Origin of the sequence: Bacillus infantis (assembly GCF_050107595.1) — a bacterium.
GTDB lineage: Bacteria > Bacillota > Bacilli > Bacillales > Cytobacillaceae > Bacillus_AB > Bacillus_AB infantis_C.
Genome location: NZ_JBNILH010000010.1, coordinates 1 through 57,671 on the forward strand (window position 1 = coordinate 1; position 57,671 = coordinate 57,671).

At 39.5% G+C, this 57,671-nt stretch carries 57 protein-coding genes, 1 pseudogene, 1 riboswitch and 1 other annotated feature; of the genes and pseudogenes, 10 read left to right on the top strand and 48 right to left on the bottom strand.

All coding sequences use genetic code 11. The features are described from left to right. Positions 1-453: 453 nt before the first annotated feature. From ACQCVH_RS19135 to ACQCVH_RS19150, 4 genes are all read right to left on the bottom strand, one after another. Positions 454-780: a hypothetical protein gene (locus ACQCVH_RS19135; protein ID WP_426837200.1), complete on the bottom strand. Its 327-nt coding sequence runs from the start codon at positions 778-780 to the stop codon at positions 454-456. Positions 781-869: 89 nt separating this feature from the next. Continuing rightward, a complete protein-coding gene (locus ACQCVH_RS19140) occupies positions 870-1,307 on the bottom strand; it encodes a VOC family protein (RefSeq protein ID WP_426837201.1) in 438 nt (145 codons plus the stop codon). Positions 1,308-2,032: 725 nt separating this feature from the next. After that, positions 2,033-2,536, bottom strand: a complete 504-nt coding sequence (locus ACQCVH_RS19145; RefSeq protein ID WP_426837202.1) for a hypothetical protein — start codon at positions 2,534-2,536, stop codon at positions 2,033-2,035. A 931-nt stretch (positions 2,537-3,467) separates the two neighbouring features. After that, positions 3,468-4,379, bottom strand: coding sequence for an AraC family transcriptional regulator (locus tag ACQCVH_RS19150; protein ID WP_426837203.1), 912 nt, complete (start codon positions 4,377-4,379; stop codon positions 3,468-3,470). Positions 4,380-4,498: 119 nt separating this feature from the next. Between ACQCVH_RS19150 and ACQCVH_RS19155 the strand changes: the two genes are divergently transcribed. Continuing rightward, complete coding sequence (locus tag ACQCVH_RS19155) at positions 4,499-5,443, top strand: DMT family transporter (protein WP_426837204.1); 945 nt, start codon at positions 4,499-4,501, stop codon at positions 5,441-5,443. A 130-nt stretch (positions 5,444-5,573) separates the two neighbouring features. Here the strand turns inward: ACQCVH_RS19155 and ACQCVH_RS19160 are convergent, their stop codons facing one another. The 3 genes from ACQCVH_RS19160 to ACQCVH_RS19170 all read right to left on the bottom strand — a co-directional run bounded on the left by ACQCVH_RS19160 (position 5,574) and on the right by ACQCVH_RS19170 (position 8,631). Beyond that, on the bottom strand, positions 5,574-6,557 hold the full coding sequence (locus tag ACQCVH_RS19160) for a ketoacyl-ACP synthase III (RefSeq protein WP_426837205.1): 984 nt from the start codon (positions 6,555-6,557) through the stop codon (positions 5,574-5,576). Positions 6,558-6,967: 410 nt separating this feature from the next. Then, the gene (locus ACQCVH_RS19165) at positions 6,968-7,303 is read right to left on the bottom strand and encodes a YunG family protein (protein WP_426837206.1); all 336 of its coding nucleotides are present in this window, start codon (positions 7,301-7,303) and stop codon (positions 6,968-6,970) included. Positions 7,304-7,797: 494 nt separating this feature from the next. Next, entirely contained in the window at positions 7,798-8,631 is an 834-nt protein-coding gene (locus ACQCVH_RS19170; RefSeq protein WP_426837207.1) for an HAD-IIB family hydrolase, read from the bottom strand. A gap of 84 nt (positions 8,632-8,715) precedes the next feature. Between ACQCVH_RS19170 and ACQCVH_RS19175 the strand changes: the two genes are divergently transcribed. Both ACQCVH_RS19175 and ACQCVH_RS19180 read left to right on the top strand, forming a co-directional pair. Then, positions 8,716-9,699, top strand: a complete 984-nt coding sequence (locus ACQCVH_RS19175; protein ID WP_426837208.1) for a LacI family DNA-binding transcriptional regulator — start codon at positions 8,716-8,718, stop codon at positions 9,697-9,699. A 124-nt stretch (positions 9,700-9,823) separates the two neighbouring features. Next, entirely contained in the window at positions 9,824-10,354 is a 531-nt protein-coding gene (locus ACQCVH_RS19180; RefSeq protein ID WP_426837209.1) for a GNAT family N-acetyltransferase, read from the top strand. A gap of 100 nt (positions 10,355-10,454) precedes the next feature. Here the strand turns inward: ACQCVH_RS19180 and ACQCVH_RS19185 are convergent, their stop codons facing one another. The 3 genes from ACQCVH_RS19185 to ACQCVH_RS19195 form a co-directional block, all read right to left on the bottom strand. After that, a complete protein-coding gene (locus ACQCVH_RS19185) occupies positions 10,455-10,937 on the bottom strand; it encodes an NUDIX hydrolase (protein WP_426837210.1) in 483 nt (160 codons plus the stop codon). A 103-nt stretch (positions 10,938-11,040) separates the two neighbouring features. Then, positions 11,041-11,682: an HAD family hydrolase gene (locus tag ACQCVH_RS19190; protein ID WP_426837371.1), complete on the bottom strand. Its 642-nt coding sequence runs from the start codon at positions 11,680-11,682 to the stop codon at positions 11,041-11,043. A gap of 650 nt (positions 11,683-12,332) precedes the next feature. After that, positions 12,333-12,674 carry a winged helix-turn-helix transcriptional regulator gene (locus tag ACQCVH_RS19195; protein WP_426837372.1) on the bottom strand — a complete coding sequence of 114 codons (342 nt, stop codon included), beginning with the start codon at positions 12,672-12,674 and terminating at the stop codon, positions 12,333-12,335. Positions 12,675-12,779: 105 nt separating this feature from the next. Here ACQCVH_RS19195 and ACQCVH_RS19200 point away from each other — a divergent pair, with 105 nt between their 5' ends. Then, complete coding sequence (locus ACQCVH_RS19200; protein WP_426837211.1) at positions 12,780-13,172, top strand: RidA family protein; 393 nt, start codon at positions 12,780-12,782, stop codon at positions 13,170-13,172. Positions 13,173-13,248: 76 nt separating this feature from the next. On the opposite strand, the gene ACQCVH_RS19205 is transcribed toward ACQCVH_RS19200, so the two are convergent. From ACQCVH_RS19205 to ACQCVH_RS19220, 4 genes are all read right to left on the bottom strand, one after another. Next, positions 13,249-13,647: a GyrI-like domain-containing protein gene (locus ACQCVH_RS19205; RefSeq protein ID WP_426837212.1), complete on the bottom strand. Its 399-nt coding sequence runs from the start codon at positions 13,645-13,647 to the stop codon at positions 13,249-13,251. Positions 13,648-13,959: 312 nt separating this feature from the next. Then, the gene (locus tag ACQCVH_RS19210) at positions 13,960-14,406 is read right to left on the bottom strand and encodes a GreA/GreB family elongation factor (protein ID WP_426837213.1); all 447 of its coding nucleotides are present in this window, start codon (positions 14,404-14,406) and stop codon (positions 13,960-13,962) included. Between the two features lie 433 nt (positions 14,407-14,839). Beyond that, positions 14,840-14,995 carry a hypothetical protein gene (locus ACQCVH_RS19215; RefSeq protein ID WP_426837214.1) on the bottom strand — a complete coding sequence of 52 codons (156 nt, stop codon included), beginning with the start codon at positions 14,993-14,995 and terminating at the stop codon, positions 14,840-14,842. A 120-nt stretch (positions 14,996-15,115) separates the two neighbouring features. Beyond that, positions 15,116-15,859, bottom strand: a complete 744-nt coding sequence (locus ACQCVH_RS19220) for an SDR family NAD(P)-dependent oxidoreductase (protein WP_426837215.1) — start codon at positions 15,857-15,859, stop codon at positions 15,116-15,118. 116 nt (positions 15,860-15,975) lie between these two features. On the opposite strand from ACQCVH_RS19220, the gene ACQCVH_RS19225 reads away from it, so the two are divergent. Then, positions 15,976-16,614: a TetR/AcrR family transcriptional regulator gene (locus ACQCVH_RS19225; protein ID WP_426837216.1), complete on the top strand. Its 639-nt coding sequence runs from the start codon at positions 15,976-15,978 to the stop codon at positions 16,612-16,614. Between the two features lie 61 nt (positions 16,615-16,675). Here ACQCVH_RS19225 and ACQCVH_RS19230 read toward each other — a convergent pair whose 3' ends face one another. The 7 genes from ACQCVH_RS19230 to ACQCVH_RS19260 all read right to left on the bottom strand — a co-directional run bounded on the left by ACQCVH_RS19230 (position 16,676) and on the right by ACQCVH_RS19260 (position 21,580). Beyond that, positions 16,676-17,569 carry a sensor histidine kinase gene (locus ACQCVH_RS19230; protein ID WP_426837217.1) on the bottom strand — a complete coding sequence of 298 codons (894 nt, stop codon included), beginning with the start codon at positions 17,567-17,569 and terminating at the stop codon, positions 16,676-16,678. A 21-nt stretch (positions 17,570-17,590) separates the two neighbouring features. Beyond that, positions 17,591-18,340: an ABC transporter permease gene (locus ACQCVH_RS19235; protein ID WP_426837218.1), complete on the bottom strand. Its 750-nt coding sequence runs from the start codon at positions 18,338-18,340 to the stop codon at positions 17,591-17,593. Continuing rightward, a complete protein-coding gene (locus ACQCVH_RS19240) occupies positions 18,333-19,256 on the bottom strand; it encodes an ABC transporter ATP-binding protein (protein ID WP_426837219.1) in 924 nt (307 codons plus the stop codon). Before ACQCVH_RS19240 ends, ACQCVH_RS19235 begins: the two co-directional genes overlap by 8 nt. A gap of 97 nt (positions 19,257-19,353) precedes the next feature. After that, entirely contained in the window at positions 19,354-20,046 is a 693-nt protein-coding gene (locus ACQCVH_RS19245) for a response regulator transcription factor (protein ID WP_426837221.1), read from the bottom strand. 230 nt (positions 20,047-20,276) lie between these two features. After that, entirely contained in the window at positions 20,277-20,549 is a 273-nt protein-coding gene (locus ACQCVH_RS19250; protein WP_426837222.1) for a hypothetical protein, read from the bottom strand. 191 nt (positions 20,550-20,740) lie between these two features. Continuing rightward, positions 20,741-21,127 (bottom strand): VOC family protein, encoded by a 387-nt coding sequence (locus ACQCVH_RS19255; RefSeq protein WP_426837223.1) that lies wholly within the window; start codon positions 21,125-21,127, stop codon positions 20,741-20,743. 174 nt (positions 21,128-21,301) lie between these two features. Continuing rightward, positions 21,302-21,580, bottom strand: coding sequence for an ArsR/SmtB family transcription factor (locus ACQCVH_RS19260; RefSeq protein ID WP_101551725.1), 279 nt, complete (start codon positions 21,578-21,580; stop codon positions 21,302-21,304). 508 nt (positions 21,581-22,088) lie between these two features. Here ACQCVH_RS19260 and ACQCVH_RS19265 point away from each other — a divergent pair. Then, positions 22,089-22,817, top strand: coding sequence for a phosphatase PAP2 family protein (locus ACQCVH_RS19265; RefSeq protein ID WP_426837224.1), 729 nt, complete (start codon positions 22,089-22,091; stop codon positions 22,815-22,817). A 57-nt stretch (positions 22,818-22,874) separates the two neighbouring features. Continuing rightward, positions 22,875-23,789 carry a metallophosphoesterase gene (locus tag ACQCVH_RS19270; RefSeq protein ID WP_426837225.1) on the top strand — a complete coding sequence of 305 codons (915 nt, stop codon included), beginning with the start codon at positions 22,875-22,877 and terminating at the stop codon, positions 23,787-23,789. A gap of 200 nt (positions 23,790-23,989) precedes the next feature. On the opposite strand, the gene ACQCVH_RS19275 is transcribed toward ACQCVH_RS19270, so the two are convergent. The 3 genes from ACQCVH_RS19275 to ACQCVH_RS19285 all read right to left on the bottom strand — a co-directional run bounded on the left by ACQCVH_RS19275 (position 23,990) and on the right by ACQCVH_RS19285 (position 26,095). Further along, positions 23,990-24,340, bottom strand: coding sequence for a hypothetical protein (locus ACQCVH_RS19275; RefSeq protein WP_426837226.1), 351 nt, complete (start codon positions 24,338-24,340; stop codon positions 23,990-23,992). A 376-nt stretch (positions 24,341-24,716) separates the two neighbouring features. Continuing rightward, entirely contained in the window at positions 24,717-25,703 is a 987-nt protein-coding gene (locus ACQCVH_RS19280) for a VOC family protein (protein WP_426837227.1), read from the bottom strand. After that, positions 25,703-26,095 carry a DoxX family protein gene (locus ACQCVH_RS19285; protein ID WP_426837228.1) on the bottom strand — a complete coding sequence of 131 codons (393 nt, stop codon included), beginning with the start codon at positions 26,093-26,095 and terminating at the stop codon, positions 25,703-25,705. The genes ACQCVH_RS19280 and ACQCVH_RS19285 overlap by 1 nt, the downstream gene beginning before the upstream one ends. Before the next feature lie 285 nt (positions 26,096-26,380). On the opposite strand from ACQCVH_RS19285, the gene ACQCVH_RS19290 reads away from it, so the two are divergent. Beyond that, positions 26,381-26,926 carry a helix-turn-helix domain-containing protein gene (locus tag ACQCVH_RS19290; protein WP_426837229.1) on the top strand — a complete coding sequence of 182 codons (546 nt, stop codon included), beginning with the start codon at positions 26,381-26,383 and terminating at the stop codon, positions 26,924-26,926. A 98-nt stretch (positions 26,927-27,024) separates the two neighbouring features. Here ACQCVH_RS19290 and ACQCVH_RS19295 read toward each other — a convergent pair whose 3' ends face one another. The 10 genes and pseudogenes from ACQCVH_RS19295 to ACQCVH_RS19340 all read right to left on the bottom strand — a co-directional run bounded on the left by ACQCVH_RS19295 (position 27,025) and on the right by ACQCVH_RS19340 (position 39,139). Continuing rightward, complete coding sequence (locus ACQCVH_RS19295; protein WP_426837230.1) at positions 27,025-28,248, bottom strand: MFS transporter; 1,224 nt, start codon at positions 28,246-28,248, stop codon at positions 27,025-27,027. Between the two features lie 79 nt (positions 28,249-28,327). Further along, positions 28,328-29,188 carry a MerR family transcriptional regulator gene (locus ACQCVH_RS19300; protein WP_426837231.1) on the bottom strand — a complete coding sequence of 287 codons (861 nt, stop codon included), beginning with the start codon at positions 29,186-29,188 and terminating at the stop codon, positions 28,328-28,330. 439 nt (positions 29,189-29,627) lie between these two features. Beyond that, a pseudogene (locus ACQCVH_RS19305) lies at positions 29,628-30,227 on the bottom strand (magnesium transporter); the annotation flags it as partial. Between the two features lie 366 nt (positions 30,228-30,593). Next, a riboswitch (M-box (ykoK) riboswitch) is annotated at positions 30,594-30,758 on the bottom strand. A gap of 60 nt (positions 30,759-30,818) precedes the next feature. Then, entirely contained in the window at positions 30,819-31,979 is a 1,161-nt protein-coding gene (locus ACQCVH_RS19310; protein WP_426837232.1) for an FtsW/RodA/SpoVE family cell cycle protein, read from the bottom strand. Between the two features lie 37 nt (positions 31,980-32,016). Beyond that, positions 32,017-32,982, bottom strand: coding sequence for an LCP family protein (locus tag ACQCVH_RS19315; protein ID WP_426837233.1), 966 nt, complete (start codon positions 32,980-32,982; stop codon positions 32,017-32,019). 22 nt (positions 32,983-33,004) lie between these two features. After that, positions 33,005-33,631, bottom strand: coding sequence for a DUF1232 domain-containing protein (locus ACQCVH_RS19320; protein WP_426837234.1), 627 nt, complete (start codon positions 33,629-33,631; stop codon positions 33,005-33,007). A gap of 590 nt (positions 33,632-34,221) precedes the next feature. Next, entirely contained in the window at positions 34,222-35,466 is a 1,245-nt protein-coding gene (gene tyrS / locus ACQCVH_RS19325) for a tyrosine--tRNA ligase (RefSeq protein ID WP_426837235.1), read from the bottom strand. Between the two features lie 45 nt (positions 35,467-35,511). Continuing rightward, positions 35,512-35,720: a binding site (T-box leader), on the bottom strand. A 10-nt stretch (positions 35,721-35,730) separates the two neighbouring features. Next, positions 35,731-36,243, bottom strand: a complete 513-nt coding sequence (locus ACQCVH_RS19330) for a MarR family winged helix-turn-helix transcriptional regulator (RefSeq protein ID WP_426837373.1) — start codon at positions 36,241-36,243, stop codon at positions 35,731-35,733. Positions 36,244-36,502: 259 nt separating this feature from the next. Next, the gene (locus ACQCVH_RS19335; RefSeq protein ID WP_426837236.1) at positions 36,503-37,861 is read right to left on the bottom strand and encodes an MATE family efflux transporter; all 1,359 of its coding nucleotides are present in this window, start codon (positions 37,859-37,861) and stop codon (positions 36,503-36,505) included. Between the two features lie 132 nt (positions 37,862-37,993). After that, positions 37,994-39,139: an FAD-dependent oxidoreductase gene (locus ACQCVH_RS19340; RefSeq protein WP_426837237.1), complete on the bottom strand. Its 1,146-nt coding sequence runs from the start codon at positions 39,137-39,139 to the stop codon at positions 37,994-37,996. Positions 39,140-39,362: 223 nt separating this feature from the next. Between ACQCVH_RS19340 and ACQCVH_RS19345 the strand changes: the two genes are divergently transcribed. Then, positions 39,363-39,956, top strand: coding sequence for a TetR/AcrR family transcriptional regulator (locus ACQCVH_RS19345; RefSeq protein ID WP_426837238.1), 594 nt, complete (start codon positions 39,363-39,365; stop codon positions 39,954-39,956). A 299-nt stretch (positions 39,957-40,255) separates the two neighbouring features. On the opposite strand, the gene ACQCVH_RS19350 is transcribed toward ACQCVH_RS19345, so the two are convergent. From ACQCVH_RS19350 to ACQCVH_RS19365, 4 genes are all read right to left on the bottom strand, one after another. Then, positions 40,256-41,362, bottom strand: coding sequence for a flavin monoamine oxidase family protein (locus ACQCVH_RS19350; RefSeq protein ID WP_426837239.1), 1,107 nt, complete (start codon positions 41,360-41,362; stop codon positions 40,256-40,258). Positions 41,363-41,619: 257 nt separating this feature from the next. Beyond that, positions 41,620-42,699 carry an AI-2E family transporter gene (locus ACQCVH_RS19355; RefSeq protein WP_426837240.1) on the bottom strand — a complete coding sequence of 360 codons (1,080 nt, stop codon included), beginning with the start codon at positions 42,697-42,699 and terminating at the stop codon, positions 41,620-41,622. A 2-nt stretch (positions 42,700-42,701) separates the two neighbouring features. Beyond that, entirely contained in the window at positions 42,702-43,208 is a 507-nt protein-coding gene (locus ACQCVH_RS19360) for a DedA family protein (RefSeq protein ID WP_426837241.1), read from the bottom strand. Between the two features lie 225 nt (positions 43,209-43,433). Next, positions 43,434-44,708 carry a methyl-accepting chemotaxis protein gene (locus tag ACQCVH_RS19365; RefSeq protein ID WP_426837242.1) on the bottom strand — a complete coding sequence of 425 codons (1,275 nt, stop codon included), beginning with the start codon at positions 44,706-44,708 and terminating at the stop codon, positions 43,434-43,436. A 963-nt stretch (positions 44,709-45,671) separates the two neighbouring features. Here ACQCVH_RS19365 and ACQCVH_RS19370 point away from each other — a divergent pair. Further along, on the top strand, positions 45,672-46,793 hold the full coding sequence (locus tag ACQCVH_RS19370; protein WP_426837243.1) for a hypothetical protein: 1,122 nt from the start codon (positions 45,672-45,674) through the stop codon (positions 46,791-46,793). Positions 46,794-46,875: 82 nt separating this feature from the next. On the opposite strand, the gene ACQCVH_RS19375 is transcribed toward ACQCVH_RS19370, so the two are convergent. The 10 genes from ACQCVH_RS19375 to ACQCVH_RS19420 form a co-directional block, all read right to left on the bottom strand. Beyond that, positions 46,876-47,973 (bottom strand): ABC transporter permease, encoded by a 1,098-nt coding sequence (locus ACQCVH_RS19375; RefSeq protein WP_426837244.1) that lies wholly within the window; start codon positions 47,971-47,973, stop codon positions 46,876-46,878. A gap of 1 nt (position 47,974) precedes the next feature. Then, on the bottom strand, positions 47,975-48,841 hold the full coding sequence (locus ACQCVH_RS19380) for an ABC transporter ATP-binding protein (protein ID WP_426837245.1): 867 nt from the start codon (positions 48,839-48,841) through the stop codon (positions 47,975-47,977). After that, positions 48,816-49,601, bottom strand: a complete 786-nt coding sequence (locus ACQCVH_RS19385; RefSeq protein ID WP_426837246.1) for a hypothetical protein — start codon at positions 49,599-49,601, stop codon at positions 48,816-48,818. Before ACQCVH_RS19385 ends, ACQCVH_RS19380 begins: the two co-directional genes overlap by 26 nt. Next, on the bottom strand, positions 49,576-50,142 hold the full coding sequence (locus ACQCVH_RS19390; RefSeq protein WP_426837247.1) for an RNA polymerase sigma factor: 567 nt from the start codon (positions 50,140-50,142) through the stop codon (positions 49,576-49,578). The genes ACQCVH_RS19385 and ACQCVH_RS19390 overlap by 26 nt, the downstream gene beginning before the upstream one ends. 154 nt (positions 50,143-50,296) lie before the next feature. Next, positions 50,297-51,613 carry a replicative DNA helicase gene (locus tag ACQCVH_RS19395; RefSeq protein WP_426837248.1) on the bottom strand — a complete coding sequence of 439 codons (1,317 nt, stop codon included), beginning with the start codon at positions 51,611-51,613 and terminating at the stop codon, positions 50,297-50,299. Continuing rightward, positions 51,564-51,848 carry a hypothetical protein gene (locus ACQCVH_RS19400; protein ID WP_426837249.1) on the bottom strand — a complete coding sequence of 95 codons (285 nt, stop codon included), beginning with the start codon at positions 51,846-51,848 and terminating at the stop codon, positions 51,564-51,566. Before ACQCVH_RS19400 ends, ACQCVH_RS19395 begins: the two co-directional genes overlap by 50 nt. Before the next feature lie 20 nt (positions 51,849-51,868). Beyond that, positions 51,869-52,762, bottom strand: coding sequence for a hypothetical protein (locus tag ACQCVH_RS19405; protein WP_426837250.1), 894 nt, complete (start codon positions 52,760-52,762; stop codon positions 51,869-51,871). Between the two features lie 652 nt (positions 52,763-53,414). Beyond that, complete coding sequence (locus ACQCVH_RS19410; RefSeq protein ID WP_426837251.1) at positions 53,415-54,548, bottom strand: DNA-processing protein DprA; 1,134 nt, start codon at positions 54,546-54,548, stop codon at positions 53,415-53,417. A 14-nt stretch (positions 54,549-54,562) separates the two neighbouring features. Next, entirely contained in the window at positions 54,563-56,617 is a 2,055-nt protein-coding gene (locus ACQCVH_RS19415) for a RecQ family ATP-dependent DNA helicase (RefSeq protein ID WP_426837252.1), read from the bottom strand. 161 nt (positions 56,618-56,778) lie between these two features. Beyond that, entirely contained in the window at positions 56,779-57,627 is an 849-nt protein-coding gene (locus ACQCVH_RS19420; RefSeq protein ID WP_426837253.1) for an EcsC family protein, read from the bottom strand. Between the last annotated feature and the right edge of the window lie 44 nt (positions 57,628-57,671).

Here is a 57,671-nt window from a genome sequence, read left to right on the forward strand (position 1 = left end):
ATTTTAGTGCCTCCTGGTATTTGAGTTATAGTCCTTTTTGCTTGCCGGCTACAGGACTCTCTCATTCTACCAAGAGGTTATTTTTTTGTTCAAACCCCATTTTCCTTCATTACAGGAATGCTGCCCCGTTAGCCATATAAGGAAAGCTGCTTGGTTTGGCTGTTGCCCCGGAACATAAGCACCCTTTCTTTAAGAAGGTACTAAACCGAATAATCCCCGGATAGAATACAACGTAAATCCGACTCCGAAGAAGATAATGATAAACCTTATCTTCCAAGGTAATTTAGGAGGAGGGAAAAATGCTATAATACCAACTGCTAAGAATAACATCCCTATAATAAAATGATTAAGAATTCCAATATATTCACTCCACTACACAATATTATATCTATACAAGGTTACCACTCCAAAACGTATCGTTATTAAAATAAGAGGAAAAAAAATCACCAAATTTTATCGACTTTTTCTACTTCCTCCAGTATTATTTGATTTTGCACCTGGCCTCACTCCCCATCGATCATCTTCTGGTTCGATACAAGTCTTTAAATAGGGCTCGTCGCTTACAGTCCAAACGACACCTGCTCTTGAACCATTCGGAGCATGAACAAAACCATCGCCAAAGGTACATCCTTCTTCCTCATCAAAATCAAAGTGATCAGTTATTTCACCATAGATAAACCCATCGGTTTCTGTCTCCAAAATAAGGGGAAGCTGACCCTGCCCCTTTTCTATCATAAACAGGGATTCACTCTTTACAAGAATGCTGCGCCGTTTGGGCATTAAAAAAGCATCCCTTGTTGAGGAATGCGCCTAGTAGTTGAACAGGATGATTTATACATAACATAAAAGTATCGTATGCCCCTTTAATGCTAAACTTCTCGCATTGCACCTAAGACAAGATTATATCCATCGGGGTCTGTAATACAGGCATTTTTAAATTGCCACTTTCCGTGTGTCCCTGTAAACGGCTCGACTCTAATATTTCCACCCTTTCCTCGAATTTCTTCAACTAGAGCATCAAGGTCATCCCAACTAACGTGGATAAAAGTATCCCATCCGAATTCAGGACCTTCCCAATCAGTTGGATAATCTGAACGCTTCCTTGATGCTGCGTTTGGCTGCACATCCTCCAGAGAGTCCGACTGTTGGAGAATAATGGTCATTCCATCTCTTTCTGCGTGTCCCCAATCATCAATTTTACACCCAAGAACATCCCGGTAGTATTCCTGGGATTTTTTTAAGTCGGAGACTAAACGTACTTGAATAGTTTTCACTATTTTCGCCTTCTTTTGTTGAATGACTTCCATTACTTTTCCTCCTTTTAATTGGTTATATCAGCTAGATGGACCATATTATAAATTCCATAAAATCCAGCAACTTCCTTCAGCCAATTTGAATATCCGTTCGAAAAAATGTCTTTCCCCCACTATTTCTTCAGTTGGGTTAATTAAAAGGTTTTTCAGATATATCTTTTGGTGATTACCACTTAAAAAGCCTTTATGATTATAACCTTTCGCCATTATTCCTTCTATGTGAGTACATTTCTTTAACCAGTTCCATTTTAATCCCCCCCCAATTCCAGTGTCTTCTTTAACATCAGGAGCATTCTTAGCACTCGACTGTTTGCCAAAATAAGACTCTGCTGCAATCTTGTCATTGTGAATAATAAATAGAGCGGCACCTGTGGGAATCTAACCTTTCAGCACTTCTTTTTACATGGGTGTGCACATCTTTAAACAAATTTGTGCAATTATATTTTAGCTGCAGTTTTTTCACTCTCCTTTAAAAATAAAAAAATGCCCCCAATATATTTGGAGGCACTGTGCAACATGACTGTTTTTAACCATTAAGGACACCAACACAAGTTCTCACTTATGTCACCTGCCAGTTAAACTTTTTTTAAAACGGGAGGACTTTTTTATTTAATGCATGCATTTAGTGCCTCTCCGGGAATACCCAATCCTTAATACCCTCCTTATCAAACACTTTTTTTCATTAACACTCCAGTAGTCATCAAATAAGTTATCTATATTCACCTGCCTTTAAGCAGAACTCTTTCTTTTCCCCTCAAGATTTCATAATAGACCCCCGATATGGTTTGGGTAATTAAAAATACAACAAAGGAATAGGGAAGTTTATAGCCATTTTGAAGAGTGATGATATCTAATTTCATAAAGACAAATTGGAAAGCAACTCCAGTTATAGCCCATGCTAAAGTATAAAAAATAAACGTTTTTTTATTGATATTTAATTTCTCATAAAAATAAAAAAATATATATCCGAAGGCTCCATAAAGAAAACAGTAAACAACATCAAATATCTCATATTGATTGGAATCATTTGATTTATAATAATCCAGCAAGCCGCCCCCTATGGTGAAATCATATAACATTCCAATCGTGACTCCCCAAAAGAAAAATAATAAACCAGCTGTTCGGGTGAATTTTTTAGGCATCAGCAGGACAATCATGTAAGCAATCACATTGAATATGAGCAAGAAGATTTCATTTTTATCAAAGCTATTCCATAAGATCATTGATTCCTACCTCTTTATGCCCAAGTATGTAAAATAATTTAAATAATATATATCCAACAATATTTAACAGAAGAAAATAAAAGACGTCATATACAAAATGCCAATGAACATATTCCGTTACCTTAAAATAAATACCTCCCAAAGCCGATAATGATAAAAAAATGGTAGATGCTAACGTAAATAGTAAAGATTGAACTAAAGACTTTGATAAATGAATCAAATTTACTGTAATCGCTATGATACAGGGTACTGCTATACTTCGATTAATTAAAAATGAGGTAAAGTTGATGGCGTCAGATGAAAGCCTGATGAATGTTAGTTCCTGGTAAATAATCCATGACCAGTTCATGCTAATGATCAAAATCACAAGAAACACAAAAGAATTTTGCATGAACGAAAGGCTTTTAGGCATTTTCAAAAAAATAATGGACACGACCCAACTCACAAAAAAATATAAGGCAAGGACCATTCATTTCCACCCTTTATGTTTTTTGTTTATTATGGCAGTTGCTTTTTTAACCTATTCATTAATTGGTTTCCTCACGGTGGATGAAAATTAGATCTTACGGTTCAATTTGGTCTGTTTGGATAATATAAGAATTGAAAAGACACTGGAGGAAATACATCTGTCCCAAGCATCATCTTTATACGAGAAGATAGGGGAGAAGAGGCTGCTGTTAAAGTAGTGGATTATTTTTACGAGGAATTGTTCCTCAAATTATTTCCTCCATGTATAGATAGACATTCCCTACAACTTTAGCTGTAGAAATAGGGAAACTTATAATCTCTTTACAATAAACCTGCCCCTTTTGTTATATAAGAAAAACCGCCTGAATCGGCAGCTGTTCTGGAACATATGCACCCGCTAGTTTAGTTACATTCCTTCATAAACTTGGTTTTTGTTATTTTTATTATTGCAGGAATGCCGCCTCTAGTTTAAGTGTACTCCTTTACAAGGTGAATCAGCTATTTTATATTTTTTGAATGCTAATGGTGTCATGTTCATCGACTTTTTGAATTTATCAATGAAATAGCTTGTGCTGTTAAATCCTACTTGATAGGCAACATCTGTGACATTGGATTCTGGTTGTTGTAGTAAAATTAAACTTTTTTGAATTCGATAATCGGATACATAATTCAAAGGTGTTTTCTTTAAAACCCGTTTGAAATATCGACAGCATTCGGAACGGCTTAATTGACCAGCTCGTGCAATATCATCTAGAAGGATTTTCTCAGCATAATGCAGATGGATCCAATTTAACATTTGCTTCATTCGATGACTCTTTAACATTTCCGTTTGTTCGTACTCTAATTGAATCCCATTTATTATAAGGTTCTTCCAAATTAGCGTTAGATGTACACTAATGTCGATTTCATAATATGGTGGATTTTGTTTTATCAACTGATGGATATTCATAATAGAGCCCAAAATATTATTCGCCCAAAGCTCCTTTGGTACCAAGAGTAAATAAGGTATATTAGTAGCCTGAATATAAGGGTTTACAAAGGTTGCATAAAGTTCTTGTGATAAAACGAAACTCGGAGAAACATTTAGACAAATATAGGTACAGCCCGAATTATTATTATCTTTTGCCATGTGCAGGCAGCTACTATTTATAAATAGCCCCTCGCCTTCTTGAACAGCAATATTTTCTTCATTAACCTGAAAAATTGCTTCGCCTTTTATAACGTGAACAAACTGAAGTTCATCATGCCAATGAAGTGGTATATACCCATTTATATTTTTATTAATGGTGGTTTCGTAACAGGCAATCGGTAATGTAACTGTACGATGTTCTGTTATTTCTTTTAAGCTTTGATCAACTATAAAATTAATTTGCAAATGACCACCTCAATATACTTATATTTTTTCATTCGATTCAGGTATTATTTCAAAGATTTTCCACTTACCATTAGAAATACTATAACACTATTTTTATATTTAAAGGTGGGAAATCAATCTTGGATAGAAGAAAGGGAATATTTCTTGTTATTACGGGAGCAGTATGTTGGGGGATTGGTGGCACAGTTGCAAAAAAGCTTTTTCAACAGTATCAAATCGATGTAGATTGGCTGGTATCGACCCGTTTGCTCATAGCTGGTTTTTTACTCTTAACAGTCCAGTTTTTCGGAAAAGACCGGTCCCAGATACTTGGTGTCTGGAAAACTGGAAGGACAGGTATTCAATTGATTATCTTCGGGTTATTCGGCATGCTTGCGGTTCAATACACATATATGGCTTCCATTAAACACGGTAATGCTGCTGTTGCAACGCTATTACAATACTTAGCACCTGTCATGATTATCATTTACTTAATTTTCCGCAGACAGACAGTCCTAACACGAAGAGATTTGTTGACTGTTTCGCTGGCTTTAGTTGGGTGCTTTTTTTTATTAACAAACGGCTCAATAGCTCAATTATCTGTGCCAAAACCAGCAATCGTTTGGGGTGTTTTATCCGGAATAGCTTTAGCATTTTATACTTTATATGCCATTCCATTACTGAAACAATACGATTCCCTTGTCATAGTTGGATGGGCTATGATTATCGGTGGTTTTGCATTAAGTATGATCCATCCACCTTGGCAAATGGACTTTAAAAGCTTACCACTAGAAGGTTATTTATATTTAGTCTTCGTTATCATATTTGGTACTATGATCGCTTTTTGGTTTTATATAAAAAGTTTACAAAGCCTGCCGCCTAAAGAATCAAGCCTTCTAGGAAGCATAGAGCCACTCGCTGCTGTTTTAACAACGGTCTTTTGGTTAAAGGAACCCTTTGGTTTTTACCAATGGACTGGTACAGCTTGTATCATTGGAATGATATTATTGTTGGCTTTGAAAAAAGATTCTTCTTCAGGATCTAGCCAACCTCCTAAGAATGAAGAGCCCCTCAGAGTTAGTTGATTAGAGGGGCTTTCTTAAACTGATCTGCTCCGTTATTCGTATAAGAAAAGCTGCCTGGTTGCCGCTGAGCTTGAATGGAAGCACCCGAGAGCTTAAAAAATTCGTTCTCCAGTAAGCAGCTCCTTGAGGTTTAAACACTCCAATCTATTAGCAATCCTGCATGTGCCAAACCGCCACCAAAGCCGTATAATAATATCTTATTTCCTTTGCTTATACTACCTTCTCTTACCGCCATATCTAAAGATAAAGGAATGGAAGCTGAGGATGTATTACCGTAATTGACTAAGCTATATAGAGTTCGCTCTATTGGAAAACCGCTTTTTTCGCATATCGACTCAATCATCCTTAAATTTGCACTATGAGGAACAAACCAATCGACATCCTTCAAGTCCATCGAGGCGTTCTTCATAACCGACTGAATTCCTGTTGGCACAGTTGTAACAGCCCACTTGTAAACCTCCCGCCCGTTTTGAACAATACAGCCGTTTCCGGCCAAATCTTCTCCATTCATGGCTTTAGATAAATTAGTGCTATATAAACTATTTCCTTTTTCTCCTTCTGATCCAAGGTGTGATGAGATAAAACTCGGCTGTTGTTCATCGTATTCCACAAGAACTGCCCCCCCGCCATCCCCAAAAAGGATGCAGGTTGTTCTATCTGTATAGTCGGTTACTTTAGATAGCGTTTCAGCTCCCACAACCAAAACCTTTTTGTTTAAACCCGAAGTAATTAAACCGTTAGCCACATATAATCCATAAGTAAATCCGGCACAAGCAACGTTTAGATCCATAGCTCCAGTATTCTTAATGCCTAATCTTGCTTGAATATGCGAAGCAGCACTTGGAGTCTTGAAATCAGGGGTTAATGTGCAAACAATAATCATATCAACATCCTCAACTGATTTGTTATAGCGTTCTATCAGGTTCACTACGGCTTTATAGCTTATATCACTTGTAAACTCATTAATACCGGCAATTCTCCGTTCTTTAATACCTGTTCGCTGAGTAATCCATTCATCATTCGTTTCGACCATTTTTTCTAAATCTTCATTTGTAAATTTTCCTTCAGGAACATAAGAACCTATCGCAGTAATACGCGCTTTGGATTTAATCATAACGTTTACCTCATTTCTCTGGTTTATTGTTATTTTAACACCAACTACTATCACCTGGTACTAATTTGAAGTAAATATATTCCCTTTGTTAACACCCTCAGCTTAATAAGGTTTACTCAAAATGCTCAATTATTTCGCAGGATTTCATCCTCTCTTCGTAACGAATTCCCTTCGATGTCTCATCATAAGAAAAGCTGCCTGGTTTGGCAGCTGATTTGAAACTTAAGGACCCACAATAATTCATAATTTCGGCAATACTCTAGCACTATCTTCTAATCGGAAAATGCAGCAAAAAACAGCTGTCTTTGCTGGGAATATATCTGCAGTTATCGGCAATGCTCCATAAGTAACTATCCATTTATACCGACTTTTCTACACCAGTAATATTTTTTCTTATGGCACTATTGCTCTTATAAATGTACCTTTACACTTTGCTTTAGAAAATCATATTGTCTCTGATTTGTATCCTGGAATGCCTCTTCTCTATTTGACGGAATGTCCATATAAACGATGTCTTCCTTGAACTGTGAAACAGTAAAGTCATAACGGGCACCACTGATCTCGTTGTAAAAATGCCATCCTTCTTTTAAAGGGGTTTTTCGTATAAGTCCGCCCAGCAAATCATTTACTACTAATGCCGTTACACCACATTGGCCTTTAGCCGGGTTATCTGTAGTCCATTTGGAACTTGAATGGACTGACCAGGATTTTAATAATGCTTCTTGAACCTTCATGGATTCCTTCATCTATAAAGCCCCCTTTTATAGTTTCTTGATAAATAATCAATTCAGCAATTTGGATCAAAATTATATAAAAAGTGCTCTTTCGGCAATTATCCATCCTTGTTTCGATAAGATGAAATAAATATAGCGCCTATAGGAATGTTCTTTTGAAACGTATTTTTGATAAACTGCAGCAGATCGGTGATCATCATTACTCCATGAATTTCCTCCAGCCACCACCAGTAAGTTAAAATCTTTGATTCAGCCCCTGCGACATAATCTACAGAAGTTTTAAAACCACCTATTGAACATACAGTACCGCCTAAATGGGATTGTTTTAACAGACCAATCCGCGCTTTTTAACACCGATAATAAAATGTCCTTCCCAATCGATAAATACCGCCTGATGCTGTAATCTATGTTTGTACTGAAAAGCTTGATGTATGCAGTAACCCCTGTGCTTTATTGAACTCAAGGCCAATTTATATTCTGATAAATACTGAAGAAATTTGAGTGAGTTATGATTGAAAATAATTCCTGCAAACATGCTGGATCCCTTTGGCATAAGGATCTGCCGTCATCATGTCATGCAGCTGTTTCGCTTCTTCTGTAGCATTTTTCAATAAATACCCATGCTTTACCGCTTTCAGCATCTCTATATCATTCCCGCTATCTCCAAACGCAAATGTATGATCAATAGAGATTCTATGCTGTTTCATGACGAAATGAACTACTGCCCGCTTACCTGTATTTTGCGGAATGAAATCCACGTCAAATGCATTTGCGGGGTCTCCAGCTAGAGGGTTGCAGCGGTTTATATTGAAGCTTATCCCTCTATTTCGTGCTAATTGTTTTATGATATTTAAGTCATACCTAACCCTCGCACTATCTTCTATAAAATAATAATAGTTCATTTTAAAGGATTTTTGGCCAAATTGGGTTTGTTTTCGCAGCTGTATCCCATATATCGATCTTAAATCATGAATGAGTTCTTCAACAACTCTATGGCTGAATCCAGATTTTTTAATTCTTTTTTCCCACTCTTGATTTTGATGGCAATTTCCGTTTGAATCGATCTCCCATAATTCCGTTCCTAGATTGGAGGCAATAAAATGTGGAAGGAAGTTAATCCGGGCCGCTCTCATTTTCTTATGGATATCATCCATACTGCTGCCTGTTACCCAGCCAATTTTGATATTTTTCTTATGAAGAAGCCTTTCAAGATACTGTTCAAGGTCATATAAGTCTTTTAACTGCCAATCTTTTAGCTCATGCGGAAAATAAGTCTCATCAAAATCAAATACCATTAAGTAGTCAGGATTTCCGCTGGAATGGTACACTTTTAATGTCACGTTTCATACCTCCCTGTTCTATGCTGCTTATAGGGTATATGCAGGGAACGTTCCCAGGTCAATATTTTTTTAGGGGTAAATTAAATGACTACCATTATAGATATAGCTCGGCTAAGCGGCGTTTCTAAGTCCACGGTATCTCGTGTCCTCAATAACCATCCTCATGTTTCAGAAGACAGCCGAACAAGAGTGATGAAAGCAATAGAAGAATTGTCTTTTGTCCGAAACGCACGGGGCGTCCACCTCAGAACACAGTCAACAAAAACGATTGGTGTGACGATTCCGGTCCTGGATCATCCCTATTTCAGCCCGCTTGTTGGCATGATTGCAGCGAGATGCAGAGAAATCGGATATAAGATAGTGATTTTCCAGACGTTTTATTCTATGGATGAAGAATATGAGATTTATGAGAAGTTAGCTGAAAATGAGATGGATGCCGTGATCATCACCCATACTTTATTAGGTGTGAAGGAGATCGAACAGAAGGTCAGAGATAAGATCGCACTTATTTGCAATGAACCCCTTCAATCAAGACATTTAGACGTCTTTTCACTCGATGAAAGGGATGCGGTTTATTCGGCTGCGCATTACCTGCTAAAGGAAGGACGCAGTCAACTATTATTTTGTGCAGATGAAGAAAGCACTCCCCTTCAGCAAAAAAGATGGGAGGGTTTTAAACAAGCTCACCTGGACTTAAATAAAGTATGTACGGACCGGCAAAAGATAAGCGGGTACTCAACAATTGAAGAAGGTATACTGCTGGGCAATGAAATTTTTTCAAGTCATTGCCGCTATGATGGAGTTCTTGCAGGCAGTGACTTTTTAGCAGCAGGCTTACTATCCTCCGCTAAAAACCATGGTGTTTCTGTCCCAAAGGATTTTTCAATTATTGGTTTTGACAACCATCCAATTTGCCTGACAACTTCCCCTGAGCTTTCCAGTATTCAAAATCAGACTGATAGGATGGTCAGCGATTTGATTACCTGTTTACAGGGCAGACTTGGGGGCAAAGAGCTTCCTGCTGTCAGAAAAATGTATAAAGGGGATCTCGTGATCAGGAAAACTTAATATGGAAAATTTCTCTATCTGGCAAAAAGCTTGTATAATATGATTATCATTGTATGAAAGGACTGAACTATGCCCAGATATCAATATCCTAACCCCGCATAAGACTATAATGGAGGTGAAAATATTGATTAAAGACCTTAGCACAAAAAGATTACTATTAAGAAAAATGCAAGCATCAGACTCAGAGCGATTGTTCCAAATCTGGTCCAATCCAGAGGTCACTAGATTTATGAATATTGATAGGCTCACTGATAAAAATCAGGCCGAAGAAATGATTTTATTATTAGACAAACTATCAAAAGAAAACACTGCACACCGCTACTCAATAATTGAGTTAGAATCTAATGATATTATTGGATCCTGCGGTTTTAACATCTTAGACTTTGAAAATGCAAAAACTGAGATTGGCTACGAAATAAGCAAAGATCATTGGGGCAAGGGATATGCTCCTGAAGCTATTAATGGTTTAATACAATTTGCCTTTAACGATTTAAAACTTAATCGAATCGAAGCAAAAGTAGAACCTGAGAACGCCAACTCAATGAAGGTCCTGAAAAAGTTAAATTTCCACTTTGAAGGAACAATGAGAAAAGCGGAAAAATCCAAAGGACGTTTTGTTGATCTCAACCTATTTTCTCTGCTGGCAGCAGATTAAATGGTCTGCCTATACTTGTAAAAGTATAGGCTTTTTATATTTATTTTTTGATGGAGCTATCAGCTGAATTATTTTTTAGTTTGCAGAAGCATCTGCCTCCTTACTTTATTTCTAAATATTCTTTGATTAACTCTATTTGTCCCTTAGGCATGCCTTCCGGAAGACGATTCGAAGGGTAGAAACCAAAATCTGAAATTTCAGGGCTTTTTTCAAAGCTGCCATCTATAAAAGATCCTTCACAATAAATGTCTATCCGGTGCGGTTTAGGTACATGCTGCACTTTTCTGACCTTCTGTACCTGTACCACAAATCCTGTCTCTTCTTTAACTTCACGTTCTAACCCTTTTAATGGGTCCTCGTATCTAATCCAGCCGCTGGGTATACCCCAAGGCTCTGACCGGTATGTATGCTTTAATAATAAAATTTCATCTTTTTCATTTGTTATTAATCCCAATACAGCTACTAAAAAGCGATCATTAGTAAGCCACATAATTTTGGATCTAATATATTTTGGGATGGGCAATACTTTCCACAAATATACGGCTAACTTATTAGGAATCAGTTTTTCTATTTTAGAACTCATTTTTTCTCCTATTCAATTAGATTAATTAAACGATAAAAGAGATTACACTGCAGCGTTTGTACCATAATAAATCTGCCTTGATTGGCAGCTTTTTCCCTTTCAATCATAAGCTGGAGAGGAATCGCAAGAAATCCTTAACACTGCTGTATATTTTATCTGGTTGATTTTTAAATTCAGCTGTCTGGATATTCGGCAGCCAGTGTACTCCTATTGTAAGTAAGTTTGCTTCTTTACCCGCAATAATATCTGCTTCACTATCTCCAAGAAAAACAGCTTCCTTATGTGAAACGTTTAGCTTTTCTAATGCTTTATATATTCCCTCCGGGTCAGGCTTTGGCAGCTCTACATCATCCCCAGTAATGATTACATCAAAAAAGGTTTTTAATCCAAGGCAATCCAGAGAGATATCGAGACTTCTCCTTGCTTTACCAGTGACTATTCCAAGCTTATACCCGTTTGTTTTTAAATGCTCGAGCAGAATTTTGATTTCCTCATTATGCTGCACAATGTTACTATGCTGATCCTTGTATATCTCATAATACAATTCAATGGCTTCCTCATACTTATTATTCTTGAGATTTTTACGTATAATTCCAGTTTCAGAGGGCCCGAACATGGCTATAATCTCTTCTGTTGTTACCTCGCGATTATCAATTTTTTTAAAAACACCTTCAAATGCTAAAAAACACACTGGCAGTGTATCGGCAAGTGTTCCATCAAAATCAAAAATTACTGCTTCTATAATAATCACATCCTATTATTTCTACTAATACATTACCTCTTCTACACCTAGTAAGACTTTTCCTTCTTCAAGAAACAGCCCTGTTAGTCATAAAAAAGTGCCGTGGATTTAGCAGCTGACCTGTTATCTGATTTAAAACATAAATAACCCTAATATGCATACAAACGCAATAACAGAGCCCGAAACAAAATTCATTTTTAACTTTAATTCCAAGCGCTAATTTCCATTAGCAGATTTGTTAATGTATTTCTTTACTGATAGTCCTATAACCCAACTCAACGAAATCATTAAAAATATGGTTAGGATCAATTGAATACTTGGAAATGATGGGTTCATTACTGAATATATTAAAGACTGTAATGAAAACCACCCCAGTAAAACAAGACCTAATGTGTATAATATAATGATGGAATATTTAATCTCCATTAGATGCCTCCTGCTATTTTAAGCATAGGATTTACCAAATCTCTATTATTAGAATTATCGAGTTCTTTACCCATATAGGCACTTGTTTTCGCGTGTCACAATTCGATCGTACAAGCCATACAAGTTTTTTTCTTATTACACAAACTGCTCCTTTTATGGAAGAAAAAAGCCGCATGGTTTGGCACCTGTTCTGGCACATAGACCCCGATAGCTAAATTTAGCCTATTTCACAAACCTGTGCGGTTTTTTTCTCCCCATTCACATAACTGTTCTAAAACTGGTAATAGAGTTTCTGCCTTTTGTGTGAGGCTGTACTCCACCTTGGGTGGAATTTGCGGATATTCTTTCCGTCGAACGATTCCGTCTGCTTCCAACTCTTTAAGTTGAGAACTTAATGTTTTAAAGGTAATAGCCCCTATTCTTCTCTTCATGTCATTAAAGCGAACAGGCTGATTTTCTGCTAACAGGTAAATGATAAGCATTTTCCATTTACCGCCAATTACTGACAGCGTATAGCCAAAAGGTGTCTCTTGGATATTACCCTTTTCCTTATAGTCATTCATACTCATATGAGCACTATCCTTTCTGGTAGTAGCTATTAAAAAAGTGCGTACTGTTTTTTTCTCAGTATTCATTATATTCTTACCTTACTTAAGAATAAAGGAGAGAAAATAATGAGTCATTTTAAGACTTACCATCACAATCTGTGGGATCACGGCATTACCCAAGGGTATAACGCCAACGGTACGATTTACGTTTCAGGTCAATTTTCACACAATAAAGATGGCATGTTCGTTGGCAAAGACGATATTGAAACCCAAACCCGGCAAACGCTTGAAAACCTTAATCGTGTTCTAGAGGAGTTAGGAGCCACAAAGTCCAACCTGGCTTATGTGGAAATATATCTGACAAATCCGAAGGAACATTCTGAGTCAGTCATCGGCTTATTCAAGGAATACCTTGAACAACATCGGCCGGCGGGCAGCCTCATCGGCGTAACTTATCTGGCGTTCCCAGAGCAGCTGATTGAAATCTCTGCCATCGCACATACTGAAAAAATAAGTTAGGAAGAACCATGGGGACAGACCCCTTGGCCCAATTTCAACAAGAGCCAGGGGACCTGACCCCCTGGCTCTTTTTAAACTATTTAACAGCGATATGAATTTCAATCTGTCCATTAGGGTTATATTTTTCAAAGTCGAACGAATAAGCTCTTTTCAAATCTCCTTTCTCTTCACGGTCCCATATCTCCCTCCAAGCGTTAAGTATCCCAAGCTCGTCTAATGTATCCACTTCAAAAATCTCATATTTTGTTGTGTTTGGGATCTTAACCGTCGAATCATTATTACCACTTTCTATGGCAACGCTTAAGGTGTAATCGCCTTTATAATCACTCTCGTAATCATAGTACAATCCATATTTAACCTCATCCTGGTTACCTAAAATACCTGATGCCTCTTTCCACATTTCTGAAATCTTTTGCATAATAGCCTCATCTTTAAAATTATTGGTTCTGACACTCTTAAAGATTGTTAGGTTCATTACATAACCCCCACTCGTTTATTTACTTACTTCTACAAAAATACATTTTTTACCTTCTTAATAAGCAATCCTGACCTGTTACTTTAAGTCATTCCATCACAAAGTTGGGTAAATAAAAGGAGCCAGGGGGTCTGTCCCCTTGGCTTATTTCCATTAAAAGCCGCGGGGACAGACCCCTTGGCCCAATTTTAAAAAGACCCCCTGGCTCCTTCTTTTTGTTTGGCACAGCTTCCCCTCACTGAGGCTATAGATAAACAGGAACAGGACCCTATTCCAGCCTCAAAAAAGACCCATGGGACCTGTCCCCTTGGCTTATACCTTTACGGAAGGGGCAGCAAAGGTTATGTCTTTTATGATAACCGGGAGTTCACCGGTTGGGATTTTTAACATAACCTTATCACCCCTGTTTTTTAATAATAGCTGCCTTCCTACCGGTGATAAAAAGGATATGCAGCCTGCGTCTGGATCGGTCTGACCTGGAAAACAGATGAGAAACTCCTCAGTATCGTCTTCGTCTTCATAGGCTACAGTGACCCTGGTTCCGATATACACTTTCGGCAAGGATGGGATGATCGTATTTTTCCGATTGCTTTGTATTAGATCCTCCACTTCCATCACATATAAATGGAAGAAATTTTTTAAGCGCTCATATACAGGGGTGGATGAGACATAAAGGCTGGTTAGCTCCTGAATGTTCTCATCAATATAGACCAGCTGCTCTATGAAGCTTTCTTTGCTGCATAGCCCGTTATGGTTCATAATAGATAACCCCCAAACTTGGATTCTGCCTCTTGCATGTCTTCATTAATCTGTTCATGATTGAACGCCTCCTATATATAAAAATAAAACCCCGTCAAGAATGCAGGTTCCACCTTTCGTTCGGCTTCTACTGCAATCCTGCAGCCAAATAAAGAGGACGGGCCTCTTTATGAGCATAAGGGTCTCAAAACCAATATTACCATATTTATACATACAAACCCAGGTCTAATTCCTACATTACAGCGTCTGCCAAGCCCAAATTTCCTGCTAACCAAAAAAGCCTGTTTTGAAAAGAAAGCTTCAAAACAGGCAGGTCCTTAACCAATTATATAATGTTTACATATGGGGATGATCCAGCATGATCTGCAATAAAAGGCTCTGAAGGTTTACAGACATAATGAACCGTCCCTCTATTCTATATTCTAGCCAGCCCTTATAAGGATCCGCCCGCTTCCCCATTATTGATAATGGCTTGGTCAATCCTTTCCTTTGGGACTTCGATTACCTCATTAACCTCATCGACCATGAGACCAATACTTATATCGTCCAGCGACAATAAGATTCGGTTCGCTTTCTGCCTGAAACTCACCCAGGTTCATCCGCCTCCTTAGCTGCAGAAAAACCAATTCCCCAAGCCCTTCCTGTCACCAATGCTGTTTTCCCTGTACACGAGCCGAGCCATTACAGCCCACTCCTTAATTCGTCAGACTTATTTGGCAGTTACTCCGCCATCGACTGGGAGTTCAATGCCGGTAATATGGCTCGCTTCATCTGATGCCAGGAACAGTACGGCATTGGCCACCTCTTTTGCATTCCCCAGCTGCGGCAAAGCAATTTGAGATAGGAAGAAGTCTTTATAGTTTTCCATTGATGGTGCACTCATTGGGGTAACGATGTAGCCAGGATGCACGGAGTTTACCCGGATATTTTTTTTGCCAAATTCTACTGCCGCCGCCTTAGTGATCGATCGGACGGCACCCTTTGAAGCGGTATAAGCTCCCGAACCGGCCATTCCCACAAGCGCGGAAATCGAAGAGATATTTACAATTGACCCTCCATTATTTTCTTCAAGGAGTGGCAGAGCAAGCTGCATCCCAAGCATTGTACTATCTATATTAATGGAATAGGTCCTTGCCCAATCTTCCTCTGTTTGCTCCATAAATGGCTTTGGCAAGGCGACTCCAGCATTATTGATTAAGATATCCAGTTTCCCGAATGTATCGGCCGTCTGTTTACAAACCTTTTCCCAATCTGCTCTTAAAGCGACATTATGTTCTATCGCAATCGCTTCTCCGCCTGCTTCTTTAATCTTTGAAACTACTGTATCCACCGCTTCTTTATTAATATCTGTTGCAACAACCTTAGCTCCCTCACCGGCAAACAGAAGGGCCTCTGCTTCCCCCATGCCGCTTCCGGCTCCTGTAATAATCGCCACTTTATCCGTCAATCTCATATGATCACCTCATTTGAAATCATGATAGTTAAACTATCATAATTCCATTCTACTCCTGCTGTTTACATAAATCAATAGCGGCATATTGTATAATAGGCAGAAAGGAGGCTTCGTTTATGCAGCAAGGAGTACGAGAACAGAACAGGAACTCGCGATTTAAAAGCATCGTCATGACAGCGGAGCAGCTATTCATAGAAAATGGAATAGATTCTGTCCAGATGCAGGACATAGCCAATGCAGAGGAAATAGGAATTGCCACCTTATTCAGATACTTTCCCAAAAAAGATAAACTGATCGTGGCGGTGGCCGTCCAAACGCTGGAGCGGACCCTGGCCTCACTGGAAAAAATTATTAACAAACAAAAAACAGCCTATGAACGCCTCGAAGACGTCTTAGGCTATCTGCTGGAAAATCAAACAGGAAAAGGGAAAAATTCCTCTAAATTTCGCGAGGCCTTTGAAAGCTACGCATCATTTAAAAAGGAACCTCTTCCTGACATTGAATCTTATATAGAAATTCAGAAACAAATTATTCAAATACTGGACCCCCTCATTGAAGACGGCCAAAAAGACGGATCAATCCGCAGCGACATACCTGTTAAAGAAACCATCATTACCATTATTAATGCGTATGGAACATTCGGAAACAATGTAGTATTAAAAAAAGCGATAACCTATACTGAATCCAACATATTACCGCAAATTCAGCAGCAGGTTCTCAAAGAAATACTCTTGTCCTATGTACGACCCGGGTAAGCCAGGGGGACAGACCCCTTGGCCCAGCATCAAAAAGAGCCAAGGGGTCTGTCCCCTTGGCTTATTCCCATTCACAAACCATGGTCAATTGGTTCCCATTTAGCTCAGCTGAGATTTTGCCGTTCATTTTTTCCATCAGGCTTTTGGCGATTGGAAGCCCCAGCCCGGTTCCTTTGCCTGTCCGGGTCTGGTCGGCTTTATAGAACCGGTCGAACATGTGGTGTACGTCCTGTTCACTCAGTTGATCGACGGTGTTGGAAATCTTCAGTACAACCGCTGCATCTCTTTCTTCAAGCCTGATGGACACGTTCCCTGTTGAGTACCGAATCGCGTTGACCACTAAGTTTTCCACCACTCTTTTAACAGCAGATGCATCGGCATCGATCATGATTTCATGATCAGGAATATGGATGTCCGGCTCTATCGTTCTCTTTTTGAATTCCTCATAAAATCCTAATAGAGCGTCTGTAATCAAGTCGTTGGCTCTGACCCTCTCCAGCTTCATCGGGTAATCGGTTTGTTCGATAATCGACAGCTCGAAAAAATCTTCCAGGAGGGTTTTTAATCTTCCTGCGCTATTTTTTATCGTTGCGATGTATTCCTTTTTCAACTCGGGGCTTAGTTCATCGGACTCCAAAAACTGAATATACCCCAGAATCGAGGTCATAGGGGTGCGGATATCATGTGAGATATGGGAGATGGCCTGTTTCAGCTCATTTTCCGTTGAGCGCTTGACTGCCTCTGCTTGTTTCGTCAGGTCCATCTGGTTATTGATTTCCTTTGCCAGCTCCTCAAAATGGCGGTCATGATAGCTGATATCAACCTTCTTGCTTGTTTGATTCTGATTGACTTGATAAAGCTGCCGGGTTGTCCGTTTAATTTCTTTTTTCAGCAGATAGAAACGAGTGAGGACAATGGCTAATGCGATCAGGACGATGATGAATAAATAGAGCATTGGACCCCACCCGCTTTCTGATTACTTGATTTCTTTTCTGTTAAAAATATAGACGCCTATTCCCCAAAACAGCAGGAACGTCAGAATGGGAATCGCTACTATGAAAAACAAGTCACTGCTGTTCAAGGTGTTCACGATGCTGATGTCATAGATCAGCTTAAAAACAGAATGATTGAGTATCGGTTCAAAAAACGGCACTTTGGCAGCCAGCACCTGCAGCGGCCAGTCAGCAAAGATAAAGAACATCAATAGAAATCCTATCGTTTTTCCACTGTCCGTGAACAGGATTGAAAAAATCGCCATGATGGAAGCAAAGGCAGCTCCATATAAAATAATCAGCCCGATGGTTTGAAGGTAATAGGAGATTTCAGGCATACCGTCAAATCCAAAATAGACAGCACTACTCCCTGTCATCACGACAGGTAATATCAATGATATGATGACCGCTCCAATGGAAAACACGATTAGCTTCGCAGAGAAGATACTCAGCCTGCTTTTTCCTGAAGATACAATGCTTTTCATTGTCCCCATGGAGTATTCACTCGTAATAAAGAAACCAGCGAGAATACTGGGGATCAGCTTCACAATATTCGCATGGGGTCCTAGAATGCTTTCGAGGTAATAATCACTTACTGCCGGCAGGCCTGAAGTGCCATTGTCGAATTCTATAAGAGGAAACAGCACTGCAAGCGCAAGCAGCATCCAGCTCAGGAATCGGAATGATCGATCCTTCTTTAATTTATACCATTCTGTTCTCAGTAAGTTACCCATGCTGGACACCCCCGATGCTATTGCTGAAATACGTTTCCAAGTCTTCTCCCATCGGCATGAATTCTTCGATGATCAAACCCTCATCGGTTAACATTTTGGAGACTTTTCCTGGTGTATCAACAGAGGCAAACAGTTTGATCGTTCCATCCGGCATCACTTCAAAATCCTGTGTAGATAACCGGCTTTCTACGATGGTTGCCGCCTTGCCTGGATCGTCTACTTTGATATGCAAGTACTGCTGGCATTTCTCTTGAAGCTCCTTCGCAGATAACTGTTCCAGCAGCTCTCCTTTATGGATGATGCCATAATGAGTGGCCAATAGATGCAGCTCACTTAAAATATGGCTTGAGATCAAAATCGTGATACCATATTCCCTGTTCAGTTTTTTAAGAAGTTCCCGGATTTCCACAACCCCCATAGGATCCAGCCCATTAATAGGTTCATCCAAAATCAAAAACTCAGGATCTCCCAGTAAGGCAATCGCCAGTCCGAGGCGCTGCTTCATTCCTAAAGAAAAATTCTTCGCTTTCTTTTTTCCTGTATCCTGCAAGCCAACCAGCTTAAGCGTTTTGCCGATGCATTCTTTGCCTGGTATGCCTTTCAAAAGACGGTGTGCTTCCAGGTTTTCCTTGGCCGTCATATGAGGGTATAAGGCCGGCCCTTCAATAATGGTTCCGATTCTCTTTCTGGCCTCGATGATATCCCGTTCATTGCTTTTTCCGAATAACTCAAATGTCCCCGCGGTTGGATACGCAAGTCCTGTTATCACCCGGATCAGCGTGGATTTCCCGGCACCATTCTGTCCGATGAAACCATAGATGGAGCCTTTTTTTATCTTTACACTCACTTTATCAAGCGCCATATTCTTTTGATATTTCTTCGACAGCTGGCTGGTCGTCAATACATCGTCATTCATGAAGAGTTTCCTCCTTACGTCATTATTCAGCTTTGAACACTCTTATACTATAAGAAGGAAAACATAAGAAACCCTTAAGTGAATCCTTAAGAAAACCTTAAGATTTGAGCTTATAGCCCATTCCCCAGACCGTTTCAATATACTCTTCATCACTATTTGCTTTCGCCAGCTTGCTCCTGATATTGCTCAAATGGACATTGATCGTATTTTCATCTCCGTGGTATTTTTCATTCCACACGCTCTCGAACATGTTCGCCTTGGAAAAAACCTTATGCGGGGACGCCACCATCAGAAGCAATATTTCGTATTCCCTGGCCGTCAATTTAAGCTGAATCCCGTTCACACTCACAATCTTAGCGTCCACATCCAAAATAATATCCTTATAGGTCAATTGATTCGTTACCGGCGTACCCGACAGGCCGCGGTATCTTCTCAGGCATGAATCAATCCTGGCAGATACCTCTTCAATATCGAAAGGCTTGGTTATGTAATCATCAGCCCCGGCTCTTAATGCATGAATCTTTGATTGAGTCTCAAGCTTCGCCGAAATGATGATCACGGGGGTCTTGCTCTCATTCGTCACCTTTTCCAGGAGGTCTTCACCGGATAATCCAGGGAGCATCAGATCAATCAGGATCATATCCCACTTCCCGGAATCCAGATATATCAATGCTTCCGTTCCCGAATAAGCCGGCTTCGGCGAATAGCCGCTTTTGCTCACAATATTGCACAGCAGGCGATTAATGTCCTCATCGTCTTCGATAACTAAAATATTTACTGTATCCTTCATTGTAATCATCCTCATATTTATTAACCTTATCATTTATTGAATGGCGGGGAATGTCAAGCTGGTCAAAGGCTCTAAGGAAGAAGACGCTTTGTCCCGAAGTTCCGGAAGCTCAGCGGCTCATCTGTGGTAGAGATTAAGCCACAGGTAAGCCACAGGGACAGACCCCTCGGCCCAGCATCAAAAAGAGCCAAGGGGTCTGTCCCCTTGGCCCGTCGCCCTATAGGACGGCTTTATTCCTTTGGTTGATTCCTGACTGAAGATTCTTCCTTAGTTATTCTATCCTTAGATTGTTCTAAATCGAAATTCTGCTCGATTCTTATTAGCGTATGGATTAATTCCTCATCTGCGTCTTGTGCAATGCGTTCTAACCTTTTAATAATTCTCTCTGCTGCCTGCATATCGATTCCATCATTTCGTATTGTTATCGTTTGTATGAGATATGATTTAACCCGATCAACGTCTCTCAGTATATTTGTCAATAACTCAAATAGCTCTTTATTCACAACCCTCCACCCTTTTTTGATCTGAACTGTGATTTTGTTATTTCTTTACCCACGATGCCAATGACTTATGCAAAGCCGACTTTAGTATCCAACTATTTCCTCATTTTCTCTCGCTTATCCTCTAAAGAGCCACGGGGTCAGGTCCCCTGGCCCACCATCAATAAGAGCCAAGGGACCCGGCCCCTTGGCTCTTACTTATGCTCTATTATCTGAATCAGATTACCGCAGTTATCGTCGAAAACAGCTATTATATTGTCACCCATCTTTGTCGGCTCCATTGTAAAATTGACACCATGTTTCAACAATCTTTCATACTCTTTTTGAACATCTGTGACTCCAAACATTGTTGCTGGAATACCTTGCTCAAGTAATTTCTTCTGATAATCTTTGGCAGCTGGATTGTCATTTGGTTCAAGTATAAGTTCAGTACCGTCTTGGTTTTCTGGAGAAACTAGCGAAATCCATCTAAATTCACCAACTGGAATGTCGTGCTTTTTTACAAACCCAAGCGTTTCTGAATAAAAATTTAGTGCCTTATCTTGATCGTCTACAAATAAACTGGTAACAATGATTTTCATAAATGAATCCTCCTATTATGTCTGCTGTAATTTGTATGGTGATGTGCATAATGCAGTTGTAAGTTAACCATACGTTCTTCAAAAATCTTATTTCTATTTTGCCACTTAGTGAACTATTCGAACCCAGAAGTAAACTCCGTACACTTTTGTTAAACTATTCTTGTTTCTCGTATATTACTCAATCCAGCCTTTCAGCAAGTCTTTAAGTGGTTCATTGTCGAACTTAAGTACTCGATATTTCCCCTTTCGTATTGATTTTAAAAGGCCTGCCTCTTCCAATACAGAGAGATGCTTAGCTATCCCTTGACGAGAAATGGAAAGATTGTGTTCCATGATAAGACGGGACGTAAGTTCATACAACGTCATCTCATTGCGTTCGGATAGTTCGTCTAATATTAGTCGCCGAGTCGAGTCAGCAAGTGCTTTGAATGTTGTGTCTTTTTCCCATTTCATGCATTGATTATACGCAACCAAAAAGTTGCTCGTCAATAGTAAGCAACCAAAAAGTTGCATGAAATTAAGCAGACATAGCAGATTAAAGACATATACAAAATTATGCCCATTGATACTCCATTTGCCCCCCTTTTATAAAATAAAAAAGCCTACCTGATTGGCAGCCGACTTTGCATAATCCCCCTTTAGGTTAAGTGCGGTATATAACAACCCTCTACAGTGATTTCAGGCACTCAAATTAAAAAGTATATAAACTCTAAGTTTTTTAGTGATGTGAATAGTCCTCTAATTACAGGTGTTTAACAGAAAATCACCCGGGTAGGGATTAAGGAAACCCGTAATAATGCCATACTTCACGAGCAGAAATGGATTTGCTGCACCCAGAACAGCAGTCCATTGCAGATGTAAAAACAGCGAATCCTTTATTGGGGCGAAACGGGCTGCTGCAAGCCTTATCTCAAGTTTGTTGTAATTTACAAAACCATCAAAAAAAAGGGGGAAAGACACATTGGAACTTAATGAAGAAAAATTGAAAAAAACCAGCTTTCCTGTCCTATTAATAATAACTGGATTAGCAATCGCTGCAGGTTTTATCTTTTTATTTGCAGAGATTGCGGAGGAAGTGATGGAACAAGAGGTTAAGTCTTTTGACGGTGTGATTATTGGCTTTCTGAAAAGTATCGAAAGCCCCGCTCTTGATCATCTCCTGATGTTTATCACTGAACTGGGTTCTGTCTGGTTTTTGACAACCTTATCGATTTTGACAGTGGTTTACTTATGGTTTAAAGCCAAAAATAAATGGGGTGTGCTCTTTTTTATTATTGGAGTTGGCGGAGGGGGACTTCTCACTTTTTTGCTAAAACACTATTACCAACGGGGGCGCCCTTCTATAAACCCGGACATTGATGCGGTGGGATTCAGTTTTCCCAGCGGACATTCGATGGGTTCTCTCATTTATTACGGGTTTCTTATTTACTTCATTATCCGCTCGGGAGTTAAAAAAGAGGTAAAGTGGACAGCCAGTCTTTTTGCCGTCATCATCGTTATATTAATCGGTTTATCACGAATCTATCTTGGAGCCCATTTTCCGAGCGATGTTATCGCAGGACATATTGCGGGCAGCATTTGGCTGTTGCTTTGTGTTCTCGCTTTGGAATGGGTCGTATGGCAGAGCAGCAATTCAATCCGGCCTATAAAAGCAGTCCGGAAATTCTTTGAACAGCGTTCCCATGCTTAGAGTTAGTTGAGGATCCGTTCATTATAAATGGTCTTATGCAGAAAGGGGAACACAGCTATGAATTCTTTAAATAAAATCGGCATGGGTTTAGGTATTTTTATTTTGCTCATTCTCGTCTGGGGTCTTGTTGAACCGTATTTTATTGATGTAGAAAAAGAAGAGGCGGTTATCAATCAATTGCCGGAAGAATGGGAAGGGAAGCAAATCGCTGTTGTGGGAGACTATCAGGTAGGGATGTGGATGGATAATACAGCAACAGTAAAGAAAACTTCGAAAAGGATTGCTGACATGGATCCTGCCGCTGTTTTAATTTTAGGAGACTTTGTCTACCATGCTGCCAAAAGCTCCAAAGAAGAAATGGCCCATGTCAAAGAACTGCTTCGTCCTTTAACAGAAAAGGAGATACCCATATTTGCCGTACTGGGAAATCATGATTATGCCATGAAGCTTAGAACTGATGAGCCAAACAGAAAGTCAGCCGGGAACGTTGCTTCTGAATTAAATGACATGGGGATAGAAGTACTCCATAATGAGTCCGTTGCTCTGGAGCTGACGGAAAACGGTGTTGAAACTGGAAAAGCTACGGAGAACAGCCTGTATCTCGCAGGAATAGGCGCAGCCTGGCCGGATGAAGCACAGCCTGATAAAGCTTTGGAAGCCATACCGGAAACAAAAGCAAGAATGGTCATGATGCACAATCCGGATACCTTCGCAAAGCTGGAGGCCGGCTCAGCTCCATTTGCTGTGGCAGGCCATACACACGGCGGGCAGGTAAGGATTCCCTTTACTCCGCAATCCACCTGGATGACCTATACGAAAAAGGAGAATGTCCATGCCGATGGCTGGATAGAAGATTACGGAGCTGCCGGGAACAAGCTATATGTAAATCGAGGAATCGGCTTCAGCGATATACCGATTCGTATTAACTGTCCGCCTGAAGTAACTTTATTTACTTTAAAAACTGCGTCATAGCACTTTAGTGGTAAACAGCCTATCATTCTGTAATACACTTTCGGCATCAGGGGGTAAGTATCATGTCAGAGGCGCGATACAGATGTTATCATAGTGTGATAGATTCCCCTCCCTGAGGGTATAGAGGTTAACAGGAACAGGTCCCCCATACAGCTGCAAAAGGAGCCAAGGGGTCTGTCCCCTTGGCTTATCCCCTTGGCTTATAAAAGTGACCGCCATTGTTCTATCCAGGTCATAATGGGGCCAACAGTTCCACCCACTAAAAACAAAATGACAGATACAAGACCTACCGAGATACTAACCTTGGGCATCAAATTCCAAAAGGGTTTTTCAAAAAAATTGTTCTTCTTTTTTGCTTCAAATAGAAACATTAAATAGAAGCAAGATACACCAACCGCAACGATAATAAATGTAATATAAATATCGTTTGCCGGGGTCCAATCTGCAGAATAACTCACAATTCTTTGACCCTCATTCAATTCTAGTACCGCCATTAATATTCCTAAAGCACTAGTGTCAGGATCTGGAGTAAAACCCATTTCACGGGCCATACACCTCCTAACAATATCACGAATGATTATGGGAAAAGTTTTGAAATAGTTATTCAACGTAACGTAACTGCCGCTTTTGTCAACAAAAGAAAAGCCGCCTTATTAGGCAGCTGAATCTTAAATATAAGCACCCATTAGTTTAAGTACACTACTTCAACAAAGCCAGCGTGCACTATATGGAAAAAGAGTTCAAGATGGCTTTAAACAGTTGGAACTGACGCAGAGCAAAAATAGATATAGCTATAAAGCAAGTAAAAGAAACAGGACTTCCCCTATGATCCACATTAATTCCTTCTTAGCTCGACAAGCAACTTTTTCATTAAAATTAGAACATGAACCATTGTTATTTCATAAGAAGATATCGTAAACACCCATTTTAGTTTTTCATTAAAATTTTTATAGTATTTCCAGAAGGGTCGTTAACAAACATTTCTTTATTGTCCTCACTATACTTGAATCCTAATCTAACTAGATTCTCCTTGGCACGATGATACTCTTCTTCATTAAAGTGAAGAGTAAAGTACTTTAAGCCTAGTGCATTTTCCGGTGGTGCCGGCAAACCTTTCCCTGCCCAGATGTTCATTCTTATATGATGATGGTATGCATCTTTGGACACAAATAACATATGAGTATCTTTGGCAACGATATCAAGTCCAAGTGCTTCAACATAAAATCTCTCGGACTCCTCTATATCTGATACCTGTAAATGCATGTGGCCTATCCTTGTTCCGCTAGGTAAACCATTCCATCTATCTTCTTTAATTTCAGCCGCTAGATTCTCAATGTCTAATGGCGAAGTATCTCCGACATAACCACCCTTACCGTCTCTTTCCCACTGATCAGATTGTCTATCGACATATATTTCTATTCCATTGTTATCAGGATCTGCCAGGTAAACTGCTTCGCTATATTGATGGTCTGAAGCCCCCTGTATTGGATACCCTGCTTCCGCTATACGTACTAAGGATAAAGCTAGATCCTTCCTAGTAGGAACGACGATTGCAAAGTGGTATAGTCCAGAAGATCTAAATGGCCGCTCAACAAACGATTCATCTTTCCTTAATAAAAGCTGCGGGACAGTTCCATCTGTTGTCAATGTTACCGTTTTTTCATCTCTTTCTAATTCTTGAAATCCTATTAATTCTTTATAGTAAGTTAAAGACTGTTCTAAGTCAGAGACTTGCAGCTCCACATACCCAATTCTAGGTTCCATTACACCTGTATAAGTTTTCATACTCAAATCTTCTTTTGAATCCCCCTTGTTCAGCAATATTAAAAGTGCAACTACAATTGTCAAAATGATAATTACCGCTAAGATCCTCATTTTCTTAGGCAACCTTTTGGCTGCCTGCTCCCATTCCATTATTTGTTTCTTGCTCCTGAAATATAATAATCTAAAGAATATAGCTTGCTTCCGTTTAATAAGAAATACGCGGATATGGCCAGTAACGCAAGATCATACGCGTAGCCTCCAATAAAACCTGCTGCTAATTGTACTGTCACAATTGCCCCTATAAGCACCAAGACAAAAAAACCTCCTACGATACGTGTAGCTAAACCAAGAAGCATTGCAATCCCACCAACCAATTCGATAGTTGCTACGATATACGCCAGGAATCCAGGCAACCCGATGCTGTCGAACCATCCGGCTATATTTCCAATCCCATCTTGAAATTTCCCTGCCCCATGTCCGATAAAAATAACTCCTAGAACCACGCGTAGTAACAGTGCACCGAGTTCGTGTTTGTTTCTCATTATAATTCCTCCTATAAGAATATTTATTTATAACCAATATCTTGCTTTCGTAATAATTCGCCCCTTTCTCTTAAAGTTTCATTTGGCCAAGACAGTAAGCAAATCAAAACTCCATATGAAAAAAGTATTCATATTAGAAAACAACCACATAAAAAATAAGCCATCTTTCAGTTTCCTTATAGAAAAAATGGTTTTCTATAGGTTAACAAGTGACTTGTAGACTGTCAATGATTTTGCTACTATTATCATAAGTTTCCTTTAAGAATACAAATAGAGGTGAATAGGTTGGATATAGGAACCAAAATTCGTTCAATTAGAAATAGAAAAAAGATCACGATTGCACAGATGTGTGAAGCCACAGGGCTCTCAAAAGGATTTATTAGTAACGTTGAAAACAACAATACATCACCTTCTATTAACACATTGAACACCATAGCCGAATTTTTGAAGGTACCACTGCCCTATTTATTATTAGAAAAAAAACAGCATATGCGTGTCGTACGTAAAGATGCTAGAAGAACTTCATCATTAAAAAATTTGAACATTGAGCACATCACATCAAAAGGTCCATTACGAATGATCATCGTTGAATCTCCACCTGGATTTGCGATCGGAGAAGATGAACTCCATGCCCATGAAGGCGAAGAAGTCCATTTAGTTCTAGAGGGAAAAGTGCTTGCTGAACAAGGAGAAGACTCATTTATCTTAGAAAAAGGCGATTCTTTCAGCTGGAATGCAAGTGTTCCACATATGGTAAAAAACATAGGAGACACAAAATCAGTCATCCTAATCGCCATCTATTCTGATATAAAATTGGATGAACTATTATAAGGTATGGCGGCTAGACACGGACAACATCGGATAGGCTAGCAAGGAATCTTGCTCGCCTATTCCTATATACTTTAATGATCCCTTACTTTAACACCTATTTAACCCTTTCCAACTTTCGAGATTGTTTGATCATCCAATTGGATACTTTCCCCATGATGTTTATTAGGCATCCCTTTCACAACAACATAAACAACATAGATAACTAGAACAATAGCATACACAATAGATGCGACAAGATATACTGTTTGATAAGACTTGACTGCAGCGACCAGACCTAGGACAAAGGAGCCACCTCCAATACCTAAGTCAAAGAAATTGAAAAAGGAAGCCATCGCATCCTCATGTTCATGCTCCTCTACTAAGTTCATGCACCAGGTCTGAACAGCTGGGAAGATTGCACCAAATCCAAATCCATAGAAGATAGCTGCTATTAAAAACATACTATCACTGACTGCTACATACAGAATAACCAATCCTATAATGGATAAAATGGAGCCTGGAATTAAGATTATCGATGGCCCATACTTATCAAATAACTTTCCTGATAGTAAACGGATGATAAAACTTGCTGCGGCAATCAATAAGAAAAACATTCCTACTTGAGTAAAGTCCCTTTCTATGGCATAAAGAGAAAAGAAAGACATAATCCCCCCTGCCGCAATTCCAATTAAAAAGATTAACAACGCAGGAAATAAAACCCGTTTCTCAAATAGTTTAAATTCCCCACTTACTTGTATATCCGATTCTTTTCCTTTCGGCGCTCTTTTTATAAAAATAGCCATGATAACAGCTAGTAAAAGAACGGCCATTCCGCCAAAAAATAATCGTTGAAAATCATATAATTCCAGCGTCATAATTCCAATCATTGGGCCTACAGAGATGGCTACTGTTTCTCCAACACCAAAATAGCCAATCCCCTCTCCACGGCGATCTTTTGGAATGATTTCAGCAGCAAGTGTCGCAAAGTAAGTGGTTGCCAATCCGAATCCAGCCCCATGGATCAGCCGAATAAGTAATAAAGTTGATATGGTATTGGAGAGATAATAGGCACCTGTAGATAGAGCGATAATGAGAATACCTAAAATTAAAAGAATCTTTTTATCAAACTTCTTTGTAAGAATTCCCGCAAATGGGCGAATCAGAATAGCTGATAACATAAAAATTCCTGTTACTAAACCGACCTGACTTGCCCCTCCTCCTAATGCCGTGACAAATAAGGGCAGGGTCGGTAATAGCATTTCAAAAATCATAAAAACCAAGGCATTGGAGATCACTGCGAAAATAAATGAAAGTGACCAAATCTTATTATCTAAAGTTGTCATTTCCCTTTCTCCTTTTTTTGTTTAGTGATAATCCTTTTAATGAGTAATAAAAATAATAAACCTTCCTGTAAGGGGAAGGTCAATAGTTAACTTGAATTTGTATTTCTGTCAGGTAATCTTCTTTGCTTTTCGAAATGTAATGGTCAATGATGGTCCTTTCAATAGCATCCCCTACAATTTGAAGATCATTTTTCTGAATATAATCCATCAGAATTTGATAATACTGAAATGAGTTATTATGATCTCCTCTGTAATAAATATTTGCATATGTCCCTTTTGGAAAGGTTGTTACTAACGGTCCTTCAATATTTTCTTCCTCAGTTAAAATGAAGATTGAATTATATTTATTAAACCTTTGACTTTTCAAATCATTTATATCTACTGTAAGTCCTACACCACCAATAAAAATGGAGGAATTCAGGTTTGCCAAATTCTCTAATTGCCTCAATGAAACCTCCATCTCAGGTTCTGAATGAATATTTTCCAGCAACCTCACTATTTGTCTCTCGTTAATTTCAACTATTTTCACTGCCTCTAATTCCATTATTTCTTGAGCTACTGTAATATCGTTAATACGATTTTGAAATCTTCGGTTAACTTGTTCTAGTTCCTTTATTTTTTGCTCTGTTAGTTTTTTTTGCTTCTCTAATAATTCCAGGAAACCACCAATATCCCTATAATCCAGGTGACTCTTTATTTCTTTCAAAGGGAAACCTAATTTCTTTAAATATTGAATTGTATTCAATTGTTCAAACTGTTCGGTTGAATAGTATCTATACCCATTACTTGCATCAACTTCAATTGGTTCTAGAATTCCAATCTCATCATAGTATCTCAGCGTTTTCATAGTCACATTGTGAAGTTTTGCCATTTCACCTATTGTAAACAGATTTTTCATTAAAGTTTCCTTTCTCTGCCATGTTATTAAAAATACTTCCATACCTACTTTGCGCTAAAAGTGAGTAATAAATCAAAAGAAAAGCCATTAACATCGTCATTCCATTTTGAAATCATGGGTATAGGCAATCCTACGATCCCTCCTATTAATAAAATGATCAGGCCAAAATAGCCAAAATGTTCTATGAAATCATCTATATGCTGCTCCACTTACATCCAACCAAAGAAGTGTTATTTTAAGCCAATAAAACCTTCATCAGCTTGAATTCTTATAATAAACGTATAAGCAACTGTTGCTTCTTCCTTTTTCTCAGATGCTTATTTGAACACAGTTTGTGTGGGATGCAATATTGATCAGTGCCGAAGTTATCCAGAGCCAGAGAACCTTTCCCCCCTTAGTTCTGTTAACTTCATTACAGCGATGAAAAGAGAACGGCTTGAGTTAAAGCCGTTCTCCTGAGGTGTTGATAGAAAATCCTGCACTACATCAATTTTGATAGAAACAAAGTAGCTATGCCAAAGTATATAAATAATGACAAGATATCATTAATGGTTGTTATGAGAGGACCTGAGGCAATGGCGGGATCTACTTTAAATTTATGTAAGATTAGAGGGATGATGGTACCTACCAAAGTTCCGATAATCAAGGTTAAGAGCAGTGAGCCGCCAACGACGATTCCTAATGTATAACTGCCTTGCCAAACAAATGCAACAATTAAAAGCAAAATCCCGCAAGCTGCTCCAATAATAATGCCAACCCAAAGTTCACGGACTATTAATTTGATCGTTTTCTTTATATCCAAATCTTGAGTTTCCAGTTCCCTGACCACTACAGCCAGTGATTGAGTTCCTGTATTACCAGTCATTCCAGCAATCATAGGCATAAAAAAGGCTAGGGCTACTACCTTCTCCAATGTCATTGAAAATCCATCAATGATACTTCCCGAAACCACTCCGATAAACAGCAATAATATTAGCCATGGCAGGCGCCTATAGGCAGCTGTTAAAGGCTTTGTATTTAAGTCTATCGCTTTGTCTGAAGAAGATGATTCTTCATTGTCTTCTTCAATGACACCATCAATATCCAGCTGATCTTCTTTATTGAGTTCTTTAATCAATTCCTCCAGTTGTTCCTTTGATAAAAATAGTAGAAATTTAGGCTGATGTTTAACCGGCAGATGCAGATACTGCTGAGCTATGTCGCTTGGCTGCAGCTCGTTCATACAATCTTGAAATGGCTTTTTCCTGTTGTTCTTTAAGCTTTGAATAATTGCCAGGGTTAGTTCATCTTCGGTCATTGTTAAGGTCATATAAGTCATTCCCTTCTGTAAACTATTCTTCGTGTATACCAATTGGATAAGTAGGTTTAAATCCAATTTTGATTGACGGTAAAAAACACTCTCAACGAAGAGAGTGTTTTTTAAGTCGTAAACATTTTTTCACACTAGAATAAGTCTCTGTTCATTGAGCTTCAGCACTATATGGCATACGAATGGATATATAGCTGCATGATAAACTGCCTCATTCAATGGCTATGTTGACCCGCTGGTTTCTACAATATTTCCGGGCAGCAGCATAGCTCCATATAGGTGCCTCATTAAACGAGGTATATAGTTGTTGGCTTTCACTCATACATTTAGTGAAAATAATTCTATTTTCACCGTCTTTGAGTCTCAAAATATGTACTTACGGAAGGATTTCCGGATTGAAAGGATAATACCAATGAAAATCATATTGGAAAACAAGGAGCTTCCTCCATATGATAACAATGGCAATGAAATTCCTTTTACCGGCATGATTCCGATCGTCATCCCGATGTTCTGGAAAATTTGGAGGCCATACATGACCATTGCCCCAAAGCATACATAAAGGCCAAAGGGCGATTCGGCACCGTCACCAATGACAGCCATACGGTACAGCAGGAAAAAGAACAAGCTGATGACGATGGCAGCTGTGATGAAGCCCCCTTCCTCTGCAATGGTAGCAAAGATGAAATCTGTATGTTTCTCAGGGATATAGACGGTCCCGTTGCCAAACCCATTTCCCTTCAGCTCCCCGCTGCCTACAGCAAGCATTGCTTTTTTCGTCTGATAGGCATGGTCCGCATACTCACCCGGTGACAGCCAGCCGAGGATCCGCTCCTGCTGATGCGGCTTCAGTAGCGGGATCAGCTGGTCAAAGAGGATTTCCGGAAGCCGGTAGTAGATATACATCAGCGCCCCTGCAGCGGCTGCCGGAATGAGTGCTGCAGCGAAAAGGATTTTCTTTTGGATGCCGGACAGGAAGAGCACGGTGGCACTCCCGGCCAGATAAAGGACGACCATGCCGGTGTCCGGCTGCTGGTAGACGAACAAGGATGGAAGGATGGTGGCCAATAGGATTTTGCCTATCAGCATGAAATCTGTCCATACCGTCCTTGCTTCATAGGTCATGTTGTGCTGATGCGCCAGCCGGGCCGTCAGCATCAGCAAGGCAATCTTAAAGAACTCTGAAGGCTGTATCGACCCTAATACCGGTACGCTGTACCACCGTTTTGCCCCCAGAATGGAGGGCGCCACTTCAGACGGCATAACCGGCAGCAGGGCAATAGCTGTAAATCCAAGGAGATAAAAGGGCCAGGCAATCCGTTCAAACTGGTCAGGATCAAGATAAGCCACCGCCAGCAGCAGAATAAATCCGATTCCGTAGCTGAATCCCTGCTTAAGGGCGAAGTTCTGATCCCCATACTGGCCGGTTCCCTGGCTGCTGTAGATAAATAGGATGCTGAGGGCTGCGAATAAACAAATGATAAGCACCACCTGTTTATCCAATTTTTTCAAATACGTAAGTTCCATGCTGTCATTCTCCTGTTACTGAACTTCCTCTAGTTACTTACTCGCTTAGGGTTGTCTCACTGGTATCCAGACCTGTGTTCTCTCCTTCAAGGAAAGAACGGATTGCCTCTTTATTCTCTTCAAAGTCAATATCCAAAGCCAATCCGACTCCCTCATACCTTACATCCGTATAAGAGTCCTTGACAGGGATGGTCAAGGTTTCAATCGTGTCAGGCCGCTTAAGGGCAAGGTCTTTCATGAGATTGACGAGGTCAGTCCCCTTCATATTTGTCTGGACATATGGCTGTACGGCGCCAAGCAGCTTAGGTATCTTGATGACGCCATTAGCGCTGAACATCTGGTCCTTCATGGCAGTGATCACCTGCTGCTGGCGTCTGACCCTGCCGAAGTCTGACTCTGCATCCTTGCGGAAACGGGCATAGCCTAGCAGCTCCTTCCCGTTCAGTCTCTGCAGGCCTGGCTCAAGGGAAACGCCAATATTGGCTGACATCTTTTTCTCCACATCAATCTTGATGCCATCCGGGGCAAGAGCATCAATCATATTTTCAAAGCCGGTGAAGTCAATCATGGCATAATATTCAATATCCAGATCAAATTCGTTTTTCAATGTTTGCCGGAGCAATTCAGGTCCTCCGAGATAAAAGGCCGTATTGAGTTTATAATTCTTGTAGCCTGGTATTTCTGTATAGATGTCCCTCATAAGGGAGATGATTTTCGCTGTCCCCTTTTTCGGATCATATTGCGCCACCATGATAGAGTCAGTGCGGGCTTTATCCTCGTCAGGCCGGGCGTCTACTCCAAGCAGCAGGACATTGACCTTGTCGAGATTTTTCATCCCTTTGAACTCATATTCCTGCTCCTCCTTTGCCTCCACAGGACCGGCCATGTCAATGCCAGCCTGATACTGGAAGGCAAAATAGCCGGCCGCGGCGATCATTAGAAGCAGCAGGACAGAAACGATCTTCCATCCCCTTTTTTTCTTATGGCGTGTTTGTCTGTTCATGTTAACTCCTTCCTTTATCGGGTCATTTTTTCAGCGGGAGCGCGTTTATTGCCCAGTGGATGACCAGGGCATCATCAAGATAGCCCACTGGAAAAAGATAATCCGGGATGCAGTCAACCGCAGTAATGAAGTAAAGGAGAGCACCGCCCATGATCGCGAGTTCCATCTTCGTTCCTTTTTTTTGAGTAAAACGCTCGTACATTTCCTGTAATTGCTCGATGAATGGCCCCATTCCCGCCACGTTTTTTACCTTTTCATGAAACCGGCTCAGGATCGTCTTAATCCCTTCCTCTGTCTGTGAAATATGCTTGTATTTTTCTAATTCCTGTTTCACATCTTCCAGCCGGAACTCTTTATCTGCCAGCTGTGTGGCTTCGAGGATAGCCTGAATATGGTCAATGGACTCGTCGCGCCCTGACGCGGACTCAACCGGGTAGCCGGCGGCCTCGTATAATTTGGAGATCGGGACGTTCAAATGATCGGCAAACCGCCGCAAATGCTCAGGGGTTGCCTTTCGCTTTCCGTTCACGATCTTCGAGATGACTGCTGTATCAATTCCCGTCACCTGGCCCAGCTTTCTCATCGACAGCGACCGCTCTTGCAGCTGATCCTTTAAAAGCCGGCCTATTTCATTACTATTCTCTGCCATGCACTATTTCCTTTCTGGATCATTTTAACTTCTACTACTATAATAAGAGTGTTGACAATTTGTCAACATCTTTACTCTGACCTGCTGGCATAAGCCAGGGGGACAGACCCCGCGGCCCAGCATCAAAAAGAGCCAAGGGGTCTGTCCCCTTGGCTCTTTCATGTCAATGAATGTTATCATAGTGTAATAGATTACCCTCCCCAAGGGTATAGAGATTAACAGAGACAGGTCCCCAGTCCAGCCACAAGGAGCCAAGGGACCTGTCCCCTTGGCTTGTCCTTATTAAAGCATCGCCCCGTTAGAAAGGCTGGTGTCAATACCAATAAATAGTGTTGTGTTAGCCAAGACCCTTCCCCCTTTACTTATAATACATCCTAAATACCACTAACGAATAAGTAAGTTCTTTCCGATAGCCTTGTTTATTATTTAGTTTATTTTTTTCGCCTCCTTCTTGCACTAGCCTCCCCTTTTCTACAATAAGCAGCGCTCCACTGATTACAGGAATGCTGCCCCCGTTTGTAGAATAAGAAAAGTTACCTTGTTTGGCAGCTGACCTTGAACATAACCCTCTATCCGTTTTAACTGATCGTTTAGATTTTTATCTGAATAAACTTTCGTTTTCCTACCTGAACAATTAACCCATCGGTAATAGATAGGGAAAGTTGTGAGTGATCCACTTGTTCCCCATTTATTTTGACCCCTTTATTCTCGATCATTCTCCTTGCTTCGCTCTTAGATGATAGCATTTCAAGGCCAACCAGCAGATCAATAATGGATGTTTCTTTTTCCCCTTTCCACTCCATTACAGGTATATCTTCAGGCATAGAGCCTTTCTGGAAAACTGAGATAAAATGTTGCTCTGCCTGCTCTGCCGCTTCAAGCCCGTGGTACATTCTAACAATCGTTTTTCCAAGTAGCATTTTAGCATCCCGTGGATGAAGTTCACCTGATTTTAATTGCTTCTTGATGGACTTGATATCTTCAGGTGTAAAATCTGTTACTAGCTCGAAGTATTTAGGCATCCGCTCATCAGGGATCGACATAGCTTTGCCGTACATTTCCTGCGGGCTTTCGTCTATTCCGATGTAGTTTTTCTTGGATTTAGACATCTTCTCGACACCATCAAGACCTTCCAGTAATGGCATCAGTAATGCCACCTGCTTTTCCTTCCCAAACTTCTCTTGAAAGTGCCTTCCCATCAGAATATTAAAATGCTGGTCCGTCCCGCCAAGCTCAATATCACTTTCAAGAACAACAGAATCATAACCCTGCATCAGAGGGTAGAAAAACTCATGCAGCGAGATAGGCTTGCCAAATGCTATCCGTTCCTCAAAGTCGTCCCGTTCCAGAAGCCTTGCTACAGTAATCTTGCCTGCCAGTTGAATGACATCTTCAAAGTTCAGTTCAGACAGCCATTTGGAATTAAAATGTAATTCCACTTTTTCCATGTCAATCACCTTGGCAAACTGCTCGAAGTAAGTTTTGGCATTATGCTTCACTTCTTCGTCTGTCAATTGCTTTCGTGCTGCCGATTTCCCTGTTGGGTCCCCAATTTTGCCTGTAAAGTCCCCAATGATCAATTGAATGATATGTCCATTCTCTTGAAATTGCCTCATTTTGTTAAGTACGACCGTATGTCCAAGATGAACATCTGGAGCAGATGGATCCAGGCCCAGTTTAATTTTTAATGGTTTATTCTGCAGGACAGACTTAGTCACCTTGGCTTTCAATTCCTCAAGGGGGATAATGTCCTGCACCCCTTGTTCATAAATACTCATTTGTCTTTCTACCTCAGTCACCTGTTCTGCATTCAGTTGATTCATTACTTTTTCCATTTTTCAATCCTCCTAAGTAAAATATAAAAAACCACGCCCCTAAAAATAAGGGACGTGGCTGCACGCGGTACCACCCTTGTTGAAGAAAATTCTTCCACTCTACGAATAACGGCTCGTCCGTTCTTTGCAAAATATCTTGCAAAGAATGCTCAAGGAATGTAATTCGCTGTGATCTATGTGTCGATTTGCACCATCCATCGACTCTCTGTTTACAGGGAGATAGCAGCTACTGGGTTTCCCATCATCGCTCATTATTCACTTTTTCTAAAAGTTATTATCCTTTATTACCCTTCTCAGGACTTTAGATAGTTCTTGCTGTTCTGCGGCAGATAAGCCTGAAACAATCTGGACTTCACCACCATGAAACTGGGGATAAAGATCCTCCATGACTTGTTTTCCTTTATCGGTTAAAGAAACATACGTAATTCTTCTGTCTCTGTTATCTGTTTTCTTAAAACACAACTCTTTTCTTTCAAGAGTCTTGGTTATATTGCTTATCGTTGCTTTTGAGACGCCTGCAGATTCAGCTAATTTCTTTGTCTCAATAGATTCCCAGATCCACAAGTCATAAAGCATGGAAAAAGCTGTCCAGGATAAGCCATATTGCGATAAGACCTCCTGCTCCATTTTATTCCTTAATCCCTGTGCGACTCGATAAAGATTGGTAACGACCGAGATTGCATTCAGATTAAGGGAACTAATTGGAGACTTTGTTAAACGATTGATTGTATCAATTTCTTCCGGAAGTAATTCTCCTTCTTCATTAAATGAATGAATAATATAACCCCCTAACTTTCTGAATCGTTAGCTATGAAACGATATTAACAAAAAAAGCAAAAGAACACAACACCAAGTTTGGTTCTTCCCTTTTATGGTATAAGAAAAGCTTCCAGGAATAGCAGTTTAAATGGAACATAAGCACCCTTTAGCTTTTAGTACCTTTCTTTGCAAATTTAAATTTATTAAATGAAATAAAGCAGCATGACGATTTAGCCACACTGCTATTAATAGACAAGAGACAGGTTTGACCATCATTTCATTGCTGTGAATGGCTTTGATAAACCTTCACCTGTTTTTGTACATGGTTTCTTACAATTAAAACGATAATAGCCGCCATTGTTAACTCAGCGATTGGCATCGAAAGCCAGATACCGTTTACACCAAGGAATTTGGGTAATACAATTAAGTACACTAAAAATAATACGTAACTTCGGCAAAGAATAATCGCTGTGGCGGACCACACTTTCCTCACGGATTGGAAATAAGTCATGTAGACAAAACCGATCCCAATAAATAAATAGCCAATGAAAAATAAACGGATGCCTTCTACGGCAAGCTCGATAATGGCTGAATCATTTACCCCAAATAAACGAACTAACGACGGAGCAAAAACACAGCCAATGATAAATAAGATCAGCCCAAGTCCCACGGCCGTCTTTTCTGCTAATGCGATTGTTTCTTGCATTTGTATTTTCTTTTTGGCACCATGATAATAACTGATCATTGGCTGCATGGCTGTTTCGATGCCAAAGAATGCTAAAAACATAAAGCCATGTAAATAGTTAATAACAGAAAACGCCGTGACGCCATCCGTTCCCAAAGTTGCTACAACACTCAAATTATAGCCGACAACTAATATAAAGGCACCTGACTCCGCAAGCAAGCTTGGGAAGCCAATCGCTAAAATTTGTGCGGCTAACTGTCTTGACCAGGCACATTCCAGCCTATTTAAAACAACTTGCTTCTTAAAGAAATGCGGAATGAAAATAGCTACCCCGACTGCCCCTGCAAGTACTGTCGCTAAACCAGCTCCGTATACCCCTAATCCCATTTCGAAAATGAAGATGTAATTCAGAATAATATTGACTACAGAGGTAACACCCAGCGACACCATTCCCAGCATCGGCCGCCCATCATTCCGGATAAAAATGCTTAATAGCTGCTGTAGACCTAAAATCCAGCCAAGTGAAAATAAGATACGCAAATATTCTGTGGTTGGTGCCAGCGTTTCTTCGTTAGCTCCAATCCAAGTGGCAATATTTTCTATATTAATATAGCCGACAACGCTAATGGCACCCAGCAGCCCGGTAAAAATAGCCAAAGCTAAAGTAAAGCTGCTTCGTGCCTTTTCAGTCGCCCCCTCACCAACAGCATTTGAAAAATTTGTACCTCCTCCAATGCCAATCCATAAACTCACTGCTAAAATGACTGTAAAAATAGGTGCTGCCAGATTTACCCCTGCTAGGCCAATTTCTCCAACGCCATGTCCAACAAAAATACCATCAAGCAGCATGTTAACAGACATGAGTAACATGCCAAAAACAGCTGGGAAAAAGAAATGAAAGAACAACTTTTTTACTGGTTTATTCATGAGTTCCTGCTGCAAAGTTTCCATTTTTTATCCTCCTAAAAAACAGGAGCCTTTAAGGTAACGTCACTTAAAGGCTGTACATTACAATGATTCATGGTTATACTGCTTTTCAGCCCGCATGAACCAAACGGGCTGACAGAGCACCGGTTTCTCCTATTAAATTTTATCCCAGATAGCCTCTACCCCATCATTAAAGAATGCATAATCCTCTACATTATCAAACTCTAAATTATCTAATAAATTTGCGCTGTGGAACACTTTTTCTGCACGTGGCTTGCGGTCATGCTCAAAATAATAAAAGGCATCCTCATAATCGTAATCACGCAGCATTTTTGCTAGATACATCGCATCTTCAAACGCTAAAGTTGTCCCCATACCTGCATTCGGATCCGCTGTATGCAGGGCGTCACCGATTAATGCAACACGACCGTGCGAGTAATGCTCCATTAAGTCGATGCGAAAAAGCTGCTTGGCAATAATATGGTCTGTTGCTTCTATTAATTGTTGAATCGGCATTTCCCAGCCATTAAAGCGAGCAGCTAAATCCGCTTTTAATTCCTCTATCGGTTTTCCTTCAAAGTCTTTCTTCGCGATTTTCCGTGGCTCCGTTGAAATAAGAGACCATGAAATTTCTTCATCTGTGGGGTGATGCTTCGATACAAAGAAATTAAAGTTATCATGGAAATACATAAGGGACGTATCTGTAGTGAAGTATTCCTTAAGCTCACCTAATTTTTCTGTTTCAACCATGCCATATACACCTGTTTTGCCTAAGTATTTCAACGGATTTGCTGGAAACGGGAATAAAAGCTCACGTGTTTTCGAACGAACGCCATCCGCTCCAATTAAGATAGATCCAAAGTCTTTAGTGCCATCTTCAAACGTTACGTTTACACCTTCTGCTTCCTGAATGAATCCTTTTAAACGTTTCCCGAAATGAATGTCAATTCCTTGTTTTACAGCTTCTTTATATAACACATCGATTAGATGGTAACGGGCAATATTTATGAAATACGGCATTTCCTCTATTTCTAATTCAGCTTCTACTTCATCAAACAGTGGATTGTTGAACTTATCAAGCACTGCAAAATCGACTAAATGGTGGCTATTCTTTTTAATTTCTTCACCCAGCCCTAACATTTCAAGCATTTGTACCCCACTTGGATGGATGACAAAGTGTCCACCGACCTTTCCGAAAGCAGGCGCTTGCTCATAAATTACACTTTCAATGTTCGCCTTCTTCAAGAATAACGACATGGCTAAACCTGCAATCCCTCCACCAACAATTATCACTTGCCCCATATAAATCACTCCTTATGAAGTTTATCGGACGAGCGTCCGATTATAGGGTAAAAAAATACCCTCATGCAAAATCAACAATAACATTAATCGGAAATTTGGTCAATTAATTAATTGCAGGTTATATATGAGTTCGAATAATCGCGAAAAATAATCGAACGTTGATTCAATAATTTGAAGTTTTTGATTGAGTTAGTATACACTTAGAATATAATAAGGAGGAGCTATGAGCAGACCAGTTGGAAGAAATAGTGAAGATACAAAAAGGTTTATTAAAGAAGTAGCAACTAAAATTTTTGAATATAAAGGTTATACTGCAACATCAATGGAAGATATAAAAACGGAAACTAATCTGAGTAAGGGTACGATATACTATCACTTTAAAAATAAAGAAGAGCTGTATCTTTACTGCCTTACCCAGGCGTCTAATGAGTTTGTGAGCAAATGGAAAATAATTTCAGAAAAACAATCAAGTGCTGTCGAAAAACTATACTCCTGGGCAAAACTAAATTGTATGGAATTGCAGCAACCATTAACGAACACAATTACTGAATATTTAGTTTCAGTCAAAAAAGACGAGACCGCTACCTTTATTAGTATGTTTAAACCTGAATTAGACATCATCAAGGCTATTCTCGAAGATGGTAAACAGTCTGGTGAGTTTAAGTCTGATTTAGATATTGATAACGCTACTGTTATTCTTTTCAATTTGATTTCTTCTCTAAGCAGTTCTATCTTTTTTGGTTATACAACACCAGAAAGCCAAAGAAAACTTTATATAGATGCAATAGATATTATTATTCAGGGATTAAAATCTTAATAATAAAATTGCCGCCTTTTACACTTAGCAACAGTTTTACGACTCAAACATAGGTGATGCTGTATTATGAGCATTGCCTTTTTTGCATTTAATGTGTCAACTTTCCCTATGCTCTCTTCGTCCAAACTTTGATAGACTAAAATAATTTTACTTTTTATTCTCTGCCCTTCTTCCACGAAAATGCCCCTTTATTACATAAGAAAAGCTGCCTTATTTGGCAGCTGATCTGAACTTAAGCACCAGTTAACTTAAGAACAATATTTCATCTAATGGAGAAAGTTGGTATGAACTGCAGCTTCTCAATGCATATTATTTAAATGTATGATTTTAGAAGCTGCCTGTTCAGCTGAATGAAGTGCACCTTCAAGATGCCCGCTATATTGTGGATCTGTCTCTGTACCTGCAAAGATAATTTTCTTTTCCCATACGCCCTCTACTAGTGGCTGGCCATAGTTCTGGTAATTTTTAAGAGGACTGAGGTCTTCCTCAATTGCCGTTTCAGAATCACTTGCCCAATCTTTGTAAAGGATAGCCTTTATGTTTTTTGCTTCATTTCCAAAAAGCTTCACTAACTGATCAACAACCAAACTTAAAACTTTATCCTCACCTAATACTTTACGAGCAGCTGAAGGCATTCCGAAAAAACCAAATAATGCACCGGAGCCTTTTGGCGGAGAGGCATCATATATTTCCTCCAATGGGCCAACAGCACTCAAAACATATCCGGAAAGTCCAGATTCCCTCCAGAAGGGACGATCATAAACTGCAACTGCCTTGGCCTGGCTTGCCATCCACGTAGGTTTTTTTTCAATGTCAGCTTTAAGTCCTGGAGGGAGAGAAGGTGAAAATTCAATATGCTGGGCTACAAGACGAGGCGGCAATGCCAAAATAACACTATCTGCAAGAATTTTTTCCCTCTTTCTATTAGGCAGTTCTGTTTCAACCGTTATATCGCCAGCTTCATCCAGCTGGATTTTTTTAACTCGAACTTCCAGCTCAATGATTTCAGAAGGAATCGTTGCTGCTATTGCATCGATAAGAGACTGTACGCCTCCAGCCAATCGAAGCCATTTCTCGTCAGAAGTTTCTTTCAGCTCACACCGCTCTGGTGGCTTGATTTGGAATCTTTCTATAAGAATATCGCCCTTCTTATATTGTTCGAACGTTTCTAAGTTTAGTTCTTCAACAAGTTTAACAATATGGCTTTCATCCTGGGGCCAAAACCACGTCGGTCCAAGATCAAATCTGCCTAATTCAGGTCTGTCGGGAGCAGAAGTGCTCAAAACCCTGCCGCCAATCCTATCTCTAGCCTCAAGGACCTTGCATTTAATGCCTTTTTCAGTAAGCAAAGATGCAGCACGCAGGCCGCTTAAACCCGCACCAACAATGATTACAGGGTTAGTCATAATTCTTCCTCCTTTTAGCTGTCATCTGAATGTTTTCCTCTATAAATTTTAAATTATCATAACACGAACAAAGATAAAATAATATTAAAGCTTTACATTACTAACCCTTTTGTGGAATAAGAAGCAGCTGCCTGGTTTGGCAGCTGCTTCTTAATATGAGCATCTTATTGTATAAGTTGAACACTCAAACAACTATAGGGCTTATTCCAATAAGAGCCTATATCCGTTCGTTTTAAGATTTATAGATTTTTAAGTTATTAAAGGTTTTCCCAACTTACCTTATAGAAAATCCTGTATATGCGTCCCACAATAATTTTTACTATTAAGTAAGCTGGGATACTAATCAAAATAGTGATGATTCCACCGATTTTGGATGCGACCATAACTAGGATAATAGTAGTAACCGGATGAATATCCAATTGCCTGCCAAAGATATAAGGCCCAACCAGGTTATCTTGAATTTGCTGTGAAATGAATATCACTACAACTGACCAGAGAGCCATACTAGGAGATTGAGATAAGGCTACAATTACAATAGGAACCGTAGAAACAAGGGCACCAATAATAGGAATGAAGTTAAGAATCACAGCAAAGACAGTAAGAAGAAGGGCATATGGCAATCCAATGATAAGGAAACCGATATACATCAGAATGCCTAAGATAAGATTAACCACTACTCTCCCAATAATAAATCCACCTAATACATTCCCGATCTCAGTTAAAACTTCCCTCAAGTCCGTCCGAAATCTAATCGGCGCAATATTTGTCAAACTTGTGCCAATTTTATCCCCTTCTTTCAACATAAAAAACAATAAGATTGGAAAGATAATCAGGACCATAGCGAAATTTGATATAAATTCGAAGAAATCCCTTGTATAGTTTTCCAACAGGGCTAGACCCGAGTTCAGATTTTCGGTTAACTGTGGAATTGTATCTGTAGTTTCAGGAAAAATATAGGCGAAGAGTCCGCTTTTCTCCCAACCTTCTATAATGGTTTGAAGTGAACTGAACATGGATGGGACATTAGCAATAAAATTCATTACCTGCATTCGCAATGAGGGCCAAATTCCAGCGCCGAAGGCAACACATATCACAAGACAAACTCCATAAATGAGCAATATGGCTATAGATCTATTCAGTCTATATCTTACCAAATATCCAACCACCGGCTTAAGTAAATAATAGAAAAAAACCGATAATAACAATGGTATGGTAATGACTTGAATTAATGAGACAACTGGCTTGAAAATAAAGGTAACTTTACTGGCCAAATAAATAACAACAAAAAATAAAGTAACAATCTGGCATATACGAAGTAAACTGCCTTTTTGATCCATCTTTAACTAACTCCTTTTAAATCCGCCAATTTATCTCCGACTACGTATCCGATGGATATAAACAGTACACTCCAGATCAAGGCACCGGCACAACTCAACATGAGATATTTCTTAAAAGGCATTTTCGTTATACCCGCAATGTAACCGGCCGCATGCCTTATACCTGGTATAAAATAAGCAAATAATACAGTCCAGCCTCTGAATTTTATGAACCAATGCTGAACCTTTTCATATCTTTTGGGAGTTAACCCCACCCATTTACCAAACTTTACAACAACTTTGAAGCCGACTTGTTTGCCAATCATATAACTGATCAGCATACCTGTTACAGAGCCTATCAAGCAGAATACAATAGAAGGAAAATAGCTAAGTAAATGAATTGAAGAAAGATAACCGATGAACAGCATAAGGGACTCGTCCGGAATAGGCAGTCCCACAATTCCTAAAGCCAATAGCAGAGTAACTGCAACGTATCCATACTCCAGTATAAAATCTATTGCAATTTCCATGGAATAGACCCCCCTCCTTATTCTAGTTAAAAACCAAGCATATTGCTCTAACAATCCGACGAACCAAAAAAGATAGCTGATTCAGCAATAGTAATATTGGCTGATAGGGTTATAGAGCAACCTCCATAGAAGATATTGTGAAAGTGACTGGGTATATCATTTCAAGAAAGAGGGCCATTCTTACTTTTACTTGAAGAGTAGAACATTAATTCAAATGCAAACCCTTTATATTTTAAATTTACAAATATCATCTATTAAATTATTGGACATTCCATCTAAAGCTGCTGCTGATACTGATATCTCTTCATTAGATATAGATTGTTCGGCAACAGACTCTGCTATGCTTTGTAAATTATCTAATGTTTGTTCTGCTATATTTGTATTTTGGGTAATAATTCCAAAAGAATTTTCCGAATTATTTCCCAGTATCTTTATGCTGTCGATAACTTCATCCGTTCGCTTATAAATTTCTTGCACATATCCTGCTATATCTTCAAAAACACTCCCTGTTTTACTAATCATACTTCTACCGTCGTTAACAATCTGAGTTCCGTTATTTATAGAATCTACTGCATCGTGAGTTTGACGTAAGATATCATTAACTAAGGTTTCAATGTCATGAGCTGCTTTTCCGGATTCCTCTGAGAGCAATCTAACTTCTTTAGCTACTACAGCAAAACCTATCCCTGCATCTCCGGCTCTAGCTGCTTCAATGGAAGCATTTAGCGCAAGCAGATTAGTTTGATTCGTAATGTTTGTAATAAGACTTACTATTTTGCTAATTTCTTGTGAAGTCCTGCCCAACTTGTTTATGATGCTGGCGGATTCCTTTACTGAATCATTAATTTCATCCATCTTTAAAATAGCCTGTTGGATGAGATCTAGTCCTATATCAGCTTTACTATTTGTTTCATTAGATACAGTTGATACAGATTGAATAGTAGAAGACAAACGATTCATATTTTCACTAATTATTTTTGATGTATTCGTTAATTCCTGGGCGTTCGCCACTTGTAATTCTGATCCAGAAACGATCGCTTGAATGGATCTTGAAATATTCTCAATGGAATTACTATTTTCAGCGATACTAATTTTAAACTCTTTAGAATTGCTAGAAACCCCAGATGCAGTATCATTAGTCTTTTTTATAATATCCTTTATATTTCCCACCATTTTATTAAAGGAGGAAGACAACTGGCCAATTTCATCCTTTGAATTATCTGCAATATGTACTGTCAGATCACCATTTGCGGCCAATGATATTTCCTTCATAACTTTTTCAAGCCTTCTAATTATTAGAAATTTGGTACATAGAGATATTATTAAAGTCCCAACAAACAAAGAAACAAATGTATTTATTAAAACGCCTATATTTCCATCAACCACTTTATCAATTTGCTCATTAATTAGTGTGGAAATTTGAGAACTAACAAATAAACTTATTACAACAGCTAGTACCATTTTTTTAATAAGGCTGCCTTTAACTAAGTTGATTCTCAAGAAATTACCCCATTCCTGTTTATAAAACTAAGATTCTGAACCAGTAAGAATATACATACATTCCTAATATATCGAAACAGCAATTGTGTTACAGCAAAAGCAGCAGTTAGAAATCCTGCAACATTCCGCTAAGCCCTAACATTTTAATGTAGTCGGGCATAACCGGGACAACTAAACCAAATGCTGCCATCGACATTAACATACTTAACATCAGTAAGATCATGGCACCTTTAAATCTAAAAAGCATTGACATAAAACCTCCAAAACCAATTTAACTCTGTTTTTTCTCCTTTCAGAGGCATCTAAAATCCCATTTACATTCCTGGAAAAATCTTAATTCCTCTATAAAACTTGAAAATATCAAGGGTGAATAACAAAGTGAACCCTACTTTACTAAAAGCAGTTTGTTCATAAATTACATTTTTGATGTTAGCTTTTTTTAAGAATAGCGACATAGCTAACCCTGCAATTCCTCGACAAACAATAATTAATTTTTTTCTATTTAAAACCACTCCTGCTGAGGAGTATTCGGACGATCGTCCGACAAATGTCAAAAAATAACTTAATATCTATCGGTTATACTAACATTAATCGGACGAATGGTCAATTATTAAATCAAACAAACTAATCTGGTATTAGACAAAGGAAATATATTATCGAACAATAATCCGAATGTTTATATTTTTAATTGTTTTATCAATTACGAATGATGGAGGATAAAATGTTGAGAAATGTACTTAAACTACGTAATGCAGTCGTTAATTGGAAAATAGCCTGCCATTCTGCGAGACACCTTTTGTGATTGGTTGAAAAAAATGTTGTCAAAGGCGATACATCTCAATGAATGTTATCATAGTGTAATAGATTTCCTTCCTGAGGGTATAGAGACTAACAGGAAAGGTCCCCAGCCCAACCACAAAGGGGCCAAGGGACCTCTTATAAATTTTTATTAGGTGGGATTACGTGAATAAGAGATTGAGAACAGGGGCTTGTCTGGCAGCCATCCCCTATTTGATGTTAGCAGGCTGCTCGCAATCGGTATCGTCGTCAGAGGAAGGATCAAAGATGCTTGAAGAGTCGAAGCTGCCTCTTAGTGAGATGCAGTATACGCTTGATGAAGCTGCAAAGTCACCCAGGTTTGCACGTGAAGCTTCATATAAGGCAATCGAGCCTTCTGAAGGGGCAAAGCCGCTGAAAACCCATTATACAAGTCAGCAGCTTGAGGAAATGCCGAAGACGCAGGCACATGGAGGCAGCACGAAGAGAAGCGTTCCTTTAGGTCAGACCCTGGCAGCTGGTGCCGAAGATCAAACAGACGGACCGCTGAAGGAACATAGAATAGTTTCCTATTATGGGCATCCCAATTCGAAAAACATGGGAATCCTGGGAGAATACACTCCTGAGGTCTTTATGGAAAAATTGCTGGCCCAAACCAAGGAGTATTCCGAACTGAATCCTGAACGGCCAGCCATCCCGGCGATTGAACTGATTTCGACCGTCGCCCAGCGGAGCCCGGGAGATGATGGTGATTACATACACCCGACAGCCACTGAAGATATTGAAACATACGCGAAACTGGCCGAAGAAAACAACGCCCTGCTGATCCTGGATATCCAGCTTGCCCGTGACACCGTCATGAACCAAGTCAAATCGCTGGAAAAATACCTGAAACTGCCTTTCGTCCATTTAGCCATCGATACCGAATTCCATGTCAAAGAAGGACAAATTCCCGGAGTGGATTTAGGCACAGTCGATGGGAAGGAAATTCAAGAGGCAATTGACTATGTATCAAACCTAACAGCCGAAAATGGACTGCCCGACAAAATGGTCATCGTCCATCAATTCGCAGGTAATGTCCTCATCAACAAGGACTCCATACAACCCACAGACAACACAGAAGTAGTCATCAATTTTGACGGCCATGGATTGGATGCCATCAAAAGATCCGGATACAATGAATTTGTGCAAAAGGAACCTATTCAGTACGGCGGGTTCAAAGTGTTTTATAAGAAGGATGAGCCGTTGATGACACCTAAGGATGTATTGGAATTGGATCCGGCTCCGGGGTTTGTTAATTATCAATAGAGAGCTATGGGGCTTGTCCGGGCCGGGGGGACAGGTACCTTGGCCCAGTTTCAAAAGGAGCCAAGGGGTCTGTCCCCCTGGCTCAAATTACCTTCTGATTTCCAACATACCATTTTAAAAATAGAATACTCCCTGTAATAAACAGAATGGTGATTATTAGAGCAAGGTATGGTCCAATAACTACTAGAGACCCTGCATGAATACTTCTAAAAGTGCCGAATAGTGCTTCTGCTTTCATGGTATATGTAGGGCTGTATGGATAAATAGCGTTTAGCCATCCTATTCTTGGTACAGCTTTTACGATATCCACAATGATGATTGGGACGAAAAATATAGCTGTACAAAATAGAAAACTAATGAAAGAATTTTTAGATACAGATGACACTGCTAAGAAAATCAATGTTAATGCCAGACTCCCCAAAAACAAGAATCCTAACTGTATGGCGTGATACTCCATAATTGAAAAGGGGTATGGAGATACAGTTAACTCACTTAAAAATTGAATGGGTGCTTCCCAACCCTCAAAGGCATACTTCCAGTAGCTAATATTTGCACTGGCACGATATATTTGATAAGTCCACGTAAATAGAGTTACAACTAGATAAACAACAAGAGTATAAATGAATGAGACCATGATTTTAGCTGTCACAAGCTTTGTCCGTCCATACTTAGATGTAAGAGTGTATTGTGAAACTCCTGTAACTTCATCTCTTGAAAATATAGAGTAAAGACCAATTATGAGGAGCGCCCCCATAAATATAACACCTTCACTACTTAAATATTCAACTACCAATTCTGGTAACTGATAATTGGTTAAATACAAGACATCAAGATTATTCCTATATTCAATTTCCTTTTTGATTTCCGGATCATTAGGTGTATTGCTTAACGCTTTTTTTAATTCAGTAATTTTTTCGTTCTGCAGAATTGACAACTGTTCAGCATACAAAACTGTGTAATAAGGATTGGAATAATAGGAAGGTGCTGTTGACTCTGCTGCAGTTGCTTCTGTAATATCTTGTTTGCTTATAGGTCCTTCTAATTCATCATAAGCCGGTTTGGATGATGTATCAATTACGCTATGTCCTAGAAATATAAAGCATGCAATTAAAAATAAAACAACATAAATAGCCTTTTGCCTAAATAGATGCCTGGACTCCCATTTTACTAGTTCCCACATATTATTGACCCTCTCCAAAATAGTATAAATAAATGTCTTCTAATGTTGGTTCTATGCTAACTGCTCCAGGGGTTGGCTGACCTTTGTGATAGATTCTCACCCTAATTTGCCCGCCTGTTTTTTCAATAGCACCGACCTTGTATTGACTCTGTATATGATGGAGTTCTGTTGGCCCAATCAGTAACTCCCATACTTCTCCTTTTAACGTCTGTAACACTTCTTCAGGGCGATCCAGCTGATCAAGTCTTCCTTCCTTTAAAATGCATACATAATCTGTCAGTCCTTCTAGATCACTTGCAATATGTGTGGTGTAAAGAACAATCCTGTTAACTGATAAACTGGCAATCAAAGAACGAAACCTAATTCTTTCTTTAGGGTCAAGACCAGCTGTCGGCTCGTCAAGGATCAGAATTTTAGGATCATTTAACATAGCTTGAGCAATACCTACACGCTGCTTCATTCCGCCTGATAACTTTCGAATCTTTTGATTACGTTCTTCATAAAGATTTACTTGCTTCAGCCAATAATCAGCTTTTTTTCGGACTTCCTTTTTATCAATTCCTTTTAAAGCACCGACGTATTCTAAAAAAGAACGAACTTTCATGTTTGGATAAAATCCGATATTTTGTGGTACATAACCTAATAAATCCCGATATTCTTCCCCCAGCTTTGTTATTTCTCTGCCATTCCACAAAACCTCACCAGAAGTAGGTTTAAGCACATTTATAATGATTCTCATAAGGGTGGTTTTTCCAGAACCATTGGCACCTAAAAAGCTATATACTCCGGGTGTAAAAGTTAAAGAAATATCACGGAGAACTTGCTTTTGTTTGTATGATTTATTAATTGATCGAATACTCAATTCCATTGCTGTATTCCTCCTGATATTTAGCGATGATTTTATACAAACTGAATACTAAAATAACGAGTGTTATTACATGAATTGTCACAGGCAAAGAAATCCATTCATATAAAACCTGCTGTTGTGCGGATAGTAATAAAGACCCTGCCAGCCATGCGACAATAATCAAGGCTGCAATATTTAATCGTGAAGGAAGATAAAAAGAAATCAATAAAAATAAAACAGCTACAGTAAGAGCAGGTATCAGCCAGACAATTAACAGCGTTGTTAGAAATTCAAAGTCTAAAAATCCTGATAATATAATCATAGGAGTAACTGTAACAAAGTGAATAATTGTTCCTAAAATAAAGCGCATGAGGAACAGCTGTCCAGTTCCATATTTAAAAGTCATTTCCAGTTCTGTCATTTGGTATGTTTTATTCTTTAAGCATTCAGTCAATCCCAGGACCATAGATAACGGCGCAACACAAAATACGAAGCCAAGCATGGCACGAGGAGAAAATGATAGTAAGACATATAGACTTGAACAAAGGATTATCAATTGAGAAATAATGAGCTGTATATTTAAATTTTTCAGTTCATTTCTTAACCTAGAAAAATTACTTTGTTTTATTGACTGTTTATTTTCATCCATCAAGTATTTTACATTGGCAATCGTTTCATTTACTTTCTGTTCTGCTGGCGGCGGAACTTTATAAAGAGAGAAGTAAGCTTCAATTTCTTTTTCAATTTCTTCCAATTCAGTTTGATTGATTTCTTCCTTCATTTTCATGCCTCCTTAAAATCTGGGATAATTTTCTGAGACCTTGAAAAACCCGGGATTTTACAGTGGTTTCTTTTGTCTTTGTCATTTCTGCTATTTCGTAATATTTATAACCATGAAAGTATTTTAAAATAATGGCTTCACTTTGAAAGTCAGATAATTCACCTAAAGCTTTTATTATTTCTCTAGATTCTTCTTTTTTCTCGTATAGGTATGCTACATTTCCTTTCTGATCTTCAAAGGATTCTTCTATCCACTCATTTTCCATGCTCTTATTGGTCACTTGTTTTGACCTCATATAATCTCTTATCTGATTTAAAGCAATCGTTAGCACCCAGCTGCGAAATTTACCTTCACCTTTATAAGAAGAGATGGATAAGAACACTTTCGAGAAAACTTCTTGCGTCAGGTCATAAGCTAAGGGCTGTTGATGTGTTCTCCTATAAATAAAGTTATATACTTCGTAATAGTATTTGCGAATGAGGGATTCAAGTGCTGCTTTACTCCCCGATTGAATTTCTTCAATTAACTCTTCATCTGTCATCCCTGTCCCTCCTTTCAACTAAAAGAACGAAAAAAAATAAAAAAAGTTGTAAAAAACCTTTTTTATTTTAAATTTCATCATATAAGTTAGCAATTCATGGGGACAGCCCCCCTGGCCCCACCTCAAAAAAAGCCAGGGGGACAGACCCCCCGGCTCACCCCCAAAACCGCCCAACCTCCTTCTCAAACCCCAACCTCACCATCCCCACCGGCCCATTCCGATTCTTCGCGATATTCACCTCCACTTCATTCCCCACCTCACTCTTACTGTCATAATAAACATCCCTATACAAAAACAGCACCAAATCCGCATCCTGCTCAATATTCCCAGAGTCGCGCAGATCCGAGAGCCGGGGACGTTTGTCCGCCCTTGACTCGACTCCCCTGGACAGCTGCGACAGGAGGATGATTGGAATCTTAAATTCCTTTGCCATGCTCTTCAGCTGCTTGGTGATGTACCCGATGGTAAGGTCGTGGCGGTCGAAGCGCTCCTTGACTGTAATGAGCTGCAGGTAGTCGATCACGACAAGGAATGGCTCGGTGGGGTGCTCACGCTTCAGGTTCATGATATGCTGGCGGATTTCCATGAGGGTGACGAGACCGTTTTCCTCCACGGCCAAATTGGCTTTATACACGCTGTTCATGGCTTCCTGCATCCTCCCCATCTCTTCCATCGACAGGTATTTATGTGGATTATGCCATTTCATCATGTTGATGCCGGACAGGCTGCAGAGCAGCCGCTGGAAGATTTGCTTGGCACTCATTTCCAATGAGAAGACAAGCGATATCCCGTTCCTGCTTGCACACTCCCAGGCGAGCTGGATGGCGAGAGCCGTCTTCCCCATAGAGGGCCTTGCTGCGAGGATGATGAGCTCCCCTTCCTTCCAGCCTCCTGTCAGCCCATTCAGTGTTTCAAATCCAGTGTCCACGCCCGGGAGTCCTGTCTTCTGTTCATATAGCGATTCATACAGCTGCAGTAAAAGATCATCTTTCGTCATTTTGTCTTTGTTATGAATGGTGTGGTATTGGATGAGCGTCTTATAAAGCTCTGCCGCAGATTCAGGGGTAAAATCGCCAAGGAAATAGTGGGCGGATTTGCGGATCAGGCCCAGCTGATAATACTTAAGGACAATCTGTTCATACTGATCAAGATTGGCTGCCGTCGGACAGCTATTGGCGACTTCCACAAGATAGCTCACACCACCGGCATTCTCAATCTGGTCCCCCAGCTCTTCCACAAGCATGACCATATCAATCTTCAGTTTCTTGCTCTCCAAAGCCCTCATCGCGGAAAAAATCTGCCGGTTCTCCGCCTGTGTGAAATGCTCCGGTCCCAGTGTCAGCTGCTCAATCACCTGTGGCTCAAGCAGGACTGCCCCAAGAATCATGCTTTCTGCCTCCAGCAGCTTCTCCCTCGGCTGATCACTCCTCCCAAGGCGGTCGTAGTTTATCCCTATACCTTCTGTCCCCAATCTTCTTCTCCCCTTCCCGTTCCCAATCTTTCATCATGTCCAGCACAGTTGTCTCCGCCTCGTCCCTCACATAAAGATGAGCCAGTGCCGGCCGGTATGAATTTTGCCTGATATAAGCATCCAGCCTCTGCTTCACGGCCGGATACCTGCATTCCGATAAATGCCGATGCCAGATCTCAAGGGTTTCAATGTCCATCCGCTTTCCGGGAAAAGCAAGATGGATTTCCTTGATCACCCTATTGAACTCCTCCAGCGTCATGCATTCTCCACTCTCTCACCCAATGCAGCAAGCGCCTCTTCCAGCCTCTGCTCCAGCACCTCCGGCGGCTCATACGATTCCAGGATCTTCTCCAAATATTTCGGGCTGTTGATCGTATCATGCACACCGCCCTGCTCCACCTTGTCAAACTGCTCGTCCATAAACGCCGTCAGCTGCTCAGTCGATAGCGGAGACTCACAGATTCTTTCAATCGCTGTCAAATCCATTGCTGTCAGGAAAAATCCTTTGCCTCTCCTCACCATGAAATGTTCAGCAACAGCAGCGATTTTTGCTCTCCGGACATCTTCGGAGATGCTGTTGTTGTTGTTGTTTTTATTCTTTCTTTTCTCTCTTTTATTTCTTTTCTCTATTGTGTCTTCAGGTTCGATTCGCGAGTCCTCCACGTCCGATTCACGTGCAGGCGGCAAAAAAGGATCATGTCCGTTTTCAGCCTGTACTTCTGCCGTATTTTTCGCTTCCACTTCAGCCAGTTCACGGCCATCTGCTGGTTCCTCCACACCCATTTCAGCCAGTTCTCCGCCATCCGCAGGTTCCTCCACTCCAAGCACCGTAAACAAAAACCCATGCGGAAACCGCTCCGCCGTAATCAGACCGAGCTTCTCCAGCCGCTTAATCGAACGCTGAATCCGCGAATGACTGTAAAAATCCTTCTTCTTCACATTATAAAACCACAGATCCTCCCGCAGCAGAGTGATCGAACGAACATACTGCCCCGCATTCAGCACTAACTCACCGCACGGCACCTCATCCTTCACCATCGCATCACTCTTCAGCAGCAAATACAACCGCAAATCTTCCACATGATGAAATACCTCACTCCACCGAACCTGCCTCTCAAACTGCGTCCACCCATTCATCTGCATCTGCATTCCCCAATCACTCCTTTTTGTTTGTTCACCTCTTATATATAGATGTGAATGGGAAATGGACATGGTGTGCGGAACTTTTTTTGGAGGTTGTTCCATGGGGTCTGGTCCCTTGGCTCTTTTTTTGTGCCTTGGGGTCTGGTCCCAGTTAGCCATCGATACCGAATTCCAAGTCAAAGAAGGACAAGTTCCCGGAGTAGATTAAGGCACGGTCGATGGGAAGGAAGTTCAAGAGGCCATTGAATATGTATCAATGGCCTGCCTGAAAAAATGGTCATCGTCCATCAATTCTTAGAAAATGTCCTCATCAATAAGGACCTCACCCATCCCATAGAAAACACAGCAGTTGTCATCAATTTCGACGGCCTTGGATTGAATGCCATTAAAAGAGCCGGATACAATGAATTTGTGCAGAAGCAGCCTATTCAGTACGGCGGTTCAAAGTGTTTTATATAAAGGTTGAGCCGTTGAGGACACCTAAGGATGTTTTGGAATTGGATCCTGCTCCGGGATTTGTTAACTATCAGTAGTTTTAGAGGAAGCTGGAGGAACAAATCCCTTGGCCACAAAAAGAGCCAAGGGATTTGTTCCCTTGGCTCTTCATGCGCCCACTGACTTGTTTTAATAGTATTTCGGACATTATACCTAATTATTTTTACAAGTATTCCTCAATACTTATTTGCTCTAGCGCATCAGTATTTTGGGATTTAAGTCGGTTATTTTGTATAAGATCCCCATTATCTTTATAGTATTTGGCTGATAAATCAAGAAATTTTTTCTCTAATATTTCTTTATCCAATCCCTTATCAATAGCAAGTTTTATTAATGAAACTATACTATCATCAATATCAAAATGGTTCTTATTATCAATGGGTTCTTTTTGTGTAAAAACATCTTCAAATGACAAGAATTCCTTTGCATACCCTTCAGCTTTAAGCTTTTCTACCCCTTCACTTTTACCCAAAACATATAAAGGTGACCACTGATGCTTAATATTTTCAAGTACTCCTTCCCAAGTACCACTTGATTTATTTCCCGAAATCTTTGAGGAAGCAACGAGAACAGCATTAGAAGGTGCATGGATAAACTTATTTCGCTGCATCGCATAAGATCCAGAAAATGGTGCTTCTAGCCTCTGAGAAGACATTAAAAGTAGTTGTCCATTTAAAATATAGTTCCGGATATCACTCTTTTTTACCCATTTTGATAAGCCATCTGCCGGAAAAATTATTGCCTTGCCACCATTTTCTAAAGATGCCTCAACTGCTGTTGTATCAATACCTCTTGCTCCACCTGATACTATTACTACTCCGTTTGAAACTGCTTCCTTTGCAATTTCAGCTGTTTGAGATAGTTCACCTTCATTTGCATCTCTAGCTCCCACAACACCTAAGGTGCGGTTTAATAATATAGCTTCATCCCCTACATAATAGAAAAAAGGTGGGATAAATTTTTGTGTTAGCTTCTTTAAGCAATTTGGCATTTGAGACCGAAACATGATTCTAAATCCCTGATGGTCAATTTCTTTTAGTTCTAGCATTGAAATACCCAACTTCTGTCTTGCCTCTATTTTTTTTATTATTTTCACTTTTTGTGCATCTGTTGCTTTTGTTAATGTTTTCAGTAATTCACTAGGAGTTAAATTGAACAATGCCTCTGGCTGCATTTTTTGGTCACTTAATGATTTCACAACTGCATTCCACTCTAGAATTGTTAGTGGCGTTGTCTTTGTTTGTGTCAATTGCGCACAAAATAAATAAGTAGCGATTTCGTTATTTGTAAACTCCATATATACACCTCATTTTAATCACTACTACTAGTATCTGCTATTGCAAAAGGTATTATAGTAATATTTTCAAACACTTCTCCAAGTAAATCCGTCGCCACTGTAAAAGTCCACCTTGAATCAACAAAGTCGTCTACTAAAAGTATAACTTTATCATTTATATCAATATTTTTATGTATATATAAATGATCACGAATACTTTGCTCTTGCATGCGACTATTTAGAAGTGATTTTTGTTCCGGTTCATTTGATTTTTTCGCAAAAATATTAAGGTAATTACATTGTAAAGTGTTTGCAAGTCGTTGTGCAAACTCCGGAACAAGTTTCGGTCTTCGGTTAGACGGTATAGGAATAATTACTAATTCTTTTATATCTACTTCTTTCCCTCTTAAATACCGTCTTAACTTATCTGCTGAAGCATCAACAATTACTTCAGAGAAGTTGTTGTCAACATATTTACCACGACGAGCTTCCTGCCCCAACTGTTCATGATAATAACTCAAAGCAAGCCCATCCTTATGGATAAAATCTAACTTCTTATTAGTTACCGAAGATTTTTTACGAGGTTCGATTAAAATATAATTATTCTTAAAAAATTGAGAAACCCTATCAATATCGTCTTTAGTTAAAACATCATTAGTTAAACTCCAAGCATCTCCCAGGCAAGTACTACATATTCCACATCTTCTTGGATCAGGGTCATCCAATGCACTAGTTAAATAAGCCATCTGGCATTCCTGTGTTTGTTGAAAATTGAGTAATTCTTTATATTCACGAACCTTTTTATCAATAACAGAATTATAATAATTCTGTTGTGTGACATAGGGTTTTAATGTTCGGAAATATCGGGCCCTCGAATCCTTTCCTATGATTCCTTCGATTAAAAGTAACTTTAAGATTTGTTCTAGGGTTGATGACTTAATATTCATTTCTTGCTCAAGAGATGACTTCTTAACCTCATCGTTTCTGTCTAAAAAATTGATCACTTGATTGATTTGTTCTTGCTTAGGGAAAGAATTATAAATAAAATACTCGTTAATTCTATTTTCTTCCTCTCCACCATAAAGTAGTACACACACAGCTTGATCTATACCTCTTCCTGCCCGTCCAATTTGCTGATAATGCTCAATAACAGATTTAGGTGTGTAGTAATGAATGACAAAGCTAATATCCTCCTTATCATAGCCCATACCAAGCGCAATAGTGGAGACTAATACTTTAATTTCATTATTAATTAGTTTATTTTCAAGATCGATTTTCACTTCTTCATCAAGTCCACTATGATAAGCACTAGCAGTAATGGCATTTTGCCGAAGCCATACTGCCAGCCGCTCGCACTCTTTGATCGTTGTAGCATAAATAATCCCTGAACCCTCTAGATAATCTAAGTTCTTCGCTATCCATGCATATTTTTCCTCAGCAGTTGGCAAATAGATTTTGTGAAGATGTAAAGACTTTCGTTGTAAATCTCCACGAACAACCTCACACTCACCTAGTTGCTTTGCTATGTCAGCAATGACTCTATTATTTGCAGTAGCAGTGGTAGCCAAAACTGCAATATTATTCGGTAGTATTTGAAGAAGATTATGGATCCTTCTATAATCTGGCCTAAAATCATGACCCCAGTCTGATATACAATGTGCTTCATCAACAACAAATAGGCCAATCTCAAGTTGTGATAAAAGGTTAACAAAATCTTCATTTTGTAGTTGCTCTGGTGTAATAAAAAGAACATCACATTTACCTTCATTACATCGATCAACAACATTAGCCCTTTCCTCTTTTGTTTTATTAATTTGACCGTTTATACATTCCGCAACTATTCCATACTTATTTGTACTATCAATTTGATTTCTAGTTAATGCCAACAAAGGGCTAATAATTAGCGTGACACCTTCTCCACGTTGTCGTAAAATCTTTGTGGCAAGAAAATAGACTAAGCTTTTTCCCCAACCAGTTTTTTGGACAACAAGTACGCGTTTTTTATTTAAAATACTATCAATAGCAAGATCTTGACCATCACGGAAAGTCGCTGAAGCACCAAATACATTTTGTAATTCATGTAAGTACATTTTATTCACCCTTTTTAAATAGTCTTGCGTTAGTCTAAATCAAACCAACTATTAAAAGACCAACTCTTTTCCACAATAAATAGATCCATTCCTCATAAGAACAGTTCCGTTAGTTTTTTTAAACAAATGTTAATTGAATATTTTCGCTTTAATTCTTATTTTTATAAAATATCCATGTCAATAATTTTTTCATTTTCAATTAACCATCTTTCTTGAAAAGCTCTTCTCGCTGCCCATCCTACATCCTTAATAAACCATCCATTGGAAGATGCTCCCACAACGAGCCCGATTACGGGGAGTGCTTGCAAGGCCTTCCTCTTAGAAATATTGATACCTAGTTGTTTAGCTAAGTTTTTAACAGCTATTATTGCTGCTTCTCGGCTAAAGGGTTGCTGCGCAGCTTTTTCGGCCATTTTCTTCCAAGTTTGCTTTGTTATTGTATTTTGAATTGATTTTAATGCCAAAATTGCAGCTGTTTTTTCCTCAACACTGTTAGCTCCTGAAGCGGCTAAGATTCCCAAAACAAATCTTTTATCTTCCTCAGTCTTACAATCGTAACCATAACATAATCCAATTTTATGGATTGTCCTTAAAGAAAAAGTTATGATTGTTGGTACATCTACAACTGTCCCAGGTAGACCAAAAAATCCAGCTATCCCTCCTTCAGTAGTTGCTAGCCCTATTGCCCAATTATGTACTTCATTTGCTAAGTCATCAGAAAGTTTTAAGTCTTTATATTTCAGATCTTCTATTTTTGTGACTTTCCCATCCCTTATTATGTCTTTTGTATCAGCAAGGAATCTTCCAACTTCATTTCCTCCATCTAGTAATCCTTGAATAGCTTTATCAGGTATTACTTTCTCAACTGCCCAAGCTACTGGTTTTAAAACAGCACCAAAGGCTTGGTCTAACACACTAGGCTTTTCATTTTTCCAATTATTTATTAATTCAATTTGTTGCTTTTCATAAATTGATATATGGTTCCCATGCCAATGAGTCTTATCTACCATTAATATACGCCTCCAATAATGTAAATTAATACCATTATACCATC

Excerpts from the sequence above, each read along its gene's own strand:
- ACQCVH_RS19185 (WP_426837210.1), bottom strand. The coding sequence starts at position 10,937 with ATGAGTTCTAAAATAGAAAAACTGATTCCTAATAAGTTAGCCGTATAT.
- ACQCVH_RS19295 (WP_426837230.1), bottom strand. The coding sequence starts at position 28,248 with ATGACAACTTTAGATAATAAGATTTGGTCACTTTCATTTATTTTCGCA.
- ACQCVH_RS19380 (WP_426837245.1), bottom strand. The coding sequence starts at position 48,841 with ATGGAATTGAGTATTCGATCAATTAATAAATCATACAAACAAAAGCAA.
- ACQCVH_RS19285 (WP_426837228.1), bottom strand. The coding sequence starts at position 26,095 with ATGAGAAACAAACACGAACTCGGTGCACTGTTACTACGCGTGGTTCTA.
- ACQCVH_RS19300 (WP_426837231.1), bottom strand. The coding sequence starts at position 29,188 with ATGGAAGTATTTTTAATAACATGGCAGAGAAAGGAAACTTTAATGAAA.
- ACQCVH_RS19255 (WP_426837223.1), bottom strand. The coding sequence starts at position 21,127 with ATGAAAATCATTGTTACCAGTTTATTTGTAGACGATCAAGATAAGGCA.
- ACQCVH_RS19320 (WP_426837234.1), bottom strand. The coding sequence starts at position 33,631 with ATGGCAGAGAATAGTAATGAAATAGGCCGGCTTTTAAAGGATCAGCTG.
- ACQCVH_RS19140 (WP_426837201.1), bottom strand. The coding sequence starts at position 1,307 with ATGGAAGTCATTCAACAAAAGAAGGCGAAAATAGTGAAAACTATTCAA.
- ACQCVH_RS19225 (WP_426837216.1), top strand. The coding sequence starts at position 15,976 with ATGCAGCAAGGAGTACGAGAACAGAACAGGAACTCGCGATTTAAAAGC.
- ACQCVH_RS19310 (WP_426837232.1), bottom strand. The coding sequence starts at position 31,979 with ATGGAACTTACGTATTTGAAAAAATTGGATAAACAGGTGGTGCTTATC.
- ACQCVH_RS19275 (WP_426837226.1), bottom strand. The coding sequence starts at position 24,340 with ATGGCCCGTGAAATGGGTTTTACTCCAGATCCTGACACTAGTGCTTTA.
- ACQCVH_RS19195 (WP_426837372.1), bottom strand. The coding sequence starts at position 12,674 with ATGAGTATGAATGACTATAAGGAAAAGGGTAATATCCAAGAGACACCT.
- ACQCVH_RS19220 (WP_426837215.1), bottom strand. The coding sequence starts at position 15,859 with ATGAGATTGACGGATAAAGTGGCGATTATTACAGGAGCCGGAAGCGGC.
- ACQCVH_RS19280 (WP_426837227.1), bottom strand. The coding sequence starts at position 25,703 with ATGGAATGGGAGCAGGCAGCCAAAAGGTTGCCTAAGAAAATGAGGATC.
- ACQCVH_RS19245 (WP_426837221.1), bottom strand. The coding sequence starts at position 20,046 with ATGAAGGATACAGTAAATATTTTAGTTATCGAAGACGATGAGGACATT.
- ACQCVH_RS19355 (WP_426837240.1), bottom strand. The coding sequence starts at position 42,699 with ATGGATCAAAAAGGCAGTTTACTTCGTATATGCCAGATTGTTACTTTA.
- ACQCVH_RS19345 (WP_426837238.1), top strand. The coding sequence starts at position 39,363 with ATGAGCAGACCAGTTGGAAGAAATAGTGAAGATACAAAAAGGTTTATT.
- ACQCVH_RS19145 (WP_426837202.1), bottom strand. The coding sequence starts at position 2,536 with ATGATCTTATGGAATAGCTTTGATAAAAATGAAATCTTCTTGCTCATA.
- ACQCVH_RS19135 (WP_426837200.1), bottom strand. The coding sequence starts at position 780 with ATGCCCAAACGGCGCAGCATTCTTGTAAAGAGTGAATCCCTGTTTATG.
- ACQCVH_RS19420 (WP_426837253.1), bottom strand. The coding sequence starts at position 57,627 with ATGGTAGATAAGACTCATTGGCATGGGAACCATATATCAATTTATGAA.
- ACQCVH_RS19415 (WP_426837252.1), bottom strand. The coding sequence starts at position 56,617 with ATGTACTTACATGAATTACAAAATGTATTTGGTGCTTCAGCGACTTTC.
- ACQCVH_RS19260 (WP_101551725.1), bottom strand. The coding sequence starts at position 21,580 with ATGAAATGGGAAAAAGACACAACATTCAAAGCACTTGCTGACTCGACT.
- ACQCVH_RS19315 (WP_426837233.1), bottom strand. The coding sequence starts at position 32,982 with ATGAACAGACAAACACGCCATAAGAAAAAAAGGGGATGGAAGATCGTT.
- ACQCVH_RS19360 (WP_426837241.1), bottom strand. The coding sequence starts at position 43,208 with ATGGAAATTGCAATAGATTTTATACTGGAGTATGGATACGTTGCAGTT.
- ACQCVH_RS19405 (WP_426837250.1), bottom strand. The coding sequence starts at position 52,762 with ATGCAGATGCAGATGAATGGGTGGACGCAGTTTGAGAGGCAGGTTCGG.
- ACQCVH_RS19210 (WP_426837213.1), bottom strand. The coding sequence starts at position 14,406 with ATGAACCATAACGGGCTATGCAGCAAAGAAAGCTTCATAGAGCAGCTG.
- ACQCVH_RS19175 (WP_426837208.1), top strand. The coding sequence starts at position 8,716 with ATGACTACCATTATAGATATAGCTCGGCTAAGCGGCGTTTCTAAGTCC.
- ACQCVH_RS19350 (WP_426837239.1), bottom strand. The coding sequence starts at position 41,362 with ATGACTAACCCTGTAATCATTGTTGGTGCGGGTTTAAGCGGCCTGCGT.
- ACQCVH_RS19410 (WP_426837251.1), bottom strand. The coding sequence starts at position 54,548 with ATGGAGTTTACAAATAACGAAATCGCTACTTATTTATTTTGTGCGCAA.
- ACQCVH_RS19230 (WP_426837217.1), bottom strand. The coding sequence starts at position 17,569 with ATGCTCTATTTATTCATCATCGTCCTGATCGCATTAGCCATTGTCCTC.
- ACQCVH_RS19205 (WP_426837212.1), bottom strand. The coding sequence starts at position 13,647 with ATGAACCTAACAATCTTTAAGAGTGTCAGAACCAATAATTTTAAAGAT.
- ACQCVH_RS19200 (WP_426837211.1), top strand. The coding sequence starts at position 12,780 with ATGAGTCATTTTAAGACTTACCATCACAATCTGTGGGATCACGGCATT.
- ACQCVH_RS19270 (WP_426837225.1), top strand. The coding sequence starts at position 22,875 with ATGAATTCTTTAAATAAAATCGGCATGGGTTTAGGTATTTTTATTTTG.
- ACQCVH_RS19160 (WP_426837205.1), bottom strand. The coding sequence starts at position 6,557 with ATGATTAAATCCAAAGCGCGTATTACTGCGATAGGTTCTTATGTTCCT.
- ACQCVH_RS19335 (WP_426837236.1), bottom strand. The coding sequence starts at position 37,861 with ATGGAAACTTTGCAGCAGGAACTCATGAATAAACCAGTAAAAAAGTTG.
- ACQCVH_RS19235 (WP_426837218.1), bottom strand. The coding sequence starts at position 18,340 with ATGGGTAACTTACTGAGAACAGAATGGTATAAATTAAAGAAGGATCGA.
- ACQCVH_RS19240 (WP_426837219.1), bottom strand. The coding sequence starts at position 19,256 with ATGAATGACGATGTATTGACGACCAGCCAGCTGTCGAAGAAATATCAA.
- tyrS (WP_426837235.1), bottom strand. The coding sequence starts at position 35,466 with ATGGAAAAAGTAATGAATCAACTGAATGCAGAACAGGTGACTGAGGTA.
- ACQCVH_RS19390 (WP_426837247.1), bottom strand. The coding sequence starts at position 50,142 with ATGACAGATGAAGAGTTAATTGAAGAAATTCAATCGGGGAGTAAAGCA.
- ACQCVH_RS19340 (WP_426837237.1), bottom strand. The coding sequence starts at position 39,139 with ATGGGGCAAGTGATAATTGTTGGTGGAGGGATTGCAGGTTTAGCCATG.
- ACQCVH_RS19375 (WP_426837244.1), bottom strand. The coding sequence starts at position 47,973 with ATGTGGGAACTAGTAAAATGGGAGTCCAGGCATCTATTTAGGCAAAAG.
- ACQCVH_RS19385 (WP_426837246.1), bottom strand. The coding sequence starts at position 49,601 with ATGAAGGAAGAAATCAATCAAACTGAATTGGAAGAAATTGAAAAAGAA.
- ACQCVH_RS19165 (WP_426837206.1), bottom strand. The coding sequence starts at position 7,303 with ATGAAGGAATCCATGAAGGTTCAAGAAGCATTATTAAAATCCTGGTCA.